The sequence below is a fragment of the Stenotrophomonas capsici genome (assembly GCF_034961085.1).
GTDB lineage: Bacteria > Pseudomonadota > Gammaproteobacteria > Xanthomonadales > Xanthomonadaceae > Stenotrophomonas > Stenotrophomonas capsici.
The window spans coordinates 548669-605711 of sequence record NZ_JAYFUH010000249.1; the positions used below are offsets into that span (position 1 = coordinate 548669).

Sequence of the window (57043 nt, forward strand, 5' to 3'; positions counted from 1 at the left end):
CACGCGCCACCGCCAGCACCGCGGTGCGGGTGGTGGACGCGCGTTTCTCGCTGGCCGACCCGCAATCGGGGGCGGCGCAATACGCGGCGGGGCACATCGCCGGCGCGCTGCATGCCGACCTCAACCGCGACCTGTCCGACCTGGGCAGGCAGGGACATGGCCGCCACCCGCTGCCGGACAGCGACACCTTCGCCGCGACGCTGGGCCGCTGGGGCATCGGCCCCGACACCCAGGTGGTGGTCTATGACGCCGCCGACGGCAGCATGGCGGCCGCGCGCCTGTGGTGGCTGCTGCGCCTGATCGGCCACCGCAGCGTTGCCGTGCTCGATGGCGGGCTGGCGGCCTGGCAGGCGGCCGGCCATCCGCTCGACAGCGAGGTGCCGGAAGTGACCGCGCTGGGGCCGTATCCGGGCCGGTTCGACATGGACCAGGTGGTGAGCGCCGACGAGGTGCAGGCGCGCCTGGCGCAGCGGCCGGGGTGGCTGGTGGACGCGCGCGCGGCCGAACGCTATCGCGGTGACGTCGAGCCGCTGGACCGGGTCTTCGGCCACGTGCCGGGGGCATTGAACCGGCCGTTCGGCATGAACGTGCATGAAGGGCGCCTGCGCCCGGCGGCGGAACTGCAGGCCGAACTGGGCGCGCTGCTGGGTGACCAGCCCGCCCGGGAGACGGTGCTGATGTGTGGGTCCGGGGTGACCGCCTGCCACCTGCTGCTGGCGTTCGAACATGCCGGCCTGGCGGGGGCGCGCGTGTTCGCCGACTCCTGGAGTGGCTGGTCCAGTGATCCGTCACGACCCGTGGCGGTAGGCTGACACGCGAAAGAACCAAGGGCCTCGGGGGAGACATGGTTTCGATGAAAGGGGCGTTCCTGCTGTCGCTGGCGTTGGTGCTGGCGGCCTGTACGCCGGCCAATGACCCGTTTGCCAACGACGCGCTGCAGCACCCCTACGACGTGCGGCAGTACCAGCGTGACGTGGAGCAATGGCGCACGCAGCGCCTGGCACGCTTGCGCGGGCCGCAGGGCTGGCTCAGCTACGTGGGCTCGGGGCGGCTGGAGGCCGGGACGACCTATTCGGTCGGCAGCGCGCCCGATAGCGACGTGCGGCTGCCGTTGGGGCCGGAGCGGGTGGGCCGGCTGAGCATCGACGCGGCCGGCAAGGCCACCATCGAGGGCTACCCGGGCACCGGCGTCACCCTCAACGGCCAGCCGCTGCGGGGCGCCACGCTGCAGCCGGCGGGTGATGGCAAGGAGGCCAGCCGGCTGCATTTCGGCAGCGCCGAGTTCTACCTGGTGCGGATCGGCAACGTGCTGGGCTGGCGCTGCCGGGATACCAACGCGGCGCTGCGGCGCGGCTTCCGCGGCATCGAGCACTTCCCGGTGGACCCGCGCTGGCGGGTGGTGGCGCGCTGGAAACCGTTCCCGCGCCCGGCTCCGGCGATGCTGCTCAGTTCGATCGGCACGCCATTGCCGGCCGTCGCGCCCGGGGAGGCCGAGTTCGAGGTCGGGGGGCGCCACTATCGCCTGCAGGCGATGCAGGATGCCTCCGAACCGTTGTCGCCCAACCTGTTCTTCATCTTCACCGACCTTACCGGCGGCCGCGAGACCTTTGGCGGCGCGCGTTACCTCAATGCATCGGCGCCGCGTGATGGCGAGGTCGTGCTCGACTTCAACCGCGCGCAGAACCCGCCCTGCGCATTGAGCCGGCACGTGGTGTGCCCGATCGCGCCGGCGGTCAACCGGCTCGAGCTGCGGGTGACCGCAGGCGAGAAGTACCAGTTCGTGGCCGAATAGGCCGGGCTCAGAGCGGCAGTGGCTGCAGGGTGACCGCGCCGAGCACCTGCGCCCACGGGAACTGCGGGCCGGGGTCGAGCTTGCGCGCGACCTCGCGGGTCGGGTCGTCGCTGGCCGGTACGCGCGCGGTGTCCAGCTGCTCGTGGCCGGCGATCCAGCGCAGCGCCGGGAGCTGGTCCGGCAGCCATTGCAGCAGGCGCACCAGTGATGCGATCTGGGCCTCGGGGTAGGGCTCGCCCATCTGCTGGGTGCGTGAGTCGAACCAGTCCGGGTAACGCCCGGTGTTGACCAGCTCGATGCCGACCGAGCGCGGGTTGATGCCGCGCACGTGGTGTGCCACGCGCTCCAGCGCCACGTACTGCAGGATGCTGCCGTCGCGGTCGATGTAGTAATGGCCGCTGTTGCCGGTGCCGCTGTCGTAGACGGTGCGCTCGCCGTACTGGCGGGCCGTGGCCAGGTCCGGCAGTTCGGTGCAGTGGATGACCACCAGGTCGACGTCGGTGAGCGCGCGGCTGCCCAGCAATGGTTCGTAGGGCAGGGGCGCGGCGATGATCGGGGGCGGCAGAGGCATGTGCGGATGCTAGCATTCGTCGATGAATCCCGATCTTCCCGCCTGCCAGCCATGAGCCGCGGCCACTGCATCCTTTCCCACGGTTTCGAGAGTGGCCCTGACGCCACCAAGGTCACCGCGCTGGCCGAAGTCGCCGAGCGGCTGGGCTGGACCCACGAGCGCCCCGACTACACCGACCTGGATGCCCGCCGCGAGATCAGCCCGGTCGGTGACGTGCCGGCGCGGCTGCAGCGCTTGGTCCAGCGTGCCGGCGAAATGGCCGCGCGTGGCCCGCTGGTGCTGGGCGGCTCCAGCCTGGGCGCCTACATCTCGGCGATCACATCGCTGCAGGTGCCGGTCAAGGGTCTGTTCCTGATGGTGCCGCCGACCACGATGGGGCCGATGCCGGCGCTGGACGCGGCCGCGGTGCCGATCAGCGTGGTGCACGCCTGGCATGACGAGATCATCCCGGCCGAGGAGGTGATCCGCTGGGCCGGGCAGCGCTCGGCGCGCCTGTTGATGGTCAATGACAGCCACCGCCTGATGCGCAACGTCGAGGCCTCCGCGCAGGCCTTCGAGACCCTGCTGCGCTCGCTCTGAGCCCCTGGTAGGGCGCCGTTCCGGCGCCGGCGCCGGCAACTGCCTACAATGGCGCCCCTGGATGCCGTCCGGGGCCGGCCGTCGTGCCCGCCCGCATCCCCTCCTTTCCGACAGTTGATCCGATCCCGTGAAATTCTTTGTTTCCTGCGCCAAGGGCCTTGAGTACCTGCTCGCCGACGAACTGCTGGCGATGGGCCTGCCCAAGGCCACCGCCACCATTGCCGGCGTCAATGCCGAAGGCGAGCTGCGCGATGCGCAGCACGTGGTGCTGTGGTCGCGGTTGGCCAGCCGCGTGCTGTGGCCGCTGGAAGAGTTCGACTGCCCCGACGAAGCCGCGCTGTACCAGGGCGTGGTGTCGATGCCGTGGGAAGACCACCTGGACGCCGACCTGACCCTGGCCGTGGACGCGCATGTGTCCGGCACCGCCATCACCCACGCGCGCTTCGCCGCGCAACGGGTCAAGGACGCGGTGGTCGACCGCCTGCGCGGTGAAGGCCTGGAGCGCCCGTCGGTGAACGTCGATCTGCCGGACGTGCGCATCAACCTGTCGCTGCGCAAGGGCCGCGCCACCATCTCGATCGACCTGAGCGGTGGCCCGATGCACCGCCGCGGCTGGCGCCAGTCGCAGAACGATGCGCCGCTGAAGGAAAACCTGGCCGCCGCGGTGCTGATGCGCGCCGGCTGGCCGAAGATCCATGCCGAAGGTGGTGGCCTGCTCGACCCGATGTGCGGCAGCGGCACGCTGCTGATCGAGGGCGCGCTGATGGCCGCCGATGTCGCGCCGGGCCTGCAGCGCCACGGCAGCATTCCGCCGAGCCGCTGGCGGGGTTTCGACCAGGCGCAGTGGAAGGCGCTGATGGGCGAGGCGCGCGAGCGCGAGCAGGTTGGGCGTGCCGCGCTGAAGCAGGTCATCCACGGCAGCGACATCGACCCGCAGGCGATCCGTGCCGCCAAGGAGAACGCCGAGGTGGCCGGTGTCAGCGAAGCGATCTGGTTCGGCGTGCGTGATGTCGCCGACATGCAGGTGCCGCCGCAGGAAATCGGCTGCGTGGTCTGCAATCCGCCGTATGACGAACGCCTGGCCGCCGACGCGGTGCTGTACCGTCGCATCGGTGATGCGCTCAAGCGCGCGGTGCCGCAATGGAAGGCCAGCCTGCTGTGCGGTAGCGCCGATTTGGCCTTCGCCACGGGCCTGCGTGCGCGCAAGACCTACCAGCTGTTCAACGGTGCCATCGAGTGCGCGCTGATCGTCTGCGACCCGATCGCGGTGCCGGCGCGCGAGAACGATGGCCAGCCGCGCGAGCTGAGCGAAGGTGCGCAGATGGTGGCCAACCGCCTGCGCAAGAACCTGAAGAAGTTCAAGAGCTGGTTGGCACGCGAGGACATCACCTGTTTCCGCGCCTACGACGCCGACCTGCCCGAGTACGCCGCCGCCATCGACGTCTACCGCGAGGATGGCGGCAAGGGCCGCACTTTCCTGCATGTGCAGGAGTACGCTGCGCCGGCCACGATTCCCGATGCCGACGTGCGGCGCCGCCGCAACGAGTTGCTGGCCGCCGCGCGCGAGGTGTTCCAGGTGCCGGCCGAGCAGGTGGCGCTGAAGTCGCGCGAGCGTGGCAAGGGTGGCAGCAAGTACGGCCGTTTCGAGCAGCGTGGCGAGTTCATCCTGGTGCGCGAGAACAACGCGCTGCTGCGCGTGAACCTGTTCGACTACCTGGACACCGGCCTGTTCCTGGACCACCGCCCGCTGCGCCGACACATGGCCGAGCAGGCGCGCGGCAAGCGTTTCCTCAACCTGTTCTGCTACACCGGCGTGGCCAGCGTGGAAGCTGCGGTGGCCGGCGCGGTCTCGACCACCAGCGTCGACCTGTCCGGCACCTACCTGCAGTGGTGCGCCGACAACCTGGCCCTGAACGGCATGGGTGGCAGCCGCCACCAGCTGGTGCAGGCCGATGCGATCAAGTGGCTGGAAGCCGAGCAGGGCCAGTTCGACGTGATCTTCTGCGACCCGCCGACCTTCTCCAACTCCGCGCGCGCCGAGGACTTCGACGTGCAGCGCGAGCAGCTGCGCCTGCTGCGCGCGGCGGTGGCGCGCCTGGCGCCGGGCGGCGTGCTGTATTTCTCCAACAACTTCCGCCGCTTCAAGCTGGAAGAGAACGCCATCGCCGAGTTCGCGCGCTGCCGCGAGATCAGCGCCAGGACCATCGGCCCGGATTTCGAGCGCAACGCCCGCATCCACCGCGCCTGGGAACTGCAGCGGTTGGGATGAGACGATGAGCGCGGGAGGCAGCATGGCAGCATCGTCCATCGTGTTTGAAGGCTTGCTGCTGCGGCCCTTCGAGGACAGCGACGCGGAGCCGTTCGCCGAAGCGGTACGCGAGTCGGCCCAGAGCGTGGGCCGGTGGATGCCATGGGCAACACCGGACTACGATACCGTGCAGGCGCTGGCGTGGTTCGCCGACTGCCGTGCACGACGCGAGCTGGGGGAGGCACTGGAGTTCGGGGTCTTCTGCGAGCAGACCGGGGCCTTCCTTGGCGGCGCGGGCTTGAACGAGATCCGTCGTGGCCACCGGTTCTGCAACCTGGGGTATTGGGTGCGCACGTCGCGCCAGGGGCACGGCATCGCGCCACGCTGCGTGCGCGCGCTGGCGGCGCATGGGTTCGACCACGAAGGCCTGCAGCGCATCGAGATCGTGGTGGCGGTGGGCAACACCGCCAGCGAAAGGGTGGCGGTGAAGTCCGGCGCATTGCACGAGGGTATCGCGCGCAACCGGCTCATCGTCCATGACCGGCCCGTCCCGGCACACCTGTTCTCGCTGGTGCCCTGACCCTATCGACAGGAGCGGCCTTGGCCGTGAAGCCGATACTGCCTGGCGCGCCCGGTCGTTGGACGATGGAGGCGTATCCGGATACATCATCGGCTTGGCGACCAATCTCGCTCCTGCGCGTTCAGGGCACGACGGTCGCGGCCAGGCCGATGACCGGCAGGGCCCAGGCCAATGGCACGATCCAGCGGGGCCGGTAGGGGTACAGGCCGAACGCCAGCAGCAGCCCGGCGGCGGTCAGCGCCCCCAGCCACAACACCGGGCCGGCGGCCCAGCCGTGGTCGGCGACGCAGACCGCGTAGGCCAACGCGAGCAGGCCCCAGCCCAGCCAACGCCACAGCGGCGTGCGTTCGGAGCCGCGCTGCAGCTCGCGCTGGTGCTTTTCCATGGCCAGCGACAGCGCGGTGAACGCCGCGAACGACAGCCCCAGGGCGAGCAGCATCATGCGCCCGCTCCCGCGGCGGCCGCCTGCTGGCGACGCTTCTTCTCCGCCGCACTCAAGGGGGGCTGCCAGTGCTGCATGCGCCAGCCGCAGTAGGCCAGTACGACGCCGAACACCAGCATGAAAAGATCCACGCCGGCCAGCGGCCAGTCGCCCTGCAGCAAGGTCACGCCCAGATGGGCGTGCGTGGTCAGTGCATTGACCAGCGGAATCAGCGCGAACATCGCCGCGCCTACGTACAGCTGCCAGGCCCACATCATCCGCTTGGGCCAGATGAATGCCGCCAGCAGGGCGGCCCCCCACGCGTAGAAGAACACGTTGGCTTCGGCCGCGCTGCGTTCGGCCAGTTCCACCGGCAACAGCCGGTTGCCCCAGAAATAGGCGGCGAAGGCGATCGGCAAACCCGCCACCGCGCCGATGTTCAGGGCATCGACCAGACGCAGGCCGAAACCGGTCCTGCCCGACTTGGCGTGCTTGGGGCGCTCCTTGACCGCCCACAGCACCACGCCGCTGGCCACCATCAGGCAGCCGATCAGGCCGGAGACGAAGAACAGGGCGCGCAGCCCCCAGTCGGCGAAGCGGGCCAGGTGCAGGCCGTACATCACGCCGCGGGTCTGGGTGGCACCGCCCGGTGCCGGGCTGCCCTCCAGGCGCACGCCGGTGAGGGCGTCGTAGCGCAGCGAGGGCGTGTCGATCGACAGGCGATGGCCGTCCCGCTGCAGCACGTCGACCACCGAGTTGTCCGCGCCCGGGCGATGGACGGTGAAACCCGCCACCTCGGCGCCGTTCCATTCCTTGCGGGCACTGTCCAGCAACTGCTGGATCGGTAGCGGCGGCGCGCGCCCTTCGGCAGGGCCCTCGACGTCGGCCATGCGTGCGAAGGCTTCGGAGAAGAACGCATCCGGGTCGTCCGGATAGGCCGCCTTCACGCCCCATGGCAGGTACAGGAACATCAGGGTGACGATGCCGGTGTAGGTGATCATGGCGTGGTACGGCAGCGCCATCACCGCACTGACGTTGTGGAAGTCCAGCCAGGAACGCAGCCCCTTCTGCGGGCGGAAGGTGAAGAAGTCGGTGAAGATCTTCTTGTGGGTGATGACCCCGGTGATGATCGCCACCAGCATGAACATCGCGCAGAAGCCGACGATGTAGCGTGCCCAGATCACCGGGATGTAGTGCAGGTCAAAGTGCAGGCGGTAGAAGAAGTCACCGCCGCGGGTCTCGCGCGCGCTGACTTCCTGGCCGGTGTTCGGGTCGACGGTGGCGTCACCGAAGCGACCGCCGCCACGTCGCCGCCGCGTCTGGCCTTCGGCCGGCGGCGTGGCCATGGATTCGGGGTTGCGCCAGAACATGCGCATGGCCGGGTTGCGTGCATCGGGCAGGGTGACGGTCCAGCTCTCGGCCTGCGGTGCCTTGCGCTGCAGGAAGCGCACTGCATTGGCAGCGGCGACGTCGCTGCTGACCGTGCTGCGTGGCAGCTCCGGGCGCATCCAGCGGCTGATTTCCTCGCGGTAGTAGCTGGCGGTGCCGGCCATGAAGATCAGTAGCAACAACCAGCCGACCAGCAGGCCGGTCCAGGTGTGCAGCCATGCCATCGATTGGCGGAATCCGTTCTTCATGGCATCACCCCCAGCCATTCGGCGGCCATCCAGAACAGCGCGGCGGGCAGCACGATGCCGAGCCAGGCGCGCAGCGCGCTGCGCGTGGCGAACGCCCACAGCGCGGCGCAGGCGCACAGCACGATGGCGACCAGCATGCCGGTCAGCACGGCCTGGCTGCGTGGCAGCGGCAGGGCAAGGGCGAAGAACATCGCGGAAGTGGCGGCGAGCGCGTACCCGCCGACGATGGCGGCGATGCTGCGCGAGAGCACGCCCAGCCAGGGGCGTGCGAGGAAGTGCTCGATTCGGGCGAGCCAGGAGCTGGCGATGGGCGTGCTGTCCACGGAAACCTGCGGTGAAGGCTGGAGCGGGCAGTGCCGGTGGCGACCGGCGCTGCATGAAGTGGCCATCCCTGGCCGGCGCCGCGTGCGGCGCGTCCCCAAAGGCGTTACAGCTTCCAGCGCAGGGTCAGCTGCACGTTGCGCGGCTCGCCCCAGTACACGCCGTTGTAGAAGCCGACGTTGCTGTAGTACTTCTTGTCCAGCAGGTTGTTGACGTTGAGCTGGGCGCTGAAGTTGGCGTTGAAGCGGTAGCCACCGGACAGGTTGAGCAGGTAGAACGCGTCCTGGGTCATGCGCACGCTCTCGGTACGCCCGGTAACCAGGTAGTCCGGTGCCGGCCTGGCACCGTTGCGCCAGATCTCGCTCTGCCAGGTAGCGCCACCGCCCAGCCAGAAGCGGCCGTCGATGCCGCCCGGACGCCAGCTGGCGTTGAGGCGGAAGGTGTTGACTGGCGTGGTGGTGTTCTGGCGCACGCCTTTCTGGTTCTCGATCACGGTATGCGCGTAGCCGGTGGACAGGTTCCAGTGCTCGCCGAGGCTGCCCTGTGCTTCCACTTCCCAGCCCTGGACCTTGTTGCCCTTGCCGGTGGAGCGGTAGGCATCGCTGCCATCGGGCAGGAACTTGGCCGGCACGCTGTCATCGAGCTCGGCCACGTTGTCCTTCTCGCCCTTGAACACGGCCACGGAGGTGTTGAGCAGCCCGTCGAAGAACTCGGCCTTGAGGCCGGCTTCCCACATGTCGCCGACCACCGGCTCCAGGTAGCTGTTGTTCTTGTCGCGGTAGTTCTGCGGCTGGAAGATGTCGGTGTAGCTGGCGTAGGCGCTGAAGGTGCGGTTGATGTCGTAGATCAGGCCGAAGTACGGGGTCAGCGTGTTGTCGGGTTTGTAGCCGCCACGGGTGGTGCCGGTGCGGTTGCCGGCGTTGTCGTAGCTGTAGCGCCAGCTGCGGGTTTCCCAGGTGCTGTAGCGCGCACCGGCCACGGCCAGCAGCGGGTCGGCCAGCTGCAGGCGCGCGGCCAGGTAGGCGCCGCGCTGGCGCAGTTCGTCCTGCGAGCCGAGGTAGCCATTGCGGACGATGGGCAGCTGCGGCACGTCGCCGGTCCAGTTGCGCCAGTCCGGCACCTGCGCGTAGTTGTCCGGGTAGTCGGGGATGCTGATCGACGGCGCCTTGCTCTTGCGCAGCGACTGGCCGTAGCCGAACACCACTTCCTGGGCGTGGCCGAACAGCTCGAAGGCGCCGGTGACGTTGACGTCGGCCACGTCCATCGTGCTCTTCTCGGCGAAGTGCGAGATGTAGGCGGTCACCCCGGTGCCGTCGGGCCGCGGGTTGCCGGCCGCGCCGTACCAGACGCTGCCATCGGTATCGCGGTCGGCATGGGTGAAGCTGCCCTTGATCGTCCAGTTGCCGCCCAACTGCTGCTCAAGGCGCGCGAAGCGGGTCTTCTCCACGATCGGCCACTGGCTCCAGCTGGCCGACAGGTTGGTCGAGCGCGGCAGGTTGGCCGGCTTGCCATCCACGCCCCAGTACGGCACCACGCCCCAGGTCACGCCGGTGGTCTTGGGCGACTGGTACTCGTACCCCAGCTCCAGCAGGGTGCTGTCGCTCAGGTCGGCCTGCACGATGCCGTAGAACACGTCCTTGTCCAGCTTGTAGACGTCGCGGAAGGAGTCGCTCTGCTGCTTGGCGCCGACCACGCGCGCGCGGATGCGGCCATCCCAGGCCACCGGTCCACCGAGGTCGAACTCCATGCGCTGGTTGCTCCAGCGGCCGACGGTTAGGTTGGCGCCCATCTGCAGGGTGTCGGTGGGGCGCTTGCGCACGAAGCTGATGGTGCCGGACGGATCGCCGGCGCCGGTGGTCAGGCCGGTGGCGCCGCGCACCACTTCGATGCGCTCGTAGATCACGTTGTCGGTGTTGGTCTTGATCGACCCGCCGAACGTGTTGAGCATGCCATCGACCTGGAAGTTGGTGATGTTGTAGCCGCGCGAGACGTAGTTGATGCGTTCGCTGTCGGTCACCGAGACGTGCACGCCGGTGACCTGGCCCATCACGTCCTGCAGCGAGAACAGGCCCATGTCATCCAGCCGTTGGCGGGTGATGACGGTGACCGACTGCGGCGTCTGGCGCAGCGACAGGTCCAGCTTGGTCGCGGTGCCGGTGTGCTTGACGGTGTAGGAGTTGGCCAGTTCGCCTTCGGCCACGACCTTGACCGTATCCAGCGTGGCCGGGTCGCGGGCGGCGTCATCGGCCAGGACGGGCGCGGCGTGGGTGGCCAGGGCGGCGGCCAGGGCGCTGGCCAGCAGTGAGAAGTGCAGGGACGTGGGGGCAGGGCGTTGCATCGTGGTTTCCTGGTGGGCGAAAGGGTGGCCGACCTGGAATTCGCCCATGGCGACGCCTCACGCCATGCGTGAGCAACGTTGCGGGGTAGTGCTCCCTGAAGTCAGCCGCGTGCACAACGCGAGGCCGTTGGCATCGCGTGGCAGGCGTTGTAGTGGGGGTACACGGGGCTTGGCGGGGAACGCGCGGGGCGTCCATGCCGCGGGAGGCTAAGCGTACTGCCTATGAACGAAACGATAACGATTCTTATTGGCAATGGCAAGCGCCATTGTCACAAACGACCTCATCTCCCCAGGAGCGAGCAGGGTCACGAAGTGGCGATGCTCAGAACTTCAGCCAGCCGGTGATCGCATGCAGCAGCAGGCCGATCAGGCCGCCGACGAGGGTGCCGTTGAAACGGATGTACTGCAGGTCGCGGCCGACGCTCAGTTCCAGCTGCTCGACCAGCTTCTTCTCGTCCCAGGCCTTCACCGTCTGCGCGATATGCGTGGTCACGCCGTTGCGCAGGCGGTTGGTCAATTTCTCGGCACCGGCCAGCATGTGCTGGTTGAGGGCATCGCGCAGGGCGGGGTCCTCGCCGAGGGCGGTGCCCAGCTTGGACAGGCTGCGCTCCAGGTAGCCGGCCAGCACCGAGTCCTCGCGCGAAAGGTCATCGCGCAGGTAGTCGTGCACGCGCTTCCACAGCCCCTGCACGTAATCCTGCACGGCCGGGTGGTCGATCACCTGCTGCTTGAGCGTGTTGACCTTCTCGGCCAGCGCCGGGTCTTCGCGCAGGCGCTGCATGTAGTCGCCCAGCCAGCGGGCATAGTCCTGCCGCAACGGGTGCTCCGGTTGCGAGAGGACGTCCTGCAGTTCCTCCAGCCCGGCGCGGGCGAGGCGGTCGGCCAGTGAATCGCCGATCTCGTCGATCGGCTTGACCCAATCCACGGTGCTGGCCAGCGTCGGCCATTCCTTGCGGATGTAGCGCACGATCAGTGCTGAGGCATGCTGGCGCACGCTGTCCTTGTCCAGCCAGGTGGCCACGCGCTTCAGGCCTTCGTCGAGTACGCGCTGGTGGCGGTTGTCGGCGGTCAGCAGGCCGAGCAGTTCGCCAGCGGTGGCCGCCGCATTCCATTGCCGCAGCTGTTCGACCACGAAGGACTGGATGGCGCGGCGCACGGCGGCTTCGTCGAGCAGGTCCAGTGCCTGCACCGCCCAGCCGCGGGCCATGCCGGCGAGCATGCGCGCCTGCTGTGGCTGCGCCAGCCATTCGCCCAGACGGGTGGCGGGGTCGAACACCTTGAGCTTGGCCAGCAGCGTTTCCGGCTCCAGGAAGTGGTCGCGCACGAACACCGCCAGGCTGTCGGCGATGCGTTCCTTGTTGCGCGGGATGATGGCCGTGTGCGGGATCGGCAGGTTGAGCGGGCGCCGGAACAGCGCCACCACCGCGAACCAGTCGGCCAGGGCGCCCACCGTGGCCGCCTCGCAGAACGCGCTGACCCAAGCCCAGATGCCGCGCTCGCCGTTGAGGTGGCTGACGATGAAGCCGGCCAGCATTGCCAGCAGCATCGCCACCGCATACAGCTTGAGCCGGCGCAGCTGCGCGCGGCGCGGATCGTCGACGGCGTTCACGCCTCAGTCTTCATCGTTCTTGATCGAGCGCCGGAAACAATGCTCGCCGGCCGGGTGAGCCCAATCGGCTTCCAGGCCGCCGAAGCGCCGTTGCCGGGCACTGTCGGTGGCAAACAGGGCGCAGAGTTCGAAGTGGTTGTCGTCGAGCAGGCGGTAGCGGTAGTCCGGCCCGCCGGCGGGATCGTGCAGCGGCAGGTCCAGCCCGGGTGTGGCGCGCAGGCGGGCCATGTCCGGTGGCAGCGCCTCATGTGCGGTGCGGTAGCTGCGCGCCGCCTGCTCCAGCGAGCGCAGGTCCTGCAGGCGGCTTTCGTCGAGGCGGAGCAGGCGCTGTTGCGCCGGCGAGTCGATCACCCAGACGCCGGCCGCGATCGCCAGTGCGGTGAACACACTGGTGGCCCACAGCAGGCGGCTGCCCCAAGCGGTCTGGCTCATGGGCTCACCTCCTCGCGGCGCAGGTCGGCCAGGTACCAGCCGAACACGGTGCCGGCCAGCAGCGCCACGGCCAGCACCTTGAGCACGAAGCGCAGGCTCAGCTCACCGCCGAGCAGGTTGTAGACCAGCGTGGTGAGGTCGCCGATCAGCACACCGGCGGCGACGAACAAAGTCAGGTAGGTCAACCAGCGCCGCACCGGCGACAGCCGCTTGATCGGGTGCAGCGCGACGTCGCGGCTGACCCGGTGGCTGAGGAAGGCGAACACCGGGAAGGCGATCACCAGCGCAGAGATCGACCAGCGGATGGAGGAGCCGAGCTGCACGATCTGCCAGCGTGCGTCGGTGGGGTCGGGCAGGGTATGTTCGATCAGCTTGAACAGCAGGCTGCCCAGGTTCCAGCAATAGAAGTACAGCGTGCTGAACAGCAGCAGGTAGACGAACGCCTCGCGCGCGGACAACGAGGCGCGCGGGCGCGGCACCGGCAGGGCGAAATCCACGTCGGCCCAGCCATCGAGCACGCCGCGTACCTGCGCTTCGCTCCAGCCGGCGGCCAGCAGTGCCTGGTTGACCTGGGCGCGGCTGTGGCCGCGCATCAGGGCCTCGCGGACGAATGATTCGAGTTCGGGTGAAGCCGATGCCATCGCGTGCTCCCTGCCATGCGTGCCCGCAGCGTAAGGGGCCGGCCGCGTGGCGATCAATAGTCGGAGGCGGCCGCTTCCGGTTCCTCCGCGCGACTGGCGGCCAGCCGCGCCCGCAGCGCGTCCAGTTCCATGCGCAGGGCCTGATTCTCCGCGGTGAGCGAGGCCACGCGCTGGCGCAGCGCCTCCACTTCGGGGCTGGACGCCGCGGTGAACGGTGCGGACTGCACTTCGTCGTGGGCGTCCTGGTCGTGCTCCGGGCGGGCTTCGGGCTTGGGCTTGCGGCGCGATTCACGCACCCGCTTGGCCGCTTCCTTCAGCTCGCTCTTGCCCCCCTGGGCGGCGGCGCGCTGCTCGGCTTCCGGCAGGCTGGCGACCACCGCGGCGGCGCTGAGCGAGATCTCTCCGGCCTTGACCGCCTCGATCACTTCCTGCGCGGCGTGTGCACTGATCTTCTCGATCAGGGTCACCTGGCTGGCGCTGAGCTTGGCTTCGCGCGCCAGGTCGGCCTTGGACAGCTTCGGTGCCGGGTCCCACGGCGGGGAGTCGGCATCGCTGGCGTGGTCGTTGGCCAGCGCGGCTTCACCTTCGCTCTCCCGGCGCAGCTGCTCCTGCTCGGCGCGGCGGCGCGCCTCGACGATGGCGCGCTTGCGCAGGGCCAGCACGCCGCGCTGGAAATCGGACACGCTGCGGCGTCCCAGGTGCTGCTCGATCATCCACAGGTGCACGTCGTCCATCGACTGGAAGCGGGTGTTCTGCACGGTGTTGAACGGAATGCCGTGCCGGGTGCAGATGCCGTAGCGGTTGTGGCCGTCGATCAGGATGTTGCCCCACAGCACCAACGCGTCGCGGCAGCCCTCGGCCAGCAGACTGCGCTCCAGCGCGTCATGTTCGTCCTGCGTGAGCGGGTCGATGTAGGCCTTGAGTTCTTCGTTGACGATGATGTCCATGCGGCTGCCGGTTGAAACGTGGGCGGGCATTGTAGTGACCCGGGGCGGTGCCGGGGCAAGTCCCGTGGGCCGTGCGAGGGCAGGGATTCATGACGGCCGTGCAGCGTGGCCGGCGTACCATGCACGGTGGCGGCCCGCGCCGCGTTGTCCCGCAACAGGAAACAGACCATGAATACGCCGCACCTCCGCGAACAATGGCAGACGCTGGCCGATGGCCTGTCGCTGCGCACCCGCGCCTTCATCGACGGCCGCTACGTGGATGCCGCGTCCGGCGCGAGCTTCCAGTGCATCAGCCCGATCGATGGGCGGGTGCTGGCGCAGGTGGCCGAGTGCGGCCAACGGGATGTGGACCACGCCGTGGCCGCGGCGCGGCGTGCCTTCCAGAAGGGGCAGTGGGCGGGGTTGAAGCCGACGCGGCGCAAGCAGGTGCTGCTGCGCCTGGCCGGGCTGGTGGAGCGCCATGCCGATGAGCTGGCGCTGCTGGAAACGCTGGACATGGGCAAGCCGGTCGGCGAAGCACGCGGGGTGGACATCGGCGGGGTGATCCGCTGCATCCAGTGGACCGCCGAGGCGGTGGACAAGCTGTATGGCGAGGTGGCGCCCACCGGCAGCAACGAGCTGGGCCTGATCACGCGCGAGCCACTGGGCGTGGTCGCGGCGATCGTGCCGTGGAACTTCCCGCTGCTGATGGCGGCATGGAAGATCGCCCCGGCGCTGGCCGCCGGCAATTCGGTGGTGCTCAAGCCCTCGGAGAAGTCGCCGTTGAGCGCGCTGCGTTTCGCCGAGCTGGTGGCCGAGGCCGGGGTGCCCGAGGGCGTGTTCAACGTGGTGCCGGGCAACGGCAAGGGCGCGGGCGAGCCGCTGGCCCTGCACATGGACGTGGACGGGCTGGTGTTCACCGGCTCCACCGCGGTGGGCAAGCGGCTGCTGCAATGCGCGGGCCTGTCCAACATGAAGCGCGCGTACATGGAATGCGGCGGCAAGAGTCCCAACATCGTGTTCGCCGACGCTCCGGACCTGGACAAGGCCGCCGAAGCGGCGGCCAGTGGCATCTTCTACAACCAAGGCGAGGTGTGCACGGCGGCCTCGCGGCTGCTGGTGGAACGCTCGATCAAGGATGAATTCGTCGCGCGCGTGGTCGAGCATGGCCGGCGGATGCAGCCGAAGCATCCGTTCGAACCGGGGGCGCCGATGGGCGCGATGGTGGACGAAGCCCAGTTGCAGCGGGTGCTCGGTTACATCGACGAAGGCACCGCCGAAGGCGCGCGGCTGCTGCTGGGCGGCAAGCGTGCGCAGGTGGTGGAGGGCGGCTGCTACCTCGAACCCACGGTGTTCGACGAGGTCTCACCGCAGCAGCGCATCGCCCGCGAGGAAATCTTCGGCCCGGTACTGTCGGTGATCACCTTCGACGGCGAGCAGCAGGCGCTGCAGCTGGCCAACGACAGCGAGTACGGGCTGGCGGCCGGCATGTGGACGCGCGACCTCGCACGCGCGCATCGCGTCGCGCGCGGCCTGCGCGCTGGCAGCGTCTGGGTGAACCAGTGGGACGGCGGCGACATGACCGCGCCGTTCGGCGGCTACAAGCAGTCCGGCAATGGCCGTGACAAGTCGCTGCATGCCTTCGACAAGTACACCGAGATGAAGGCGACCTGGATCCACCTCGGCGATTGATTCGGCGAGCGGGCAGGGTGCCCTGACGTCAGGGCACCCCGGGTCAGGCTCAGTCCTTGCCGCCCTTGCGCAACTGGCCGGCAAAGCGTTCCAGCCATTGCGCGAAGCCCTGCAGGGCCACGCCCCCCTTGTCGCGCAGGTTGGCCAACTCCGCCTCCAGGCGCTCGCGCCGGGTGGCTTCGCCCTCGTGCTTCGGCAGCGGCGGCAGGATGTGGGCGAAGTAGGTGTTGTCCAGCAGCTTGTGCAGCAAGCGTTCGCCGATGAACGGTTCGCCGTTGTTGAGCGCGCGTGCGCCCTTGAACAGGTTGCGGATGTCGTACTGGGTGGGGCTCAGGTCGGGCACCTGCTTGGGCAGGTCGAGCAGGGTGTAGACCGCGATGCGGGCGGTGCGCACCGAGCTTTCCATGGTGAACACCACGTCGTTGGCGGTTTCCACGAACTGGCCGACCAGCGCCAGGTTGGTGCAGCCCTGCGGCACCACCTGCGGGCGGTCGCCGGCCGCGCGCGGCATGAACTGCGCGGTGATGTACGGCATCAGCGCCAACCGCACCTTGGTGTGCGGGATGATCGCGTCGAGCTGGTCGGCGATGCCTAGGTGGTAGCACAGCTCGGCCACGATTTCGCGGCCGGTGCACTCGGGCATGGTCTTCTTGACGAAGTTGCCGGGCTGGTCCATCAGCAGCGCGTACACCCACATCACCACCGTGTCCCTGGGCTGGCAGGGGAAGTGTGGCTGGCGGTTGATGGTGACGCTGAGTACCCAGTTCGAGTCGGTGAAGGTGATGATGCCGCCGGTGGCGGTGCGACCGGAGGTGGGATCGTTGACCGACAGTTCGGTCAGCTTGTCCAGCAGCGGCGAGGCGGTGCAGGTCAGCGTGGCCGACTCCCACATCGAGCGGTCGATGTCGCCGCAGAACTTGTCCGGCTTGCCGAACACCGGCGACTGCCGGGCCAGGTTCTGCCACAGGCCCCAGCTGCTGCCCTCGGCCGGGCCGCCGTGGCGCTTCTTCAGCACCGGCACGGTGTCCAGGTCGCCGTAGGCGGTGTCCTCGGTCATCGAGCCGGTCAGTGCGATCACCAGGTCACGCGCGGCCACCGTGATGTGGCCCTCGCCCTCGGCGGTGCGGGTGCGCAGCGCGGTGACGGTGCGTTGCTCGCCCTGCACGTCGAAGTCCATGTCCAGCACCTGGGTGCCGAGCTGCACCTGCACGCCCTGTTCGCGCAGCAGGCGGACCAGCGGGGTGACGAAGGTGTCGTACTGGTTGAACTTGGGGAACACCAGCGCCGACATGTCGCCGAAGCCGTCGATGGCATCGAGGAAGCGGTGCATGTACAGCTTCATCTCCAGCAGGCTGTGCCAGTTCTCGAAGGCGAACATCGAGCGGAACAGGAACCAGAAATTGCTGGCCAGGAAGCCTTCGCTGAAATGGTCCTGGATGGTCAGGTCGTCCAGCTCATCCTTGCGCTTGAGCAGCAGGCTCACCACTTCCCACTGCTGCTTGCGACTCAGCCCGAAGCGGGTGAAGTCGGGCAGCACCTGGCCCTGCTTGTGCATCAACCGCGACCTGGACCAGTTGGGGTCGGCATCGTTGGCCAGGCGGTATTCGTCGAGCACGCTGAAGCCTTCGGGCAGTTCCAGCGCGGGCACGTCCTGGAACATGTCCCACAGGTTGTCGTAGTTCCAGTTCATCTCGCGGCCACCGCGCACCAGGTAGCCGTCCTGCGGGTTGCCCGAGCCATCCAGCGAGCCGCCCTCGATCTCGAGGCCTTCGATGATGGTGATGTTGCGTGCCGGCATGTGGCCATCGCGGATCAGGTAGAACGCCGCGGCCAGGCCGGCGATGCCGCCGCCGACGATCCAGGCCTTGCGCTCGGCGATGCCCTCGGTGGGCAGGGGCTTGAAGCGCTGGTAGTTGCCGACCATGTCCGGCGGCGGCAGGGTGTTGAGCGGGGCGTTGTGCCAGTAGCGGGCGCTGGCGTCCGGGGCGTGGTCGATGCGGGGGGAGGGAGTGCTCATGGTGTTCTCCGGTGTGAGGGGAGGGACAGGTGCAACCGCCGATCCAGTCTGCACGGGAATCCCGTCGGGGCGGTTACACGGGGTTGAAACCCGGCGTGAGCGGGCGTCATGCGGCGGGCCGGGGAGGGCGTAAGGGGTGGGAAGGTCACGGCTGCAACCATTTCTGGGGCCGGGCGGCGACGCGTGGCAGACTGCGGCACCTGTTTCCCTTGTTCTGGCTCATGTCGACCGCTGCAGCCTCCGTGCCCCTGAATTCCCCGCGCCGCGTGCTGGCGGCCAGCCTGGTCGGTACGACCATCGAGTTCTTCGACTTCTACATCTACGCCACCGCCGCGGTGCTGGTGTTCCCCAAGTTGTTCTTTCCCGACAGCAGCCCGGATGCGGCGTTGTTGCAGTCGCTGGCGACCTTCGCGGTGGCCTTCATCGCCCGCCCGGTCGGCTCGGCGGTGTTCGGCCATTACGGCGACCGCATCGGCCGCAAGGCCACGCTGGTGGCGGCGTTGTTGACCATGGGCCTTTCCACCGTCGCGATCGGACTGCTGCCGACCTACCACGACATCGGCCTGGCCGCGCCGCTGCTGCTGGCGTTGTGCCGGTTCGGCCAGGGCCTGGGCTTGGGCGGTGAATGGGGCGGGGCGGTGCTGCTGGCCACCGAGAACGCACCGCCGGGCAAGCGCGCCTGGTACGGCATGTTCCCGCAACTCGGGGCACCGCTGGGCTTCCTGCTGTCGGCCGGCGTGTTCCTGGTGCTGGGGCGCGTGCTCGACGATGCCGCCTTCCTCAGCTGGGGGTGGCGGGTACCGTTCATCGCCAGCGCGTTGCTGGTGATCGTCGGCCTGTGGGTGCGCTTGAACATCCGCGAGACCCCAGACTTCCAGAAGGCGCTGGACCAGGGCCAGCGCGTGCGCTTGCCGATGCGCGAAGTGCTGCTGGGGCATGGCTTTGCGGTGGTGGTGGGGACGCTGGCCGCGTTCGCCACCTTCGTGCTGTTCTACCTGATGACGGTGTTCACGCTGGGCCACGGCACCAAGACGCTGGGCTATGCGCGCGAGGATTTCCTGCTGCTGCAGATGGTCGGCATCCTGTTCTTCGCCGCCGGCATCCCGCTGGCCGCGCGCTACGGCGACCGCCAAGGCACGGTGAAGGCGATGCTGCTGGCGACGGTGGCGATCTTCGTGTTCGGGTTGCTGTTCCAGCCGTTGTTCCAGGCCGGGCACCCGCTGCTGGTGCTGTTGTTCCTGTCGCTGGGACTGTTCCTGATGGGCCTGACCTATGGCCCGTGCGGCACCATGCTGGCCAGCCTGTATCCGGTGCAGGTGCGTTACACCGGCGCGTCGTTGTCGTTCAACCTGGCCGGCATCCTGGGTGCGGCGCCGGCCCCTTACGCGGCCACCTGGCTGGCAGGCCGGTTCGGCATCGCCGCGGTGGGCGGCTACCTGTGCGTCACCGCGCTGGTTACCGGGCTGGCGTTGTGGGCCATTGGCCGGCGCCAGCAACGGGCACGTGCCGAAGCGTGAGCCGCTGGTGGCGGCGCGCTGGGAAGTCATCAGCCTGTGGGGCAGCAGGACGGAAAGGGCAGGAACGGCGCGGCAGCACCACGTAGGGAGGGGATCGGCCGCCGCCGCGTCGTTCCTGCACGGGGCCGGTCAGTTGAACAGGCGCTTGAGCGTGCGGCCCAGCCAGCTGCCTTCCTGGTGATCGCGGGCAAACTGGTTGAGGTGGCGCTTGACCTGCTCGGCATAGGCCTTGTCATCGCCGCGAATGTGGTTGAACAGCCAGCGCGAGAGCATGTTGCGCAGCTCGTCGGTGACGTCCTCGCCGGCCTGGAAGCGCATGCGGTATTCGGAGACGCGCTTGCCGAACACCTCGTGCACGCGCTTGTGGGCGGCGCAGAACGGATAGCCGGCTTCCTCCATCAGTTCTTCCTCAAAGGCGAAGTGCGACATGGTGTAGTCCACCAGTTCGTCGATCACCTCGGCCACCGCGACGCGTTCCAGGCTCTTCTGGGCGATATGCAGGTGGTTGAGCATCTCCACGATGCGCATGTGCTGATGGTCGATGACCTCGACCCCCGTGTTGAGGTCGTCCTGCCAAACCAGTAGTGCCATCGCGAGTTCCTCCCTGTGATTACCTTGGGGGCACTCTAGGGGCGCACCTTCGCCGGCGCGTTGATCTGGATCAATGGCCCTGCGCCGGCAGGGAAGCGTTCACGAATGTAGTCGCGCAGGTGTCGCGGCGCCGGTGGTCGCCGCTGGCGCAAGTTGCATGCTGCGCACCCGGTTGCGACCGTCGGCCTTGGCCAGGTAGAGCTGGCGGTCGGCCTCGGTGATGAGCTGGTGCAGACTGCTGCGCCCGCCCGGGTCACGGCTGACGCCGATGCTGACGGTCATGCGCAGGACGTTCTCGCCGATCTGCAGGCGGATCGCCTCGATGGCCTGGCGCAACTGCTCGAAGTGCGCCGCGCTGGCGTCATCGCCCAGCCCGTGGACCAGCAGGCAGAATTCCTCGCCGCCGAAGCGGGCGCTGATGTCGCGTGGCCGGGTATGGCCCTGCAGCACGCTGGCGACCGCGCGGATGGCCTGGTCGCCGGCTTCGTGGCCGAGGCTGTCGTTGATGTGCTTGAAGTGGTCGATGTCGACCATGGCCACCGCCACGCTGCCTTGGCCACGGCCCAGCTGGCGCTGGCTGTGTTCCAGGAAGCTGCGCCGGTTGGGCAGGCCGGTGAGGAAGTCGCGCGTTGCCAGGTCCTGCAGCGTGCCGATCAACTCCAGCTGGTCCACGTTCTGCGAGACGCGGCAGAAGAACTCCTCGCGCGAGAACGGTTTGCGCAGGAAGTCGTTGGCGCCGTTCTTCAGAAAGCGCGGGATCAGCGACGGGTCGGAATTGCCGGAGATGCCGATCACCGCCACCTTGTCGCGCGCGCGCAGGGCGCGCAGGCGACGGGTCAGCTCCACGCCGTCCATGCCCGGCATCTCCTGGTCCACGATCACCAGCCGGATGGCCGGGTCCGCTTCCAGCGCATGCAGCGCCGAGGGGCCATCACCGGCCTGGGTGACGTGGTAGCCATACATGCCCAGCAGCGCCGCGGCATACGACCGGGCCGAGGGGGAGTCGTCGACCACCAGCGCCGAGATGCGGCGGTTGCGCTCCATGCGCTGCACCAGCCAGACCAGGTAGTCGACGCTGCCGGGGGTGTTCTTCAGCACGTAGTCGATGATTTCCTGCTGCAGCACGCGCTTGCGCAGGTCTTCGTCGTAGACGCCGCTGACCACGATGGTCGGCAACCCGCGGCTGACGAAATAGTCGACCACGTGGTCACGGTCACCGTCGGCCAGTACCAGCCCGGTGAGCACCAGGAACCAGCCCTGCTCGCGTTCCAGCAGCTCGCCGGCCTCGGCCAGGGTCGAGGCGACGCTGACCGGCAGCTCCAGGCGCTGCTCGATGGCCGCGCGCAGCATCGTGGTGAACGTGCGCGAGTTCTCCACGAGCAGGATGCGCTGCGGCAGGGGCGTGATCGGCGGGCTGGTGAAGCCGGCCTGGGATGAGGCGGCCATGCGAAAGGTTCTGGGGGTCTCAGGACGGGATAGCGGCAGCAATCGGCCGGACTTTAGGCATGGAGCGGTGAGGGCGCTGGGATGAGAGCCATCCTCGGGTTGAACCGGCAGGGCACGCCAGCGCCACGCTTCCCGCGCGCTCAGCCGAGCAGATCGCGCAGCTTGTACCACGACATGGCAGCGACCAGCAGCGGCATGCGCAGTGCCTTGCCGCCGGGGAAGATGCCGTGCGGGATCCGCTCGAACACATCCAGCCGTCCGGCCTGGCCGGCGATGGCGGCGGCGATCACTTCACCGGCCAGGCAGGTGCTGGCCACGCCGTGGCCGGAGAAGCCCTGCGCGAAATAGACATTCGGGGTGAGCCGGCCCCAGTGCGGGGCGCGGTTGCGGGTGATGTCGATGTAGCCGCCCCAGACGTATTCCAGCGACACGTCGGCCAGCTGCGGGAACACCCGGCGCATGCGTCGGGTCATGCTGGCGCGCAGCCCGGGCGGCGGCAGTGCCGAGTAGTTGGCCTGGCCGCCGAACAGCAGGCGGTGGTCGCGGCTGAGCCGGAAATAGTCCAGTGCCCAGTTCACGTCGGCCACCGCCATGTCGTTGCGGATCAGCGACCGGGCACGTGCTTCGCCCAACGGCTCGGTGGCGCCGATATAGGTGCCGACCGGCATCATCCGGGTCTCCAGCTCCGGCGCGATGCCCTGCAGCCAGGCATTGCCGGCCAGCACCACGAATTCGGCCTCGACCCGTCCCTGCGCGGTGACCAGCACGGGGCGCGGGCCGCGTTCGAGCCGCAGCACCGGCGAATGCTCGTGCACGGTGACGCCAACGGCTTCGGCGGCGCGTGCCAGGCCCAGCACGTAGGCGAGTGGGTGCAGGTGGCCGCTGGCGGCGTCGTACATCGCGCCGAGGTAGCGTTCGCTGGCCAGCTCCTGGCGCAACCGGGCCCGGTCCCACCATTCCAGCGGATAGTCATAGCGCTGCGCCATGCGCTCGATGTCGGCGCGCAGGGCGCGCTCCTGGCGCGGATGGATCGGCACGCTGGCGTGGCCATCGCGCCAGTCGCAGTCGATGCCATGGCGGGCGATGCGCTGCTTGAGCATTTGCATGCCGTCGCGCGAGAAGTCGAACAGCAGCCGCGCATCGGCGTCGCCGACCAGCCGTTCCAGCGTGTCCTGCTCGCAGCCGTAGCCGACGATGGCCTGGCCGCCATTGCGGCCGGAGGCACCCCAGCCGACCCGTTCGGCTTCCAGCACGGTGACCCGGTAGCCCTGCTCGGCCAGCGCCAACGCTGCGGTCAGGCCGGTGTAGCCGGCGCCGAGCACGGCCACGTCGGCACGCGCCGTGCCCTGCAGCGCGGCGCGGGGCGGCGGCAAGGGCTGGCTGGCGGCGTACCAGCTGGGCGGGTAGTCGGACGGGGCGTCCACGGACATCGGGATGGAAGGCGATTGTGTCGGGGCGGGCAGTGTAACGGCCACGGTGTGTCGGTTTGGCGCAGGCGGCGGACGATGCCCTGCATTGTGCCGCGCGCTGCTTGAACGGCATGCGTGGTTGCCTAATCGGCGGGGCAGGGGTAGCGTGCCTGCACGTCACCAGAGCCTGACGCATGGCCAGCCTGCCGCTGGTCGGCTTGCCTACCGACCGCAAACCGATCGGCTCCCATCCTTTCCTCGTCGTCGGTGAGAAATACGTGCGTGCCGTGGTCGATGGGGCACAGGCCATGCCGCTGGTACTGCCACTGCTGCAGCCGCCGCTTCCCGCGCAGGCATGGCTGCAACAATTGGATGGTCTGCTGTTGACCGGTGCCACCAGCAACATCGAGCCGCATCATTACGACGGTGGCCCGAGCTGGGCCGGCAACCCGCATGATCCGGCCCGTGATGCCAACGTGTTCGGGCTGCTCCCGCAGGCGCTGGCGATGGGCTTGCCGGTGCTGGCGATCTGCCGGGGCTTCCAGGAGGTCAACGTGGCCTTCGGGGGCAGCCTGCATCCCCGGGTGCATGAAGTACCCGGCCTGGCCGATCATCGTGAAGACCCGGATTCACCGCTGGACGTGCAGTATGGGCCGGCACATGCGCTGGCACTGAGCCCCGGTGGGCTGCTGGCCGGCATCGCCGGCGCAGGCACCGTGCAGGTCAACTCGGTGCACGGCCAAGGCGTGTCCCGGCTGGGCACGGGCCTGCAGGTCGAGGCGCGCGCGCCGGATGGCCTGGTCGAGGCCTTCCGCGGGCCCGGGCCGGGTTTCCTGCTCGGCGTGCAGTTCCATCCGGAGTGGCGGGTGCTGGAAAACCCGTTCCACCTGGGCATCTTCAAAGCCTTCGGCGAGGCCTGTCGCCGTTACCAGAAACAGAAGCAAAGTTGATCCGCCATGACATCGCGTCCCCGTACCCGCAAGACCGCCGCCAGCGTGCAGGAAGAAAGCTCCCTGCTACGTTGGCTCAAGGAGCGGCAGATCACCGAGGTCGAATGCCTGGTGCCTGACATCACCGGCAACGCCCGCGGCAAGATCATCCCCGCCGACAAGTTCCGCCACGACTACGGCACGCGCCTGCCCGAGGGCGTGTTCGCCACCACGGTCACCGGCGACTTCCCGGACGACTACTACGAGCTGACCTCGCCGGCCGACGCGGACATGATCCTGCGCCCGGACCCGGACACCGTGCGCATGGTGCCGTGGGCCACCGACCCGACCGCGCAGATCATCCACGACTGCTACACCAAGAACGGCCAGCCGCACGAGCTGGCGCCGCGCAACGTGCTGCGGCGGGTGCTGGCCGCCTACGATGCGCTCGGCCTGAAGCCGGTGGTGGCGCCGGAAGTGGAATTCTTCCTGGTGCAGAAGAACACCGACCCGGACTTCCCGCTGCTGCCACCGGCCGGCCGCTCTGGCCGCCCGGAGACGGCGCGGCAGTCGTATTCGATCGACGCGGTCAACGAGTTCGACCCCATCCTCGACCTGATGTACGACTACTGCGACGCGATGAAGCTGGACGTGGACACCCTGATCCACGAATCCGGCGCGGCCCAGCTGGAAGTGAACTTCACCCATTCTGATGCGATGGCGCTGGCCGACCAGGTGTTCCTGTTCAAGCGCACCATGCGCGAGGCGGCGATGCGCCACGGCGTGTACGCCACCTTCCTGGCCAAGCCGATGGAGACCGAGCCGGGCAGTGCCATGCACATCCACCAGAGCCTGGTGCGGCCGTCGGACGGGGTCAACGTGTTCGCCGGCGACAACGAAGGCGAGTACAGCCCGCTGTTCGGCAATTACCTGGGCGGCCTGCAGAAGTACGTGCCGATGGCGATGGGCTTCTTCGCGCCGAACGTGAACTCCTACCGCCGGCTGGTGTTCGGCGAGGTGTCGCCGAGCAACGTGGAGTGGGGCTTCGACAACCGCACCTGCGGCCTGCGCGTGCCGATGGACAGCCTGGAGAACAGCCGCGTGGAAAGCCGCTTCGCCGGCTCCGACGCCAATCCCTACCTGGCGGTGGCGGCGACGCTGGCGTGCGGCCTGCTCGGCATCCGCGAAGGGCTCAGCCCGACCCCGCCGATCACCGGCAACGCCAAGGAGCTGGGCTACGAACTGCCGCGCTCGCTGGGCGAAGCACTCGATGGCCTGGAGGCGTGCGAACCGCTGCAGGAACTGCTGGGCCGGCGCTTCTGCCGTGCCTACATCTCGGTCAAGCGCAAGGAGTATGAGACCTTCTTCCGCGTGATCAGCTCCTGGGAGCGCGAGTTCCTGCTGCTCAACGTCTGAGCCGGACCGTTACCCGCCAGAGCTGGCGGGTAACGGTCAGCGCTGCGGGTCCAGCGAGATCAGCCGGGTGACGTCCAGCAGCGCCGCCGGCAGGTGCACGCCGCCGGGCGCGGCCAGGTAGCGCGGGCGCCATTCCGGCGAGAACTTGGACTTGAAGCGGCGCAGGCCGCTGAAGCCATAGAAGCGCTCGCCGTGGCGGGCGATCAGGTTGGCGAAGCGGTTCCAGCGGCCGGCCAGGCGGTGTTCGGCCAGCCCGGTCAACGGCGCCATGCCCAGCGAGAAGCGGGTGAAGCCGTTGGCCGCGCCCCACAGGAACAGTTCGATGAACAGGAAATCCATCGTGCCCTTCGGTGCGTCGGGGCGGTGGCGCATCAGGTCCACCGACAACTCGTGCCCGGCCGGTGCCTGCCAGAGGTTGGCGAAGGCGACCACGCCGTCGTCGGCTTCCACCAGCGCCATCGGGAAACTGCACAGGTAAGCCGGGTCGAAGCTGCCCAGTGAAAAGCCCTTTTCCTCGCCGGCCTTCTCATCGAGCCAGGCGTCGGAGATGGCCTTCAGTGCCGGCAGCAGCGCGGCAACCTGGTCCGCATCGACGATGCGGAACGACAGCCCGCCGCGCTTGCCGCGGTTCCAGGCCTGGCGCAGGTCGGCCCGCGCGCTGCCTTCCAGGCTGAAGCCCTGCAGCGGCACCAGCGCTTCCTCGCCGAGCTTGACCAGGGTCAGCCCGAGGTCGAGGTAGGTCTGCCAGTAGTTCCCGCTGGTCTGGTAGAAGACCGGGCGCAGGCCGAGCCGGTCGGCTTCCTCGCGGAACTTCCAGATCAGGGTGCGGGCCACGTCGGGCGGTCCCACCGGGTCGCCCATGGAGATCAGCGAGCCGCCGTAGCGCTGCATCATCACGAAGCCATCGCCGGCCTCGCTGCGCAGGATCGCCTTGTCGCCGGTCATCGCCAGGCTGGCCTGGGTGTCCTGCGCCTGCGCGAGCACCGGGCGCAGCAGCGCCAGGGTGGCCGCGTCCGGTGCCGGCAACGGCGTGCGGGTGCTGTGCAGCAGGCGCGCCACCCCGAACACCACCACCACCAGGCTGACCAGCAGCAACGCGCGCAGCGCACGCGGGGCATTGCCGGAGATGGCGAACTGCCACCACAGCTCGCTCTGGTACTCAACGTGGCTGTACACGAAGAACAGCAGCCAGAGCGTTCCCAGCAGCACCAGCGCCACGTTGCGCAGCCAGGGCCAGGACCATGCCTCGTCGAGCAGGGCGCCCTCGCGGTAGAACTCGCGCCGTGCCGCCCACAAGGCAATGGCGATCACCGGCAGGGCCAGCGCGACCAGTGCGTGGCCACCGCGCAGCCACACCGGCAACGGCAGCAGCACGCACAACGCCAATGCGATCCACCACGCCACGCGGCTGCGGCGTTGCAACCCTTGGCCGATCAGCAGCAACACCACGCCGCCGAGGCTGCCCAGCAGGTGTGAGGTCTCGATGACCGGCAGCGGCGCGGTGAGAAGGCGATGGCGCGGTGACGGCAGCGTGCCGTCGATCAGCAGCAGGGTGCCGGCGGCGAAGACCGCCAGGGCGATGATCTGCGGCAACCAGGGGCGCAGCGTGCCCCAGACCACGCCGGCGCCGCTGCGCAACGGCTGGCGCACGCTGGCCAGCGCCGCCAGCACCGCGGAGGCGAGCAGGGGCAGCAGGTAGTAAGTCACCCGATAGGCCACAGCCGCGGCCAGCACCGCTGCCGGCGCCACCTGCGGCAGCAGCTTGAGCAGGCTCCATTCGAACACGCCCAGCCCGGCCGGTACGGTGGATACCAGGCCGGCGACCACCGCGACCAGGTACAGGCCGACAAAGCCGATGAATCCAACGTCGGCCTGGCCGGGCAACAACACGTAGAACGCCGCCGAGGCCAGGCACAGCTCGACCACGCTCAGCGCGGTGACTTCCAGCGTGGTGCGGCGGTCCGGCAGCCACACCCGGTGGGTGCGCCAGCCGATGCTGCGCCCTTCGCGTCCGACGGCGACCAGCATCACGGCGAAGGCGGCCAGCATTGCGATGCCGATGAGGCGGACCGCATCGCTCGAAAGCGGCAGGGCACGCGCGGCGGCGGCCGGCTCCAGCCACAACGCCAGCGCCAGCAGCAGCCAGGCGCCGAACACGAAGCCCAGCGTGCTCATCAATACCACCTGGCCGATCTCGGCCAGGCTCAGGCCGGCGCGGCCGTAGCTGCGCATGCGGATGGCGCCGCCGGTCAGGGCGGCAAACCCCAGGGTCTGGCCTGCTGCGTGCGCAAGGAACGCAGTGATGCCCACGCGACTGGCGGGCAGGTTGCGTCGTGCACGACGCAGGCCGATCGCATCGAAGCCGATCAGGCAGGCATAGCTGGCCATGCCGAGCACGGTCGCCAACACCAGCTGTGGCCAGGACACGGCGTGCAGGGCGATGCGGATCTGGTGGTAGCCGTGATCGTCGAATTCACCGGCCAGGGCGCGTAGCGCCATGACCATGATGAGCACGGTCGCTGCGATGGCGGCCAGCCTGCGCCAGCGGGCGGCCTTGGGGTCCGGTATCGCGGCGGGTGAGCGCATGGAAGGCGGGGCAGGGGAGGAAGCTGCAAAGAGTAGCGCCACCGCGGGAGGACGGCAGCAGGGCGGTGGCGGGGATTGCAGTGGCCTTCAGCCGCGCGTGTCGGCGGCCGGCGCCTTAGACTCGGCGCTTGCCATGGTGGGAGGGAGAGCAGCATGCAGGACACGGCGCTGACATCGGCCCGCCGACAACGCTGCGCGGTGCTGCTGGTATTGGCCGCCCTGCTGGGGTTCAGTGGCTGCGCGGTGTGGCTGCAGTTCGAGCGCGCCGACCTGGACTGGGTGCGGGCGACCCTGAGCCTGTACCTGCATGGGCCTTACGGGGTGCTCCTGCGGGCCGCGTACTGCCTGCTGGCGGTGGCGATCACGCTGCTGGCGATTGGCCTGCATGCGCAGATGCGGCCGGGACCGGGGCGCCGCGGCTTGCCGGTGGGCCTGTTCGGCATGGCCGGCCTGGGGCTGGCGGTGGTGGCGATCGGTGACAGTTGGCTGCCCGGCCACGCGCCGTTGCTGGCACCGCTGGTGCACGGCCTGGCCGCGCAGACCGCATTCCTGTGCGCGAGCGTGGCGATGCTGGTCCAGGCGTGGTGTTTTGGCCGTGATCCGCGCTGGCGTGCGCAGTACGCCGTGGCCTGGGGCTGGGCATGGCTGGCCTTCATCGCGCTGTGGCTGCACGTGCTCTGGCGTGGCAGCCCGCGCGGGCTGGGCCAGAAGCTGGTGATCGCGCTGGTGGTGGGCTGGCTGTTCTGGGTGGGCTGGGCGTTGTGGCGGCGCCTGCACAAAGGCACAGCTGAAACCGACGGATCGGGTCACAATGGGGCACACCTCCATAACAGGGATATCTCCCCATGATCGAACGCTTCGATACCGGCCCGCGCATGTCGGAAATGACCGTCCACCACGGCGTGGCCTATCTCGCCGGCCAGGTGCCGGAAGACACCAGCGCCGACATCGTCGGCCAGACCGAGCAGGTGCTGCAGGCCATCGACGACCTGCTGCGGCTGGCGCCCACCGACAAGACCCACATCCTGCGTGCGGAGATCTTCCTGGCCGACATGGCCGACTTCGCCGGCATGAACGAGGCCTGGGACAAGTGGGTGCCGGCCGGTGCCACCCCGGCACGTGCGACCGTGCAGGCCAAGCTGGCCAATCCGGAATGGAAGATCGAGATCGTCATCACTGCCGTGGTGCCGTAAGGCGCAGGCTGGCCGCCCCGGCTGCGTGAAGCATCCGGGGCAACGGCAACATGGTCGCCGCCTTGGTAACGGGAAAGGGAATGAAACGTTGCTTGTTGTCTGTCGTGACTGCCAGCCTGTTGCTGGGAGCGGGGATGCCCGCGCGGGCGGCGTCCACCGCACGCGCATCGATACCGTCGATGATCTACGCGCATCCGCCGCGGGAGCGGATCGATCCGCTGGCGTACCCTCAGTTCATGCAGATCGAGGCGGAGCTGCGCAACACCGTGCGTCGCCACGGTGATCGCAGCGTTCCCAACCGGTTCTGCGCGGTGGGTTACCGCTTGAAGAGCGGGACACTGGAAACGGTGCTGCTGTGGGACAACGCGCAATTGTTGATCCGGTGGCAGGGCGGGGACCCGGCAGGCGTGGCGGAGGAGGATGCCGAATCGGCCTCGTTCTCGCCGGTGACCGACCTGCGCAGCGACGTCGTCGAGGACGGTAGCTTTCCATTGGGTACGCGCGCTGTCATGCGTAGCGACGTGGAGGCATTGATCGCCGATTGCCGACGGTTTGGCCGGCAATACACGGTGCCGCCGTCACCCTAGCAGCAGGCTTTACCCGTCCATGAAGCCGAAGGCGATGTCCACAATCCGGGCGTTCAATGGCTTCGCGACCGAGGCCGCACTCCTACGGGAGCGGGCGGAGCGCGATGCAATCCACCGGGCACGGTGGAATGCACAACTCGCAGCCGGTGCACAGGTCAGCCAGCACGGTATGCATGTACTTGGCGCCGCCGACGATGGCATCCACCGGGCAGGCCTGGATGCACTTGGTGCAGCCGATGCAGTCGGCCTCGACGATGACGGCGACCTGCGCGGGCTTGTGTTCGCCACGGCTGCGGTCGAATGGCACGGCGGCCACGCCCAGCACATGCGCCAATGCGCGTGCGCCGGCGTCGCCGCCGGGGGGGCAGTGATCCACGCCGGCCTCGCCGCGGGCCATCGCCTCGGCGTAGGGGCGGCAGCCGTCAAAGCCGCACTGGCCACACTGGGTCTGCGGCAGCAGGCGGTCCAGACGTTCGACCAGCGCAGCCCTTCCTTCTCCCTCCGGGAGAAGGTGGCGCGCAGCGTCGGATGAGGGTTGGGTAATCATTGGGGAGTCCTGCTGTTCGCCCTCACCCCAACCCCTCTCCCGGAGGGAGAGGGGCTCAGGTAAGACATTTGCCGCGATACCAGCGCTCGTGCGCCAGCGCCAGCATGGGCTTGTCTTCGCGGCTGTCGCCGTAGGCGTGGATGCGCTGGTAGGTGCCCAGGTCGAAACGCTTGCGGATCAGGGCCACCTTGCGCGGGCCACAATCGCCGTTGGCGTAGCGACCGGTGAGGCGGTTGTCCTGTACTTCCAGCGTGTTGCAGATCATCTGCAGGCCCATCTGCTCGCACCAGTGGCGCAGGTACAGGTCGAGTGAGCCGGACACGACCACGACGGTATGCCCCTGTGCCTTGTGCCACTGGATCTGTTCCAGCATCTCCGGCCGCATCATGCCCGCCAGGTGCTCGCGTGCGTAGTCGCGCGCAAGCTGGCTGACCTCGCCGGCATGGCGGCCGGTGAATACCTGTGCGGTGACGCGGCGGCGGATGCGCTCGGCCGAGATCAGCTTCAACCGGTAGGCCAGCAGCCACGGCCCGATCCGCCACCACGCCTGCGCGCGCTGTTCCGGCGTGGCCACCCGCCGCAGGAACCGGCTGTAGGTGTCACAGACGGTGATGGTGTGGTCGAAATCGAACAGGGCCAGTTGCATGGTCCGCTCCGGTCGGGAAGGGCGCACCGCAGGGGCGCGCCCCGGGTCCATCAACGCACCGGCATGCCCGGCAATGCACCTGCGTCGGCATCGAGCAGCGCCAGGGCGCCGCCGTCGAAGCCGGCCGACAGGATCATGCCTTCGCTCAGGCCGAAGCGCATCTTGCGCGGGGCCAGGTTGGCGATGAACACCACGTTGCGGCCGACCAGCGTTTCCGGCTCGGCGTAGCTGCCGCGGATGCCGGAGAAGATCTGGCGCTGGCCGAGGTCACCGGCGTCCAGCAGGAAGCGCAGCAGCTTGTCCGAGCCCTCGACGAAGCCGCATTCGATGACCTTGCCGATGCGCAGATCGAGCTTGGCGAAATCGTCGATGCCGATGTATGCGGCCGCCTCGCCATCAGCCTTGGGCTCGGCCTTGGCTTCCACCTTGGCGGGCTTCTCGGCCTTGGCCGGCTTGGCCTCGGCGGCGGGCTGGGAGGTCAGGGTGTCCTTGGAGGCATCGGTCATTGCGTCGATCATCTTGGGGTCGATACGGGTGAACAGCGCCACGTAGGGCGCGATGGTGTGGGCGATGAGCGGGGCGGCGATATCGCCCCAGCTGGTCATCGGTGCATTGAGGAAGCCTTCGGCCTGCAGCGCGGTGGCCGGCAGCACCGGCTTGAGCGCGGCAACCAGCACGCGGAACAGGTTCAGGCCCTGGGTGCAGACCGCCTGCAGTTCGGCGTCGGCACCTTCCTGCTTGGCGATCACCCATGGCTTGGTGTCGTCGATGTACTTGTTGGCTTCATCGGCCAGCGCCATGGTCAGGCGGATCGCTGCGGCCGGGTCGTTGCGCTCGTACGCTTCGCGTACCGGGGCCAGCGCGGCCACGAAGCGGTCGTACTGGGCCGGGTCGGGCAGCGCATCGGCCAGCCGGCCGTCGAAGCGCTTGGAGATGAAACCGGCGCAGCGGCTGGCCAGGTTGACGAACTTGCCGACCAGGTCGGCATTCACGCGGGCGGTGAAGTCGGCCAGGTTCAGGTCCAGGTCGTCCACGCCGCCGGAGGACTTGGCGGCGAAGTAATAGCGCAGCGCTTCCGGCGCCAGTCCAGCGTCCAGGTAGGTGCGGGCCATCACGAAGGTGCCGCGCGACTTGCTCATCTTGGCGCCGTCCACGGTCAGGTAGCCATTGACATGCAGGCGGGTCGGCGCGCGCAGGCCGGTGCCGTGCAGCACCGACGGCCAGAACAGGCCGTGGAAGTTGACGATGTCCTTGCCGATGAAGTGGTGCAGCTCGGTGCTGCTGTCGGCGGCCAGCACGGCATCGAAGTCGTCACCGGTCTTGGCGCACAGGTTCCTGAAGCTGGACAGGTAGCCGATCGGTGCGTCCAGCCACACGTAGAAGTACTTGCCCGGCGCGCCGGGGATCTCGAACCCGAAGTAGGGCGCGTCACGGGAGATGTCCCAGGCGCGCAGGCCGCCCTCGGCGTCCAGCCACTCGGACAGCTTGGCCTTCACGCCCGGCAGGGCGACGTCACCGGCCAGCCACTGGCGCAGGAAGTCCTGGAAGCGACCCACTTCGAAGAAGTAATGCTCCGAATCGCGGATCTCCGGGGTAGCGCCGGACACCACCGACTTGGGGTCGATCAGGTCGGTGGGGCCGTAGGTGGCACCGCAGACCTCGCAGTTGTCGCCGTACTGGTCCGGGGACTTGCACTTCGGGCAGGTGCCCTTGATGTAGCGGTCCGGCAGGAACATGCCCTTGGCCGGGTCATAGAACTGGGCCACCGAGCGACGGCTGATGTGGCCGGCGGCGTCGAGCCGGGTGTACAGCGCCTCGGTCAGCTCGCGGTTGGCGGCCGAGTTGGTCGAGTCGTAGTGATCGAAATCTACGCCGAAGGCAGCGAAGTCGCGCTCATGGCTGGCCTGGATGTTGGCGATGAAGGTTTCCGGGCTCACCCCGGCCTTCTCGGCGGCCAGCATGATCGGCGTGCCATGGGTGTCGTCGGCGCAGACGTACCAGACCTTCTCGCCCATCAAGCGGCGGGCGCGCACCCAGATATCGGCCTGGATGTAGCCGACCAGGTGGCCCAGGTGGAGCGGGCCGTTGGCATAGGGCAGGGCATTGGTGACGAGCGCGGTACGGGTCATGGCCATCATTTGGTGCAGGGGAACGCGGGATTATCGCATGTCGGAAAACAGCCAGCCCCGGGAAGGCCCGGGGCTGGCTGTGTTTCCTTCTCCCAGCGGGAGAAGGTGCCCCGAAGGGGCGGATGAGGGTGAGGGATGGGCGGACGCACCCTCTCCCCAACCCCTCTCCCGACGGGAGAGGGGCTTCACAGCGGATTACTGGTCGCGCAGCCAGGTCTGCGAGCGGCAGATGAAGGCGATGCAGCCGGACACTTCCAGCTTGCTGCCGTTCTCGATCAGGGCGACCTTGGAGCTGTAGGTCTTGCCCTTGGCCGGGTCCAGGATGGTGCCGTTGGCCCACTTGTTGGTGCCGTCCGGGCGCAGGTTCCAGAGGATGGTCATGCCCTGGATCGGCTTGTCCTTGTTGGTGCCTTCGCACTTGCTGCAGACCGGGTTCGGGCCCTGGGCGGACTGCAGCACCTGCAGCACGCGGCCGCTCAGGGTGCCGTTGGCGGCCTGGGTGATCTCGACGATGGACTTCACCCGGCCGGTTTCGTCGTCGATGGTCCGCCAGCGGCCGGCGGCACTGTCCGAGGCGCTTGCGGAGAAGCCGGCGACCAGCAGCGGCAGGGCCAGCAACAGGGTTTTGAAGGTGGTGCGCATGTATCCCCTCCCAGGGTGTGTTTCGGCTTCCGGCGGCGCCGGTACGGTGCCGAATGTACCCGCATTCGCCGCCGTACGGAATCCGCAGCGCAGCAGATCACGCGGCGCTGCGGGCTCTTGTCTCATTGCAGGCTGATCCGCTTCCGGTTGTCGGCCGAAACCCGGTCGATCAGCTTGTTGTAGGGGTCAAACCCGGCATCGTCCGGCTTCTGGTCCACGGTCACGGTCAGGGTCGGATTGCCGGCGGTGATGTGGTGGCGCTGCAGGTACAGCACCTTCTCGTCGCGTTCCTTGCCCGAGGCGCCGCTGGCGAACACGCCGACCTCGATCCAGTCGTCCAGCGTGCCGGCCGTTTCCTTGCCCAAGCCATCGGCGTAGCGCTTGTCGGCGTGCAGCTGCAGGGTCACGTCGTAGCGCCCGTCGGCGCGCTTGCTCGCGGTGGCCTCGACCACCCGGTTGTCGTAGAAGCTGATCTTCTCGAACAGGTCGGTGATCAATGCCTGCTGCTCCGGCCTGGCCTCGGCGCGGATGAATTCCAGCAGTTCGGCCGAGGTCGTGTACGGCGGTTGCTGGAAGGCTTTGGCCTGCAGGAAGCGGTGCAGTGCGCGGTTCAATGCCTCTTCGCCGATCTCCTCGCGCAGGCGGTAGAACACCACCGAACCCTTGCGATAGTGGATGTACTGCTGGTTTTCATTGCGGTACAGCGGTTGTTCTTCAACATCTTCGCCACCACGCCCGGACAGATAGCGGTCCAGTTCGGTCTTCAGGAACTGGCGCATGTGCGCGCGGCCATACTCCTTCTCCATCACCATCAGAGCTGAGTACTGTGCAAGTGATTCGGTAAGCATGGTCGCGCCCTGCACGTTGGCGCTGATTACCTGGTGCGCCCACCATTGATGTGCTGCCTCATGCGCAGTGATGTAGAAGACATAGTCGATGTTGTCGGGATCACGCAGGTCGGCGATGAATCCCACGGCTTCGGAGTAGGGGACCGTATTGGCGAAGGCTTGCGCGAAGCTTCCCACGTAGTTTGGGAACTCGATGACGCGGAACTGCTTGTGCTGGTACGGGCTGAAGTTGGCCTCGTAGTAGGCCAGCGACTTCTGCACGCCCTCGATCATCCGGTCCACGTTGTAGGGATGCTTGGGGTCGTAGTAGATCTCGATCGGGATGTCCTTGTAGGCCGCCTTCCTCACCGCCCAGCGTGCCGACAGGTAGGCGTAGAAGTTCAGCATCGGCCGGTCCATGGCGTAGTCGAAGCAGCGCCTGCCGTCGCGGCTGTATTCCTTCTGCAGGTAGCCCGGGGCCAGCGCGATCTGGTCCGGCGCGGTGCAGACGGTGCTGCGGAAGTCCAGCCAGTCGGCGTCGTTGGAAATGTAGGTGTTGGCGCGCGCGGCTTCGTCCTCCAGCTTGGGCATGCGCGTGGGCTCGCCCAAGCCACGCTTGCGACGCTCGTTGCGGTCATCGATCTCGGCGCCGGCGTTGTAGCCGAAGCCCGGCAGGATGCCGCTGTTGAAGAAGCTGCCGTTGTCGACGATCCGAGTCTGGGCCTGGCCGGCGGGGATGCCGTCCGGGTGGATGTCGACGGTGAAGCGGATGTCGCGTTCCTCGCCGGGTTGCATCGGCGTATCCAGCGTGTAGATGCGATAGCCGACGTCGGCGTCATTCTTGTCCAGCCTGGCGGCGCCCAGGTCCAGTGCGGTCAGCGTCTTGTCGTCGGCGATGGAGATGTGCAGCTGCGGGATCGCCACGGCGTGCGTGTTGCGCACGCGGTAGTGGCCATCGATGCGCACCGACTGGGTTTCCGGGTGCAGGTCGACGGTGTTGTCCACGGCGATGATGCGTGGCTGCGGCAGGTCCTTGAACTGGCGGTAGGTCTTCTCGTAGTACGCCAGGCGGTCCAGTTCGGCATCGGGCGAGAGGTACTCGTTGCGGATGTTGGTGTTCCAGTACAGCCAGCCGCCGCAGCCGACGAAGGCCACCACGGCCAGGGCCAGCGCAACCCCCAGGCCGCCGTGCAGGCGCTGGCGTGCCAGCCGCAGGCGGGTGCGCAGGCCGCCGTCCACGCCGCGCACCCACAGGGCCGCGCACAGCAGCAACAGCACCCCCAGGAACAGGGCCCAATAGCCCTGGAAGGCGAACTGCGCGGTCAGGAAGTGGCCATAGCCGTTCATGTCCGAATAGGGCGCATTCGGCGCACTGGCGTAGTTGTAGATGTCCTGCGCGTAGTCCAGCAGCCCCAGCACCGATTGCCCGATCAGCACCAGGATCAGCAGTGCATAACCGAGGAACTTGTTGTTGCTCAGCACCTGCAGCACCAGCGCCAGCCCGCCCATCAGCACGAACACGGTGGAGTTCAGCAGCAGGGTCTTCACGTACAGCAGCGGCTCGATGTGGGTGTAACCCTTGGACAGCTGCACCAGGACCGAGGCCGCGCCGCCAATGGCCTGGAAGCTCAGCACCACGGCCACCAGCGCCAGGAACTTGCCCGCCAGCGGCACCCAGTTCGGGACCGGCGTGGCATCGGTGATGCCGGCGATGCGCGCGGTGCGTTCCTTCCACACCAGCTCGCCGGCGTAGAACAGCACGATCAGCACTAGCAGCCAGCTGTAGCTGCCCTGCAGCGCCTCCAGCATCTGCGAGGTGACCGGCCAGGTCGGCGTGCCGTACATGTTCTGGCGGAACAGCGACGACGGGATGAAGTTGGCCAGGCCCAGCAACAGCAGCACGATGAAGGGAATGCTGCGGAAGATGCCGAAGGTGTCGAAGCGGACCTGGCGCAGCAACTGGCGCAGGTGGGTGGCGGTGGCGAACGTCGGCGTCACCCGCGGCGCGGTGGCGGCCGGGCGTGCAACTGCTGCCGGTGCGGTGTCCTGCCTGCCGCGCTGGCGGCGGCTGGCGTGGCCGGTGCCGGCACGCTGGGTGCGGAACAGGGCGAAGGTGGTGGCAAACAATGCGGCACTGGTCGCCAGCCACAACAGGCGGTTCTGCAGCAGGAACCCGGCCAGCGCCGGCACGGCGGTGTTGCGTTCCTCGGCCGACCAGTAGCGCGTGACGAGGTTGATCGCGCGGATGCCCAGCGGGTCGAGCAGGGCGGAGATCTGCTGGTTGTCGATGTCGGCCAGGATCACGCGGCTGACGCCATACAGCACGAAGAATACGATCACGCCGATGTACACCCACAGGATGCTGCGGGTGGTGGCCGCCAGCAGCGACAGCAGCGCGGTGGTGAACAGCACGTTGGGCAGCACCATCACCACGAATGCCCACAGGTAGGGCTGCAGTGACACCGGGCCGAGCCGCGCGGCGTCGATCCACGGCATGAACTGCGCGATGAACAGGCCGGCGGCGACGATGACGTACATCACCAGGCAGGCCAGCAGCGCCGCGCCGAGGCGGCCGAGCAGGTAGTCGCGGCGCTTGATCGGGCTGGAGAACACCAGCTCGGCCGTGCCCAGCTCGAAGTCACGCAGCAGCGCGTTGCTGACGAACAAGGTGGTGACCAGCAGGCCGAGCAGGGTGAAGGCGGTCATCAGCGAGCTGATCACCGACGGCGCATTGCGATGCACGTTGCCGATGCCGCCGCCGATCTGGACCGCATCGCTGGAGGCCGCGGCGAAGGCCATCAGCGCCAGGAACAATGCCAGCAGCCACAACAGCGGGGAACGGAGCTGCTCGCGCAGCTCGAAGCGCAGGAAGTTCAGGGTCATGGGCCGTCTCCGTCAGGCGGCCTGCGCCTGCAGGCGCAGGCGCTGGAAGTAGACGTCCTCAAGCCCGGGCTCGACGGGCACGAAGCCCTGGTCCGGCTGGGTGGCGCTGAACACGTGGATCACCGGGTGGCCACCCACCAGGCGCGTGGACAGCACGGTGAAACGGGATTCGTAGTCGGCCAGCTCGGCCTTGCCGACCTGCTTGCGCCAGACCTGGGCCTGCAGCGCGCCGATCGCATCGACCGGTCGGCCGGTCAGCAGTACCTGGCCCTTGTTCATGATGGCCATGTTCGGGCACAGGTCGGTCACGTCCTCGACGATGTGCGTGGACAGGATCACCACCACGTTCTCGCCGATCTCGGCCAGCAGGTTGAGGAAGCGGTTGCGCTCCTCCGGGTCCAGGCCGGCGGTGGGTTCATCGACGATCACCAGCTGCGGGTCGCCGAGCAGTGCCTGGGCGATGCCGAAGCGCTGGCGCATGCCGCCGGAATAGGTGCCGAGTTTGCGCTTGCGCGCGTCCCACAGGTTGACCTGCTGGAGCAGGCCCTCGACCACTTCCTTGCGTTGCCTGCGCGCGGTCAGGCCCTTGAGCACGGCGAAATGATCCAGCAGGTCGAGTGCGCTGACCTTGGGGTAGACACCGAAGTCCTGCGGCAGGTAACCCAGCCGGCGGCGCAGCGCGTCCTTGTCCTTGAGCACGTCGATCCGGGTGCCATCGGCGGTGGTCAGCGTGGCGCTGCCGCTGTCGACCTCCTGCAGGGTGGACAACGTACGCATCAACGACGACTTGCCGGCGCCGTTGGGGCCGAGCAGGCCGAACATGCCGCGCGGGATGTCCAGGTCGATGTTCTTCAGTGCATGGACGCCATTGGCGTAGGTTTTCGACAAACCGCGGATCTGCAGCATGGACCAGGCCCCTGTATGGACGGATGAGGACACTTTCCGTTTGCCGTCGGGCAGACGGCAATGCGCCGGAAGTCACTAGGTCAACAGGACGCGCCGTCGCGGCGGATGTGACCACGGCCAATGACACAGGGATGCGCGCGCTCAGGGGCGGCGCCGACGGCAGGAGCCGCCCCGGCCGCGAGCAGGGGGGCATCTGTTCGTAGTGACGCCCGCCAACCCGGACGCTCAAACGTCCTCGGCGTCTTCCGTGCTCTGCCGCAGGCGCCCGATCTGGGCGGCGGCCGGGCCGGTGAAGGACACCAGCTGGCCGCCGCGCAGCACCATGCGCCCGGTGTGGCGATCAATGCCGTCGTAGGAATAGTCGAAGCGGAAGCTGCGCTCGAAGCCGATCCAGCCATTGGGCAGGCGGCAGGGGCGCATGCCGGTGGCATGCACGCTCTGGTCCAGCCATTGCACGTCGGCGGCGCGGCAGGCATTGCGGCCCAGTTCGGTGGCGCGGTCGGCGGCGGCGCGGGAACGGTCCCAGAACGCGAAACCGATCGCGCCGACGATCATCAGAATGAGCAGGGTAGGCATGCCGACACTTTAGGCGATTCGCCGTGCCCGGCGCAGCCCGGCCCGGTCAACGCGTTGGTGGCGCCGGGACCGGTTCATCCGGTGGCGGTGGCAGCGGCGCATTGCCGTCGAACACCGGCGTCGGGCCCTGCATCGGCACGTTGGCGGTGAGCTTCAACAGGGCCGCCCAGTCCTGGCGGTTGAGGTTGCATTCTTCTTCATGGCCCGGCGAGCAGCCCGCTTCGACGACCGCGTCAGCGGCGGCCTGTGACGGCTTGGGCAGCTCGATCATGCCGGTGCGGTCCAGGGTGAGCTTGCGCATCGCCACGGTGTTGGCGACGTTGCCACCGACCAGGTACAGCGTGCGGTCACCGCCGACATTGGCGCCGATCACCACCTCGCAATGGGACTTCCAGTTGCCGGCACGGCCGCTGCCCAACGCCTGTATCAGCCCCGCATGGTTCAGTGACGTGCTGCGATCGCGCAGGAAGCACAGCATGTCGCCGGGGGCGGGCTTCTCGTTGGCCGGGTCGGCCAACCGGTACGGCGAGGCGTTGGCGCCTCCCTGGTAGGCCGCGCGGATGTAGTCGATGTGGCGCGGTGAACGGTTGAAGCCGGGCACGCCCGCACGCGTCATCACCCAGGAGATGAAGGCCGCCGACCACGGGTTGTCGATCAGGAAGGCGCGGCAGTCGCTGTCGGTATAGCGGTTGCCGGCCGGCTGCATGCAGCTGGTGGCACCGGGGATGGCCCCCATCGGCGACAGCGTCCCGCTCTCGCGCCAGTAGCCGGCCACGCGCTGCCAGGCGATCAGGCCGTTGTCGGCCAGGTGCTCGGCTTCGGCCTCGGTGACCCCGAGGCTGGCGATGCGGCCATCGCGGTCGATGAAGGGGCGGTACCAGAGCCGGTGCTCGTCGCAGGCCGCGCGCACCACCGCCTTGGCAGTTTCACTCACGCCGAAGCGGGGCGGGATGTCACAGGCCTCCACCGCGTGCGCGGCGAAAGCGGGGGCAAGCAGGGCAACGCCGCACAGCAGGTACCGGTAGACCACATCGAACTCCGTGGGGGTGGAGGAAGCCAGTGTTGCAGGCGAGGCCGTGTGGGCGGCGTGAGTCAGGCCGGCGGCGGGCCGAGCTTCAACGACAGGTCGATCGCCTGCACGTGCTTGGTCAACCCGCCGATGGAGATGCAGTCCACGCCATCTTCGGCAATGGAGCGCAGCACGGACAGGTCGACGCTGCCGGACACCTCCAGCGGGATGCGGCCGGCGGCGATGCGCACCGCCTCGCGGCGCATGGCCGGGCTGAAGTCATCGATGAGGATGCGTTCGCAGCCGGCGGCCAGGGCCTGCTCCAGCTGCTGCAGGTCCTCTACCTCCACCACCAGCGGCAGCGTGGGTTGCTGCGCCCGGGCGGCGCGCACCGCCGCGCCCAGCGAGCCGGCGGCGCGGATGTGGTTTTCCTTGAGCATCACCGTGTCGAACAGGCCGATGCGGTGGTTGTCGCCACCGCCACAGCGCACCGCGTACTTCTGCGCCAGGCGCAGCCCGGGCAGGGTCTTGCGGGTGTCGAGGATGCGCGCGCCGGTGCCGGCTACCGCTTCGACGTGACGGGCGGTGATCGTGGCGGTCCCGGACAGCGTCTGCAGGAAGTTGAGCGAGGTGCGCTCGGCGCTGACCAGGCTGCGGCTGCGGCCTTCCAGCGTGGCCAGCACGGTGCCGGCGCTGACCCGGTCGCCTTCCAGTACCCGCCAGTGGATCTTCACCTCCGGGTCGAGCGCGCGATGGGTGGCGTCGAACCAGGGGCGGCCGGCGATCACCGCGTCCTGCTTGCACAGCAGGTAGGCGATGTCGGCGCTGTCGGGGAGCAGGGCGGCGGTGACGTCGCCACTGCCGATGTCCTCGGCCAGGGCGCGGGCGACATCGGCGTCGATCTGTTCCTGCGGCGGGGCAAGCGGCGGGTGCGGCAGCATTACTTGGCCGGGAAGTCGGTGATCTGGGCGGTGGCGATGGCCTCGTCGGCCAGCAGCACCGGGATGCCGTCCTCCACCCGGAACACCTGCTTGCGGTCGCGGGTGACCAGTGCCTCGCGCAGCGGCTGGGCCTGGGCGCTGCCATCGGCCCGGGTGACGCCGCCGGCGCCGATCGCGCGGTTCAGGGCATCCAGGCCGGCGCTTTCCAGCTGGGCCAGCGGCTGGCGGGTGTCGGGGGAGACGAGCAGGTCGAGCAGTTTGCGGTCCATCAGGTCGTGGTCTTGCGGGGAAGACGGCTAGAATACGTCTTTGCAGCAGGTGACGGCCAATGACCCCCAACCCCTCCGAGCCGCTTGTCGGCATCGTCATGGGTTCCCGTTCCGACTGGGAAACCATGCAGCACGCAGCCCAGAAGCTTGATGCCCTGGGTGTTCCGTATGAAGTGAAGGTTGTTTCGGCGCATCGCACGCCGGATGTCCTGTTCAGCTATGCCGAACAGGCCGGAGCGCGCGGCCTGCGCGTGATCATCGCCGGTGCCGGTGGCGCGGCCCACCTGCCGGGCATGCTGGCCGCCAAGACCGCCGTGCCGGTGCTCGGCGTGCCGGTGCAGTCCAAGGCGCTGAACGGCATGGACTCGTTGCTGTCGATCGTGCAGATGCCGGCCGGCATCCCGGTGGCGACCTTCGCCATCGGCAATGCGGGGGCGTCCAATGCGGCGCTGTTCGCCGCGGCCATGCTGGCCCCGGCACAGCCGCAGATCGGCGCGGCGCTGGACGCGTTCCGCGAGCGCCAGACCCACGACGTGATGGCCGCGGACGATCCGCGTCAATGATCACGGTCGGCATTCTGGGGGGCGGGCAGCTGGCCCGCATGATGGTGCTGGAAGCCGCGCCGCTGGGCATCCGCTTCGTGGTGTTCGACCCGGCCGCCGATGCCTGCGCCGGCCAGGTGGCGCCGCTGCAGGTCGGTGCGTTCGATGACCTGGCCGCGCTGGAGGAATTTGCCAGCCGCGTGGACGTGGTCACCTTCGATTTCGAGAACGTGCCTGCCGCAAGCGCGCGCTGGTTGGCCGAGCGCAAGCCGGTGTTCCCCAGTCCCGCCGCGCTGGCGGTGGCGCAGGACCGGCTGAGCGAGAAGACCCTGTTCCAGGAGCTGGGCATCCCGCTGCCGCCGTTTGCCGACATCGGCAGCCGTGAGCAACTGGCGGCCAAGGTCGCCGAGTTCGGCCTGCCATGCATCCTCAAGACCCGCCGACTGGGCTACGACGGCAAGGGTCAGTTCCGCCTGCGCAGCGAGGCGGACATCGATGCCGCCTGGCAGGCGCTGGGCGCGCAGGCGGACAAGACCGGCCTGATCCTGGAAGGCTTCGTCGCCTTCGACCGCGAGGTTAGCGTGGTGGCAGTGCGCGGCCGCGACGGCGAATTCCGTGCCTGGCCGTTGACCGGCAACTGGCATGTGGATGGCGTGCTGTCGGCCAGCCTGGCGCCGGCCACCGTGTCCGCGGCCCAGCAACAGACGGCGATCAGCTATGCGCGCCGTGTCGCCGAGCGGCTGGACTACGTCGGCGTGTTCGCGCTGGAACTGTTCTGCCGTGGCGAGGAGCTGCTGGCCAACGAGATGGCCCCGCGCGTGCACAACTCCGGCCACTGGACCAGCGATGGCGCAGAGACCTCGCAGTTCCAGAACCATGTCCGGGCCGTGCTCGGCCTGCCGCTGGGCGATACCCGGGTGCTGGGCCATGCCTGCATGCTCAACTGGATCGGCCAGATGCCCGACCCGGCGCCGGTGCTGGCCGAGCCCGCCGGGCACTGGCATGACTACGGCAAGCAGCCGCGCGACGGTCGCAAGGTCGGCCACGCCAACCTGCGCGAGGATTCGACCGCGGCGCTGGCCGGTGCGCTGGAGCGCGTCGGGGCCGCATTGGGCCGGCAGGCACAGGTGGCACCGGTGGTCCAGTCCCTCCGGGACGGCGGCGTAACGCCGGCGTAAGCCGGGCGGGCGTAAGGTTCTCCGGGTCCATCCCCGGAGAACCACCATGCTCGACTGGAATGCGTACCGCCGTGAACTGAAGGGCCGTATCGGCGAATTGGGCAAGCTTTCGCCCGACACCCTCAAGGGCTACCTGACCCTCAGTGGTGCCGGTGCCCAGACCAACCACCTCGACGGCAAGACCCGCGAACTGATCGCGCTGGCCGTGGCCGTCACCACCCGCTGCGACGGCTGCATCACCACGCACGTGGATGCCGCCCTGAAGCAGGGCGCCAGCGGCGAGGAGATCGCCGAGGCGCTGGGTGTGGCGGTGGCCCTCAACGCCGGCGCGGCGATGGTCTATTCGGCCCGCGTCCTGGATGCGGTCGCCGCCCACGACACCTGACCTCGGCAGGAGCAGTCTCGGCCGCGAAGCCGACGCGCCCCAAGGCTGCCAACAGGCACGGATCGACATCTCCGGGCCGTGGACGGCCTCCGCGGCGAGCCTGATCGTGGGGGCTCAGCCACTACAGGCCTCGTGGCCGAGGCCGCTCCAGCCGGTGATCAGCGCAGCTGGCTGGCCGCGAAGTCCCAGTTCACCAGCTTCCAGAACGCCTGCAGGTAGCGCAGGCGGTCGTTCTGGTAATCGGTGTAATACGCGTGTTCCCACAGGTCGCAGACCAGCAGCGGGGTGCTGTCGCCGGTCAACGGGGTATTGGCGTTGCGGGTGGTGACGACCGCCAACCGGCCATCGGCATGCTGCACCAGCCAGGCCCAGCCCGAGCCGAACACCGCCATTGCCGCACGGTTGAACTCTTCCCGCAGCTTCTGCACGTCGCCGAACTGGCGGTTGATGCGGTCGGCGAGCACCCCGTGCGGTTCCTCGCCGGCCCGGGGGTGCAGGCACTGCCAGTGGAAGCCGTGGTTCCAGGCCTGTGCCGCCGCCTCGAACAGCGCCCCCTGGCTGTTGCGGACGATCTCCTCCAGCGGCATCTCGTCCATCTCGGTGCCGGCGATGCGGGCATTGACCGCATCCACGTAGGCCTGGTGGTGGCGGCCATGGTGCAGTTCCAGTGTCTGCGCCGAAATGTGCGGTTGCAGCGCGGTGCGGGAGTAGGGCAGGTCAGGCAGTTGGACGGGCATGGAATATTTCTTTTCAGGGCAAAGGCGCCGGGAATGCGTCGGCTCGGCTTACAATCCGTGGCCACGGGAAAGTCTATCCGACCAGGACGGGCCGTTCTTTCGCAGCAGGAGAATTCGAATGCCGGTGATGGAGCAAATCCAGGCAGAGGTGGAGCAGCATCCCCTCGTCCTGTTCATGAAAGGTACGCCGCAGTACCCGATGTGCGGCTTTTCCAGCCGCGCCGTGCAGGCGCTGATGGCCGCCGGTGCCGCGCACCTGCGCACGGTCAATGTGCTGGAGTTCCCCGAAGTGCGGGCCAACCTGCCGCGCTTCTCGAACCTTCCGACCTTTCCGCAGTTCTTCATCCACGGTGAGCTGATCGGCGGCTGCGACATCATCCTGGAGCTGCTCGAATCCGGCGAGCTCAAGCGCATCGTCGCCGAGGCGGGCCAGGCGTGAGTGCCCAGCCGGAAGGTTGGGCGCAAACGGACCTGGCGGGGCGGGTCGTGCTGGTTTCCGGCGCGGCCGGTGGCCTGGGCGCGGCGGCCGCCAAGGCGTGCGCCACGGCCGGCGCCACGGTGGTGCTGCTCGGCCGCAAGTTGCCCAAGCTCAACCGTGTATACGACGCGGTGGCCCAATTGGGGCCGGAGCCGCTGCTCTACCCGCTGGACCTGGAAGGGGCGACCCCGGACGACTTCGCGGTACTGGCCGAGCGGCTGGCCACGGAGCTGGGAGGCCTGGACGGGCTGCTGCACTGCGCGGCGGACTTCCCGGGGCTGACCCCGTTCGACCTGGCCAGCCCGGCGGCGTTCTCGCGCGCCATCCACGTCAACCTGACCGCACGTGCCTGGCTCACCCAGGCCTGCCTGCCGCTGCTGCGCCAGCGTGACGACGCGGCGGTGGTGTTCAGCCTGGATGATCCGGCGCGGGTAGGGCAGGCATTCTGGGGCGGCTACGGCGTGGCCCAGTACGGCCTGCGTGGCCTGATCGACACGCTGCACCACGAGCTGCGCAATGGCCCGGTGCGTATCAGTGGCGTGCAGCCCGGGCCGATGCGGACCGCGCTGCGCGCGCGGGCCTTTATCCATGGCGAGGACACCGCCGCGCAGGATCCTTCGGCCTATGCCGTGGCCTGCGTCACGTTGCTGTCGGCCGCCGGTTCGGCCTGGCGCGGGCAGGTGCTGGACGCGGCCGGGTGACCATCCTCTCGGCGGCCCTGCTGCTGTTCCTGATCCTGGACCCGCTGGGCAACATCCCGGTATTCCTGAGCCTGCTCAAGCCCCTGGCCCCGCGTCGCCAGCGCATCGTGCTGGTGCGCGAGCTGCTGATCGCCCTGGCCGTGCTGATGGCCTTCCTGTGGGGCGGCAAGTACGCGCTGGAACTGATGCACCTGCGCCAGGAATCGGTGGCCATCGCCGGGGGCATCGTGCTGTTCCTGATCGGCATCCGCATGATCTTCCCCAAGCCGGAAGGGCTGATGGGGGCGGTGCCGGACGGCGAGCCGTTCATCGTGCCGATGGCGATCCCGCTGGTGGCCGGCCCCTCGGGCATGGCGGCGGTGATGCTGATGGGCAGCAACGAGCCCGACCGGCTGGGTGACTGGAGCCTGGCCCTGCTGCTGGCCTGGGGCGCGACCGCCGCCATCCTGATGTCGGCCACCCTGCTGTACAAGCTGCTGGGTGCCCGCGCGCTGACCGCCCTGGAGCGGCTGATGGGCATGCTGTTGGTCGCTATTTCCGTGCAAATGCTGCTCGATGGCCTGGCCACCTACCTCGGGTCACTCCAATAACCGATTGATTTGTCGGTTCTTGTCCGATTGTGTTGCCGCAGGACTGTCTTATTGCAGTCATAAACTGTCATTACCGTGTTAACCTTATCTTAACCGTTGCGGCTGAAACCGCTCCGGAAGGGACCCCAGATTCAAGCCGATCAGGCGCCCGGTTGACCCCGGGGCTGATGGATCGCGTTTTTTTTCAATCGCCAACTCGTTTCGAGGCTACCTACCCATGAATCATCCTCGCATCCGGATGTCCAAGCTCACCCTTGGCCTCATTGCCGCCCTCGCGGCTGCTCCGGCTTTCGCACAGAGCACCTCCGCCGGCGTCGGCGGCCAGGTCACCAACACCGCCGGCCAGCCGGTCGCTGGTGCGGAAGTCACCATCACCCACGTCGAGTCGGGCACGGTCAGCCGTGCGACCACCGACGCGGCTGGTCGCTACAACGCCCGCGGTCTGCGCGTGGGTGGTCCGTACAGCGTCACCATCACCAAGCCGGGTGAAGGCACCAAGACCGAAGACGGCATCTACCTGGGCGTGAACCAGAACGGCACCGTCAACGCCGCCCTGACCGGCGACATGGCTGCCACCACCCTGGAAGCCGTGCAGGTCATGGCCGTCGCCGGTGGTTCGGAAGTGTTCAGCGCGACCAAGATGGGCACCGGCACCTCGGTGAGCCGCCAGACCATCGAAGCGCTGCCGTCGATGAACGGCAACATCCAGGACTACATGCGCCTGGATCCGCGCGTGGCCTTCGTTGACCGCGCCTCGGGCTCGATCTCGGCCGGTGGCCAGAACCCGCGTTACAACGCGGTGCGCATCGACGGCGTCAACGCCTCGGACACCTTCGGCCTGGAAGGCAACAACATGCCGACCAAGCGCCAGCCGGTCTCGATGGAAGCGCTGGAAGCAATCAACGTCGACATGTCCAGCTACGACATCACCATCACCGGCGCCACCGGCGCGGTGGTTGATGCCGTGACCAAGTCCGGTACCAACGAGTTCCATGGTTCGGTCTATGGCTACATGCGCGATGGCTCCTGGTTCGGCGACAACCCGGGCGGCGGCAAGTTCGACGGCTTCGAGGACGAGAAGACCTACGGCGTCACCTTCGGCGGCCCGATCGTCAAGGACAAGCTGTTCTTCTTCGCCAACTACGAAAAGTACGAGCAGGCTGCTCCGGGCGCCGACGTTGAAGGCAGCCCGCTGGGCAAGGGCACCATCAGCCTCGGCGACGTCGCCGAAGCGCAGAAGATCTTCCAGGAGCGCTATGGCGTCTCCGCGGGCGACTACTCCTCGGCTTCGGACACGGACCTGGAAGAGTACGCGCTGAAGATCGACTGGAACATCAACGACGATCACCGCGCCAGCTTCCGCTACAGCAAGCTGGAGCAGAGCAAGCTGCGCGTGAACGGCTTCTCGAGCACCGCTGCCTCGGTGAGCTCGTACTGGTACCAGCACGACAAGGAAATCGAGTCCTACGTCGGCCAGCTGTTCAGCGACTGGTCGGACAACTTCTCGACCGAGTTCAAGGTCAGCTACCGTGATTTCCAGGCCGTGCGCAATCCGTCGGCCAAGGGCACCCCGGCGATCAAGATCGACTTCGGCGGCATCCACAGCAGCCAGGAATACGGCAACAGCCCGTACCTGTGGCTGGGCACCGAGAGCAACACCCAGTACAACGAGCTGTATACCAAGACCTGGAACTACTTCGGCGCGGGCACCCTGACCCTGGGCGACCACGACGTGAAGTTCGGTGCCGATTTCAGCAGCAACGACATCAACAACGTCTATGCGCCGTACGTCGATGGCTACCTGGAATACTTGGGTATCGATGCGTTCCGCAACAACACCCCGGTCCAGACCATCTGGCGTGAACCGGCTGCCGGCGGTGCCGAAAGCCTGGCCGCGAAGTACAAGTACGAAACCCTGGGCCTGTTCGTGCAGGACACCTGGTACGTCAACAACAACCTGACCCTGACCCTGGGCCTGCGTGCCGACAAGTACGACACCAACCATCGTCCGCAGTACAACCAGCAGGCGTCGGAGTACTTCGGCTACAACAACACCTCGATCGGCGACAACAGCTTCCTGTTCCAGCCGCGCGTTGGCTTCAACTACACCTTCGACTCGGATCGTCCGACCCAGCTGCGTGGTGGCGTTGGCCTGTTCCGTGGTGAGTCGCCGCAGGTGTGGCTGGGCAACATCTTCGCCAACACCGGCATCAACTACAGCCAGACCACCACCTACCCGATCAAGGGCACCTCGAAGGACGCCCAGCAGGTCGTGAACTTCGTCTCCGACGACTTCAAGACCCCGTCGGTGTGGAAGGCCAACCTGGCGTTCGACCACGAGCTGCCGTGGTACGGCATCGTAGGTTCGGCCGAGTTCCTGTACTCCAAGGTCAAGGATGGCTTGTTCTTCAAGCGCCTGGAACTGGAGAACCCGAGCTTCGTCGGTGCCCCGGATGGTCGTGAGTTCTTCTGGAAGAGCGTCTACGGCACCACCTCCGGCTCCAAGTCGACCGGCCCGAGCTGGGCGAGCGACGCCGTGCTGCTGGACAACACCGACAAGGGCCGTACCGCCCAGTTCACCGCTTCGCTGTCCAAGCCGTTCAGCGAGCAGAGCGACTGGGCCTGGAGCCTGGGCTACACCTACACCGATGCCAAGGAAGTGGCGAGCAACACCTCGTCGGTGGCGACCTCGAACTGGAACAACAACTACATCTTCCAGGCCAACGAAGACGCCCTGGCCCGTTCGCGTTACGAAGTCCGTGACCGTATCTCCGGTGCCCTGAACTGGAAGCACAAGTTCTTCTCGGACTACGAGACCCAGGTTGGCCTGTTCTATGAAGGCCGTACCGGTCGCGCCTACAGCTGGGTGTACGCCAACGACATGAACGGCGACGGCCGTACCTTCAACGATCTGTTCTACGTGCCGAAGGGCCGTGGCGACGTGATGTTCAAGGGCGGCGCGGCCATGGAAGACGCGTTCTTCAAGTGGCTGGAGTCGAACCCGGAACTGGCACGCTATGCAGGTTCGGTTACCCCGCAGAACGCTGGCCGTGCCGGCTTCGTCAACACCTTTGACGTGCGCATCACCCAGCAGCTGCCGGGCTTCATGAAGGGCCACAAGTCGGAGATCTGGCTGGACATCCAGAACATCGGCAACATGCTGAACAAGAAGTGGGGTCGCATCTACGACTACGGCTTCTATGCTGACCAGGGCGTTGCCAACTTCATCGGCATCGACCAGGCCACCGGCAAGTACATCTACGACTTCCGCACTGCCCGCGTGGGCAACCAGTCGGCAACGGTCACCGAAGGTGCCTACGCCAACGCGGACGCCGACGGCTTCAACACCGGTGTCTCGCAGTGGTCGCTGCAGCTGGGCTTCCGCTACAAGTTCTGATCGGTTGATTGATCGGATGTAAACCGAAAACGGCCGGGGCAACCCGGCCGTTTTCCTTTTCATGGGGGCAGCGCTAAAGTCGATCGCCAATGAGAAGGAGCAGCAGTGGAAATGACCAAGAGTGAAGGGGCAGCGAGGGCGCTGCCGGTACAGGACGCGCGCATCTACCCGCGTGGCGGGCTGGACGTGCTGTCGCGGACCGAGGTGGCGCGCCTGCGCGATGCCTCCAGCGGCGGCATGCACGAGCTGCTGCGCCGCTGCGCGCTGGCGGTGCTGACCAGCGGCAGCGCTTCGGACGACCCGCGCGCCGCGCGCGACCTGTACCCGGACTTCGACATCCAGGTGACCCAGCAGGACCGCGGCGTCCGCATCGACCTGAGCAACGCGCCGGCGGCGGCCTTCGTCGACGGCGAGATCATCCGCGGCATCGCCGAGCTGCTGTTCTCGGTGGTGCGCGACCTGGCCTACATGGCCATCGAGCTGGGGCCGGAGTACGCCTCGGACCTGGAGACCACCGACGGCATCACCAACGCGGTGTTCGGCGTGCTGCGCAATGCGCGCATCCTGCAGCCGAGCGAGCCCAACCTGGTGGTCTGCTGGGGCGGCCATTCGATCTCCCGCGACGAGTACATCTACACCAAGCAGGTCGGCTACGAGCTGGGCCTGCGCGGGCTGGACATCTGCACCGGCTGCGGACCGGGCGCGATGAAGGGGCCGATGAAGGGCGCCACCATCGCCCATGCCAAGCAGCGTCGTACCAACACCCGCTACATCGGCATCACCGAGCCGGGCATCATCGCCGCCGAGTCGCCGAACCCGATCGTGAACCACCTGGTGATCATGCCGGACATCGAGAAGCGCCTGGAGGCGTTCGTCCGGCTGGGGCACGGCATCATCGTGTTCCCGGGCGGCGTGGGCACCGCCGAGGAGATCCTGTACCTGCTGGGCATCCTGCTGCGCGAGGAGAACGCCGAGCTGCCGTTCCCGTTGATCCTCAGTGGCCCGGCCATCGCGGCGCCGTACTTCGAGCAGATCGACCGCTTCATCCGCCTGACCCTGGGCGATCGCGCCGCCGAGCGCTACGAGATCATCGTCGGCGACCCGGTCGCGGTGGCGCGCAAGATGTCGCAGGGGATCAAGCGGGTGCGCGAGTTCCGCCTGGCGCACCGCGATTCTTTCTTCTACAACTGGCAGGTCGACATCCCGCTGGCCTACCAGCAGCCATTCGTACCCACCCACGAGGCCATGGCCGCGCTGGACCTGCACAGGGGCCGGCCGGCGCCGGACCTGGCCGCCGACCTGCGACGCGCGTTCTCCGGCATCGTGGCCGGCAACGTGAAGGAGGAAAGCATGCGCCGCATCGAGGACTTTGGCCCATTCAGGATTCACGGCGACCCGGAGATGATGCAGGCGCTGGATGCGCTGCTGCGGGCTTTCGTGGAGCAACGCCGCATGAAGATCTCCGGCGATTACCGGCCGTGCTACCAGGTGGTGGCCTGATCCGTCCCTGCGTGAAGCGGCGCTTTGATCGCCGCTTCACATAATTGAACGCGGCGGTTTGCCTTCCCCTTGCCTCGAAACAGGGGGGATGGCATGCTGCCCGAAGAACGCTGGGGAGCGTAGTGTATGAGCGGTAAATGGGGGAGGGGCTTCAGCCTGGTCGAGTTGATGATCACCGTGGTCATTCTGGCCGTGCTCGCAGCCATCGCGTTTCCGAATTTCCAGGGGACCATCCGTTCCAATCGCGTATCCGCGGCCACCAATGAAGTGCTGGCCTCGCTTGCTCTTGCGCGTGCCGAAGCCATCAAGAACGCCCACGGCGGCGGAATCTGCGCCAGTTCAACGGGAGCGGCCTGTGATGGCGACAACTGGGGCCAGGGGTGGCTGGTCTGGGCCGACAGCAATGCCGACGGCGCGTTCGACGCCGCCGAACAGGTCATCCGCGTTTCGCAGGGCAGCAAGGCGATCATCGGTGATTCGGCTGACCTGGTCATCACGTTCGATGGACGTGGCCGGCGGCGTGGGTCGGCGGATCAGGCCATCGCCCTGCAACCCGACGAATGCGGGACGGCAGAGTTGTTGCGTACCGTGCAGGTGAACCAGACCGGGCAGACCCGGGTAGTAAGGGGAGCATGTCCATGAGCGTTCCATCGGGCCGGCGCGGCCGGTCGTTGGGCCTGGCTTCGGCACAACGGGGCTTCACGTTGGTCGAGGTGATGATCGCAGTGCTGATCCTCGGCTTCGGCCTGCTCGGGCTGGCGCTGCTGCAGACCATGAACGTGCGCTTCGTACAGAGTTCCAATTTCCGGACGCAGGCCACCAATCTCAGCTACGAACTGCTGGATCAGGTGCGCGCCAACCGGATTTCACGCAGTTCCTATGCGGGAACGTTCACGGCGCTGACCAGCGATGCGGATTGCACGTCCCCGACCGGCCCCAACCTTACGCCTGATGCCTTCACCAAGGACTGGCGTTGCCGCATGGGCAAGGCGTTGGGAGCCGACGCCGAGGCCGAGGTGACACTGAATGGCGATGTCGTTGAAGTGGTCGTTTCCTGGGCGGACGAGCGCTGGGATGTGGACGGTGAGAGCGGCAAGGTAACAGTGAGAACACAGCTATGAAGGCCCTTGTGCCCGCAGGTCGCGTTCGTGGCCTGTCCCTGATCGAGCTGATGATCGCCATGCTCATCGGTACCTTGCTGATGGTGGGCATCATCCAGGTGTTCGGCAGCTCCCGCGAGGCCTATCGGCTTTCCGAGGGGTTGGCGCGCGTGCAGGAGAACAGCCGTTTTGCGGTGGACTACCTGCAGCGTGACATTCGTATGGCAGGTCATTTCGGTTGCGTGAATGACCAGGCGATGATGCGCCAGAACCCGGTCGCATTGACCACGACGTTCGGGGCGGCGGCGCATCCGGCCCTGGATTTCGGCATTTCCATCCAGGGCTACGAGGCGGCGGACACCGGGCCGGGGGCCGCCGATGTGTCGCTGACGGCAGGGGATGTGGATTTTTCGCCGGCCTTGCCGGACGAGTACGCCGATCAGATGGATGATGCGGTGGCAGGCAGTGATGTGATCGTCCTGCGCTTCCTCGACCCGAACGGTGTTCCGATGACGGCCGCGCCTGCGGATGCGGCCAACCCTGTTTTCCAGTTCGACAGCGCCCGCTGGAGCGTGCTGCAGAGTGGTGTCGACAACCCGGGGCTGTTTGGTGCGGCTGACTGCACGGGTGCGGTGGTGTTCCAGGCGTCGGCGGTGAACTCGGGAGCGGGGACCATTTCGGTGACCGGTGCCCCGAACAATGCCGAAGCCATCGCCAAGGTGTTCACGGCCGGGCAGACCACCCTCTACCGAGCGGAATCCGCTGTCTACTACGTCGGCACCAATGCCGCAGGCGGGCGCTCGCTGTATCGCCTGAGGTTCGCCTATGCCCCGAACGCGGCGGCGCCAACCGTCAGGAAGGAAGAGATGGTCGACGGCGTGGAGAACATGCAGTTGCTCTATGGCCAGGACCGCGAGCTGGACCCAGGCAAGTCGCCGACCGGCTATATCGACCGGCAGTACACCGCGGACGAGATCGAATCCACGCGTGCCGGAGCGGCCACGGTGGCCGATGCCTGGCGTCGCGTGGGGGCCGTGCAGATCGGTCTGGTGATGTCCAGTCCTGAGCGTGCCTCGTCGGTGCAGGCATCCGACGAGCACCGGTTGAATGCGCTGGGGGTGACGTTTGCCGCCCCGGAAGACAGGCGCTTCCGGTCCGTCTATCAGACGACCATCGCGTTACGTAACCGCCTTTACGGCAATTGAGGGCGCCATGAAGCGGATGAAGGGTTTGCGGGGTGGTCACAGGCAGCAGCGTGGCGTGGTGTTGTACATCGCGTTGATCATCCTGGTGCTGCTCGCACTGATTGGCGTCGTTGCCATGCGGGTGACGAACATGCAGGAGCGCATGTCCGCCAATTACATGCGAACGAATCAATCGTTCCAGCTGGCCGAAGAGTCGGCACGCAGCGTCGAGGCCGCCATCAATGCCGCGGTGACGGGGGCATCGGGTACTTATGCGGCCAACCAGGAGGTCTGCTCCCCGGTCTTCGATCCCCAGACCTGGGCCGAGGGCGTGGACACGGCGACCGCCACCTACACGCGGCGGATCGATACCTGTTTCGGTTCCTCCAGTTCGAAAATCGGCACCAAGCTCAACGAGCAGACCGGCAACATCTACGAAATCACGGTTCTGGCCAGCGACGATAACGCGAACGCCTCTTCCACGGCGGTCATCGACACGATCTTCATCCCATGAATACCAAGCGCTCTTTCTCGAAACTCTTCGGCTCGACGTGGGTCAAGCTGACGGCGGGCCTGGGAATGGTCGGCGGCGTGATCGCCGTGGTCGCGACGTTGCCGGCGGCGCAGGGGGACTACAACCTCTCCCAATCCCCCTTGTACCTTGCCCAGTCGCAGCCACCGTTGATGATGATGGTGATGTCGCGCGACGAGCAGTTGTTCAACAAGGCGTACAGCGACTACACCGACCTGGACCCGGAAGCGAACGACGGCATCGATACCACGTACAAGAACTCGTTCGAGTACGCGGGCTATTTCGACTCGACCTTCTGCTACAACTACAGCGGCGGCGTGTTCAAGGCGGTGGGCAAGGCAACTGGCACCCCGGCGCGCTATTGCGGAAGCAGCACCGGTCGCTGGTCGGGCAACTTCCTGAACTGGGCGACGATGAGCCGGCTGGATATCCTGCGCCAGGTGCTCTACGGGGGTCAGCGCAGCGTTGATTCGACCACCCAGACCATCCTCGAGCGTGCATCCATCCCGAACGACCTGCATGCCTGGGTCAAGGTGTACAGCGGTTCGGACCTCAGCCAGCTGACGCCTTACAGCGGGACCTACTCGTTCTGCAACGCGACCATTGCCTCGGGTGGTGCGCCTCTGATGCGTGCGGCCAGTGGCAACTGGTCCGAATGGGCGGCAACCGCGTCCTACCAATGCGGCAAGGGCCGTTCAGGCGAGGGCAGTGCAGACACCCCGGCCCAGACGACAGACTTCAATGTGCGCGTGGAGGTCTGCGACCCAGCAGCCAACGCGAGTGGCCGCCGCGAGAGCTTCTGCCAGAAGTACAGCAACGGCACCACCGATACGTACAAGTCGGTGGGCTTGCTGCAGCAGTATGGTGAAAGCGGACGCCTGCGCTTCGGCCTGATTTCGGGCACGTATTCCAATCCGCGTGATGGCGGCGTGTTGCGCAAGAACATCGGCAAGCTGGCGGGCAATTCGACCGGCAACTGTACGGCGAACTCAGGGGACGAGATCAACCTCTCCACGGGGCAGTTCTGCACCAACGTTGCCGACAACGTTGGCAGCGTCATCCAGACCATCTCCAACTTCAACCTGCAGGGCTGGAACTACAGCAACAACTGGAGTGACTGCAATACCTACGGCATCCTCAATCGCCAGGGGCAGAGTGGCAACGGCAACCTGAAGGATCCGGGTACCACGGGCAGCGGCAGTTATCAGTGCAGTGCATGGGGCAATCCGCTTGCGGAAATGTACTCCGAGGCGTTGCGCTACGTCGGTGATATCGGCAACACGCGTGCCGGCACCTATAGTGCAAGCGGCGATCAGGCGGGCCTGCCCAAGACGGTGAGCTGGGCGGATCCCTATCGGTTGCCGGCGCAGGGCGGCAATTCCTACTGTGCCGCCTGCAACATCCTGGTGATGTCGTCGGGCCTGCCCTCCTTTGACAGTGACAACGTCCAGTCCGTGCCGCACCTGGAGGGTGCAGCGGCGGCGACGAATCGTCTTGGCGACGATGAGGGCATCAGCAACAAGAGCTACATGGTGGGCCGGGTTCAGGAGACGCCGCGCTGGGCCTCGATGAATACCCACGAGGATATCTGCACCAGCAAATCGGTAACGCAGTTGGGGCTGGTACGCGGCATCTGCCCGGATATCCCGTCCATGGAGGGCGGCTACCAGATGGCGGGCCTGGCCTACGCGGCAGCGACCACCGATCTGCGCCCGGGCCTCCAGGACAAGCCCGATACCTACAAGGTGACCGCGCAGACCTATGCGGTGGCACTGGCGGAAACCCTGCCGAAGTTCGAGATCACGTTGGGTACGGGCAAGATCTCGTTGTCGCCGCTGTGCCAGGCGAACAATTCCGGGGGCGCGACAGCCGCAAGTAGCGGGTGGCGCAGTTGCTTCCTGGGCTCGGTTGGCGTTGGTCCGAAGACGGCCACGGTCAATCCGAAGCATGTTTACGGCAGGCCGCTGCTGGCAAATGGCAAGGCCGGCAGCTTCTCGCTGGTCTGGGAGGACTCGTTGTGGGGCAACGACCACGATAATGACGTGGTCACCATGCTCACCTATTGCATCGGTGCGGCGTGCAATGACTCCGGCCTCAATCCGCAGAACAAGTCCACCACAAAGGACATCTGCTGGCGTGCATCCGGTGGTGGCTGTGCAGCCGGTACGTTGAACGTGGGTGAGAACGAGGTACTGGTTCGCGTCGAGAACCTGTCTGCCTATGCAGGCAACGCGATGCTCACCGGTTACGCCGTTTCCGGCTCGAACAGCGACGGCGTCCAGCGCATCCTGCTGCGGCCGGGCAACAGCAACGGCTCGGTACTGACGTCGACCGACACCGCTCCGACGAACTGGACCCAGGCGCAGGTGCGCCGATATACCTTGGGCGCCAGCAGTGCGGGCGTGCTCGAGAGTCCGCTGTGGTACGCCGCCAAGTACGGCGGTTTCACCGACCTCAATGGAAATGGCAAGCCGGATCCCGGCGAGTGGGATACCCGCGAGGCCGGGTCGCCGGACAACTACTTCCTTGCCCGCAACCCGACCAAGCTGCGCGAGCGTCTCGGGGAGATCTTCGAGAAGGCCGCAGGCAGCAAGGCGCCGGTGTCCGGTGGTGCGGCCGGTGCACGTATTTCCAGCAACTCCCTCACCGTTGCCGCCAGCTACAGCGTGCCGGTCGATTCCAACGACTGGACCGGTGACGTCGTGGCCACGCGTGTGCAGAGTGATGGCACGGACGGTGCACAGATCTGGAGTGCCGCGGCAAAGCTGGATCCAAGTGCGCGTCGTATCTACATGGCGACCGCGCCCAACAGTGTTTCCGGCTCGACCAACGTCCCGGTGTCGGCGGCGGAGTTCACTGCCGCGAACGTCCCGGGTAACAGTCGCGAACAGAAGTTGGCGGCGATGGGGCTGGAAACGGTGCCGACCTGGTTTGGCACGCGCACGGTCGATACGCTGGTCGGCTACCTCAAGGGGGGCGTGGTCAGTGGCTTGCGCTCGCGTTCGACGATCATGGGTGACATCGTCAATTCCTCGCCCGTGGTTGTTTCGCGGAACGATGATTACGGCTACGGTGCATGGGCGACGCAGACCGACGTGGGCTGGAAGGCGCCGCTCGGCGCGTCCTACAAGTCCTACCTGACGACGAAGCTCACCGGCGCGCCACCGATGGTGTACGTGGGCGCGAACGATGGCATGTTGCATGCCTTCGATGCGACGGATGGTGCTGCGGGTGGCACGGAGCGCTTCGCCTTCATTCCGTATGGCTCGCTTTCGCACATCGCCGAATTGGCCAATCCGACCTACGCGCATCGTTACTACGTGGATGGCCTGATCACGGTTGCCGACGCCCACTTCGACTCGGCCTGGCACACGGTGCTGGTGGGTTCGACCGGTGCCGGCGGCGCATCCGTGGCGCCTTCGGCAAGCCTGGCCGGTGCAGGCTCGGTGTTTGGCCTGGACGTCACCGCACCGTCCTCGTTCGACCAGACCAAGGTGCTCTGGGAGATTTCCGGGAAGAATGACAGTGACATGGGTTTTGCCCTGGCCAAGCCTGCCATCGTCCCGATCGCCAGCGCTTCCGGTGTGCGCTTTGTCAGCGTGTTCGGCAATGGCGTGAACTCCAGCAGTGGCCGGCCGGTCCTGTTCGTCGTTGACATCCAGACCGGCGAAGTACTCAAGAAGCTGATGCCCACCGATGCCGCCTATGCCGGGCGCAATGGTGTGATGAACGTGGCGGCGGTCGCGCTGAACAACGGCAATGGCGTGGCTGACACCATTTACGCGGGAGACATGCAGGGCAACCTGTGGAAGTACGACATCTCCAGCGTCGATCCGGCCGACTGGAGCGTCGCGTTCAGCGGAACG

Annotated in this window: 50 protein-coding genes (2 of these 50 cut by a window edge); 25 read left to right on the plus strand and 25 right to left on the minus strand. The window is 67.5% G+C overall.

All coding sequences use genetic code 11. The features are described 5' to 3' along the window. Both VA603_RS15625 and VA603_RS15630 read left to right on the plus strand, forming a co-directional pair. Nucleotides 1-812, plus strand: partial view of a sulfurtransferase gene (locus tag VA603_RS15625; protein ID WP_425603723.1) — the 3' portion only. The gene continues 91 nt to the left of window position 1, outside the view; the window shows 812 of its 903 coding nt (coding positions 92-903); its start codon lies off the left edge, out of view; its stop codon occupies nt 810-812. A 41-nt stretch (nt 813-853) separates the two neighbouring features. Further along, nucleotides 854-1792 carry a DUF1684 domain-containing protein gene (locus tag VA603_RS15630; protein WP_192288011.1) on the plus strand — a complete coding sequence of 313 codons (939 nt, stop codon included), beginning with the start codon at nt 854-856 and terminating at the stop codon, nt 1790-1792. Nucleotides 1793-1799: 7 nt separating this feature from the next. Here the strand turns inward: VA603_RS15630 and VA603_RS15635 are convergent, their stop codons facing one another. Beyond that, entirely contained in the window at nt 1800-2363 is a 564-nt protein-coding gene (locus VA603_RS15635; protein ID WP_313251426.1) for an N-acetylmuramoyl-L-alanine amidase, read from the minus strand. 51 nt (nt 2364-2414) lie between these two features. Here VA603_RS15635 and VA603_RS15640 point away from each other — a divergent pair, with 51 nt between their 5' ends. From VA603_RS15640 to VA603_RS15650, 3 genes are all read left to right on the plus strand, one after another. Next, nucleotides 2415-2942 carry a hypothetical protein gene (locus VA603_RS15640; protein ID WP_323439388.1) on the plus strand — a complete coding sequence of 176 codons (528 nt, stop codon included), beginning with the start codon at nt 2415-2417 and terminating at the stop codon, nt 2940-2942. Nucleotides 2943-3069: 127 nt separating this feature from the next. Then, nucleotides 3070-5211, plus strand: coding sequence for a bifunctional 23S rRNA (guanine(2069)-N(7))-methyltransferase RlmK/23S rRNA (guanine(2445)-N(2))-methyltransferase RlmL (rlmKL, locus tag VA603_RS15645; RefSeq protein ID WP_323439389.1), 2142 nt, complete (start codon nt 3070-3072; stop codon nt 5209-5211). A 22-nt stretch (nt 5212-5233) separates the two neighbouring features. Further along, nucleotides 5234-5770, plus strand: coding sequence for a GNAT family N-acetyltransferase (locus tag VA603_RS15650; protein ID WP_323439390.1), 537 nt, complete (start codon nt 5234-5236; stop codon nt 5768-5770). Nucleotides 5771-5891: 121 nt separating this feature from the next. Here VA603_RS15650 and VA603_RS15655 read toward each other — a convergent pair whose 3' ends face one another. The 8 genes from VA603_RS15655 to VA603_RS15690 all read right to left on the minus strand — a co-directional run bounded on the left by VA603_RS15655 (nt 5892) and on the right by VA603_RS15690 (nt 14116). Next, nucleotides 5892-6212, minus strand: a complete 321-nt coding sequence (locus VA603_RS15655) for a DUF3325 domain-containing protein (protein ID WP_132862657.1) — start codon at nt 6210-6212, stop codon at nt 5892-5894. Further along, nucleotides 6209-7828 (minus strand): PepSY-associated TM helix domain-containing protein, encoded by a 1620-nt coding sequence (locus tag VA603_RS15660; RefSeq protein ID WP_323439391.1) that lies wholly within the window; start codon nt 7826-7828, stop codon nt 6209-6211. The genes VA603_RS15655 and VA603_RS15660 overlap by 4 nt, the downstream gene beginning before the upstream one ends. Beyond that, on the minus strand, nt 7825-8151 hold the full coding sequence (locus tag VA603_RS15665) for a DUF3649 domain-containing protein (protein ID WP_323439392.1): 327 nt from the start codon (nt 8149-8151) through the stop codon (nt 7825-7827). Before VA603_RS15665 ends, VA603_RS15660 begins: the two co-directional genes overlap by 4 nt. A gap of 104 nt (nt 8152-8255) precedes the next feature. Continuing rightward, nucleotides 8256-10487 carry a TonB-dependent siderophore receptor gene (locus tag VA603_RS15670; protein ID WP_323439393.1) on the minus strand — a complete coding sequence of 744 codons (2232 nt, stop codon included), beginning with the start codon at nt 10485-10487 and terminating at the stop codon, nt 8256-8258. Nucleotides 10488-10809: 322 nt separating this feature from the next. Next, the gene (locus tag VA603_RS15675; protein ID WP_318639553.1) at nt 10810-12096 is read right to left on the minus strand and encodes a DUF445 domain-containing protein; all 1287 of its coding nucleotides are present in this window, start codon (nt 12094-12096) and stop codon (nt 10810-10812) included. 3 nt (nt 12097-12099) lie between these two features. Continuing rightward, nucleotides 12100-12528, minus strand: a complete 429-nt coding sequence (locus tag VA603_RS15680; RefSeq protein ID WP_323439394.1) for a hypothetical protein — start codon at nt 12526-12528, stop codon at nt 12100-12102. Further along, nucleotides 12525-13169, minus strand: a complete 645-nt coding sequence (locus tag VA603_RS15685) for a DUF5671 domain-containing protein (protein WP_323439395.1) — start codon at nt 13167-13169, stop codon at nt 12525-12527. Before VA603_RS15685 ends, VA603_RS15680 begins: the two co-directional genes overlap by 4 nt. Before the next feature lie 53 nt (nt 13170-13222). Beyond that, complete coding sequence (locus tag VA603_RS15690) at nt 13223-14116, minus strand: plasmid replication/partition related protein (RefSeq protein ID WP_323439396.1); 894 nt, start codon at nt 14114-14116, stop codon at nt 13223-13225. 168 nt (nt 14117-14284) lie between these two features. Here VA603_RS15690 and VA603_RS15695 point away from each other — a divergent pair, with 168 nt between their 5' ends. Continuing rightward, a complete protein-coding gene (locus VA603_RS15695) occupies nt 14285-15787 on the plus strand; it encodes an aldehyde dehydrogenase (RefSeq protein ID WP_323439397.1) in 1503 nt (500 codons plus the stop codon). A 49-nt stretch (nt 15788-15836) separates the two neighbouring features. On the opposite strand, the gene VA603_RS15700 is transcribed toward VA603_RS15695, so the two are convergent. Further along, nucleotides 15837-17804 (minus strand): oleate hydratase, encoded by a 1968-nt coding sequence (locus VA603_RS15700; RefSeq protein WP_323439398.1) that lies wholly within the window; start codon nt 17802-17804, stop codon nt 15837-15839. Between the two features lie 221 nt (nt 17805-18025). Between VA603_RS15700 and VA603_RS15705 the strand changes: the two genes are divergently transcribed. Next, the gene (locus tag VA603_RS15705) at nt 18026-19321 is read left to right on the plus strand and encodes an MFS transporter (protein WP_323439399.1); all 1296 of its coding nucleotides are present in this window, start codon (nt 18026-18028) and stop codon (nt 19319-19321) included. 129 nt (nt 19322-19450) lie between these two features. On the opposite strand, the gene VA603_RS15710 is transcribed toward VA603_RS15705, so the two are convergent. The 3 genes from VA603_RS15710 to VA603_RS15720 all read right to left on the minus strand — a co-directional run bounded on the left by VA603_RS15710 (nt 19451) and on the right by VA603_RS15720 (nt 22788). After that, on the minus strand, nt 19451-19912 hold the full coding sequence (locus tag VA603_RS15710; protein ID WP_132862667.1) for a bacteriohemerythrin: 462 nt from the start codon (nt 19910-19912) through the stop codon (nt 19451-19453). A 99-nt stretch (nt 19913-20011) separates the two neighbouring features. Continuing rightward, nucleotides 20012-21358 carry a diguanylate cyclase gene (locus VA603_RS15715; protein ID WP_132862668.1) on the minus strand — a complete coding sequence of 449 codons (1347 nt, stop codon included), beginning with the start codon at nt 21356-21358 and terminating at the stop codon, nt 20012-20014. Between the two features lie 140 nt (nt 21359-21498). Continuing rightward, the gene (locus VA603_RS15720; protein WP_323439400.1) at nt 21499-22788 is read right to left on the minus strand and encodes an NAD(P)/FAD-dependent oxidoreductase; all 1290 of its coding nucleotides are present in this window, start codon (nt 22786-22788) and stop codon (nt 21499-21501) included. 173 nt (nt 22789-22961) lie between these two features. Here VA603_RS15720 and VA603_RS15725 point away from each other — a divergent pair, with 173 nt between their 5' ends. Both VA603_RS15725 and VA603_RS15730 read left to right on the plus strand, forming a co-directional pair. Next, on the plus strand, nt 22962-23717 hold the full coding sequence (locus tag VA603_RS15725; RefSeq protein WP_132862670.1) for a gamma-glutamyl-gamma-aminobutyrate hydrolase family protein: 756 nt from the start codon (nt 22962-22964) through the stop codon (nt 23715-23717). A 6-nt stretch (nt 23718-23723) separates the two neighbouring features. Further along, nucleotides 23724-25112 carry a glutamine synthetase family protein gene (locus VA603_RS15730; protein ID WP_132862671.1) on the plus strand — a complete coding sequence of 463 codons (1389 nt, stop codon included), beginning with the start codon at nt 23724-23726 and terminating at the stop codon, nt 25110-25112. 36 nt (nt 25113-25148) lie between these two features. Here the strand turns inward: VA603_RS15730 and mprF are convergent, their stop codons facing one another. Continuing rightward, the gene (gene mprF / locus VA603_RS15735; RefSeq protein ID WP_323439401.1) at nt 25149-27698 is read right to left on the minus strand and encodes a bifunctional lysylphosphatidylglycerol flippase/synthetase MprF; all 2550 of its coding nucleotides are present in this window, start codon (nt 27696-27698) and stop codon (nt 25149-25151) included. A 153-nt stretch (nt 27699-27851) separates the two neighbouring features. On the opposite strand from mprF, the gene VA603_RS15740 reads away from it, so the two are divergent. From VA603_RS15740 to VA603_RS15750, 3 genes are all read left to right on the plus strand, one after another. Further along, the gene (locus VA603_RS15740) at nt 27852-28547 is read left to right on the plus strand and encodes a DUF998 domain-containing protein (protein ID WP_323439402.1); all 696 of its coding nucleotides are present in this window, start codon (nt 27852-27854) and stop codon (nt 28545-28547) included. Further along, entirely contained in the window at nt 28544-28891 is a 348-nt protein-coding gene (locus VA603_RS15745; RefSeq protein WP_132862674.1) for a RidA family protein, read from the plus strand. The genes VA603_RS15740 and VA603_RS15745 overlap by 4 nt, the downstream gene beginning before the upstream one ends. A gap of 80 nt (nt 28892-28971) precedes the next feature. After that, the gene (locus tag VA603_RS15750; protein WP_323439403.1) at nt 28972-29478 is read left to right on the plus strand and encodes a hypothetical protein; all 507 of its coding nucleotides are present in this window, start codon (nt 28972-28974) and stop codon (nt 29476-29478) included. Between the two features lie 82 nt (nt 29479-29560). On the opposite strand, the gene rnfB is transcribed toward VA603_RS15750, so the two are convergent. The 10 genes from rnfB to VA603_RS15800 all read right to left on the minus strand — a co-directional run bounded on the left by rnfB (nt 29561) and on the right by VA603_RS15800 (nt 40853). Then, complete coding sequence (gene rnfB, locus VA603_RS15755; protein ID WP_243693942.1) at nt 29561-30025, minus strand: Rnf electron transport complex subunit RnfB; 465 nt, start codon at nt 30023-30025, stop codon at nt 29561-29563. Nucleotides 30026-30080: 55 nt separating this feature from the next. Further along, nucleotides 30081-30671, minus strand: a complete 591-nt coding sequence (locus VA603_RS15760; protein ID WP_323439404.1) for an HAD family hydrolase — start codon at nt 30669-30671, stop codon at nt 30081-30083. 50 nt (nt 30672-30721) lie between these two features. Beyond that, nucleotides 30722-32800, minus strand: a complete 2079-nt coding sequence (metG, locus tag VA603_RS15765; RefSeq protein ID WP_323439405.1) for a methionine--tRNA ligase — start codon at nt 32798-32800, stop codon at nt 30722-30724. A 195-nt stretch (nt 32801-32995) separates the two neighbouring features. Further along, nucleotides 32996-33442: a DUF2147 domain-containing protein gene (locus VA603_RS15770; protein WP_323439406.1), complete on the minus strand. Its 447-nt coding sequence runs from the start codon at nt 33440-33442 to the stop codon at nt 32996-32998. Nucleotides 33443-33564: 122 nt separating this feature from the next. Continuing rightward, the gene (locus VA603_RS15775; protein WP_323439407.1) at nt 33565-37152 is read right to left on the minus strand and encodes a M1 family aminopeptidase; all 3588 of its coding nucleotides are present in this window, start codon (nt 37150-37152) and stop codon (nt 33565-33567) included. A 12-nt stretch (nt 37153-37164) separates the two neighbouring features. Then, nucleotides 37165-38058, minus strand: a complete 894-nt coding sequence (locus tag VA603_RS15780; protein ID WP_132862680.1) for an ABC transporter ATP-binding protein — start codon at nt 38056-38058, stop codon at nt 37165-37167. Between the two features lie 225 nt (nt 38059-38283). Next, nucleotides 38284-38634 (minus strand): DUF3301 domain-containing protein, encoded by a 351-nt coding sequence (locus tag VA603_RS15785; RefSeq protein ID WP_132862681.1) that lies wholly within the window; start codon nt 38632-38634, stop codon nt 38284-38286. A 46-nt stretch (nt 38635-38680) separates the two neighbouring features. Continuing rightward, on the minus strand, nt 38681-39664 hold the full coding sequence (locus VA603_RS15790; protein WP_313251383.1) for a DUF2272 domain-containing protein: 984 nt from the start codon (nt 39662-39664) through the stop codon (nt 38681-38683). Nucleotides 39665-39726: 62 nt separating this feature from the next. After that, on the minus strand, nt 39727-40584 hold the full coding sequence (gene nadC, locus VA603_RS15795) for a carboxylating nicotinate-nucleotide diphosphorylase (RefSeq protein WP_132862683.1): 858 nt from the start codon (nt 40582-40584) through the stop codon (nt 39727-39729). Beyond that, nucleotides 40584-40853 (minus strand): Trm112 family protein, encoded by a 270-nt coding sequence (locus VA603_RS15800; protein ID WP_132862684.1) that lies wholly within the window; start codon nt 40851-40853, stop codon nt 40584-40586. The genes nadC and VA603_RS15800 overlap by 1 nt, the downstream gene beginning before the upstream one ends. Nucleotides 40854-40912: 59 nt before the next feature. On the opposite strand from VA603_RS15800, the gene purE reads away from it, so the two are divergent. From purE to VA603_RS15815, 3 genes are read left to right on the plus strand one after another with little or no spacing between them, the layout of a single operon-like run. Continuing rightward, nucleotides 40913-41416, plus strand: coding sequence for a 5-(carboxyamino)imidazole ribonucleotide mutase (purE, locus tag VA603_RS15805; RefSeq protein ID WP_323439408.1), 504 nt, complete (start codon nt 40913-40915; stop codon nt 41414-41416). Further along, the gene (locus tag VA603_RS15810) at nt 41413-42573 is read left to right on the plus strand and encodes a 5-(carboxyamino)imidazole ribonucleotide synthase (protein ID WP_323439409.1); all 1161 of its coding nucleotides are present in this window, start codon (nt 41413-41415) and stop codon (nt 42571-42573) included. The genes purE and VA603_RS15810 overlap by 4 nt, the downstream gene beginning before the upstream one ends. Before the next feature lie 46 nt (nt 42574-42619). After that, entirely contained in the window at nt 42620-42958 is a 339-nt protein-coding gene (locus VA603_RS15815) for a carboxymuconolactone decarboxylase family protein (protein ID WP_323439410.1), read from the plus strand. Nucleotides 42959-43116: 158 nt separating this feature from the next. On the opposite strand, the gene VA603_RS15820 is transcribed toward VA603_RS15815, so the two are convergent. After that, nucleotides 43117-43695 (minus strand): superoxide dismutase, encoded by a 579-nt coding sequence (locus tag VA603_RS15820; RefSeq protein ID WP_132862688.1) that lies wholly within the window; start codon nt 43693-43695, stop codon nt 43117-43119. A gap of 118 nt (nt 43696-43813) precedes the next feature. On the opposite strand from VA603_RS15820, the gene grxD reads away from it, so the two are divergent. From grxD to VA603_RS15870, 10 genes are all read left to right on the plus strand, one after another. Beyond that, nucleotides 43814-44134, plus strand: coding sequence for a Grx4 family monothiol glutaredoxin (gene grxD, locus VA603_RS15825; protein WP_132862689.1), 321 nt, complete (start codon nt 43814-43816; stop codon nt 44132-44134). Next, nucleotides 44131-44874 (plus strand): SDR family NAD(P)-dependent oxidoreductase, encoded by a 744-nt coding sequence (locus VA603_RS15830; RefSeq protein WP_132862690.1) that lies wholly within the window; start codon nt 44131-44133, stop codon nt 44872-44874. The genes grxD and VA603_RS15830 overlap by 4 nt, the downstream gene beginning before the upstream one ends. Continuing rightward, a complete protein-coding gene (locus VA603_RS15835) occupies nt 44871-45464 on the plus strand; it encodes a YhgN family NAAT transporter (protein ID WP_132862691.1) in 594 nt (197 codons plus the stop codon). The genes VA603_RS15830 and VA603_RS15835 overlap by 4 nt, the downstream gene beginning before the upstream one ends. 238 nt (nt 45465-45702) lie before the next feature. Next, nucleotides 45703-48861, plus strand: coding sequence for a TonB-dependent receptor (locus VA603_RS15840; protein WP_323439411.1), 3159 nt, complete (start codon nt 45703-45705; stop codon nt 48859-48861). A gap of 111 nt (nt 48862-48972) precedes the next feature. Continuing rightward, a complete protein-coding gene (ppnN, locus tag VA603_RS15845; RefSeq protein WP_132862692.1) occupies nt 48973-50361 on the plus strand; it encodes a nucleotide 5'-monophosphate nucleosidase PpnN in 1389 nt (462 codons plus the stop codon). Between the two features lie 168 nt (nt 50362-50529). Beyond that, nucleotides 50530-51003, plus strand: coding sequence for a GspH/FimT family pseudopilin (locus VA603_RS15850; RefSeq protein ID WP_323439412.1), 474 nt, complete (start codon nt 50530-50532; stop codon nt 51001-51003). Beyond that, entirely contained in the window at nt 51000-51482 is a 483-nt protein-coding gene (pilV, locus tag VA603_RS15855) for a type IV pilus modification protein PilV (RefSeq protein ID WP_323439413.1), read from the plus strand. The genes VA603_RS15850 and pilV overlap by 4 nt, the downstream gene beginning before the upstream one ends. Then, a complete protein-coding gene (locus tag VA603_RS15860; protein ID WP_323439414.1) occupies nt 51479-52666 on the plus strand; it encodes a PilW family protein in 1188 nt (395 codons plus the stop codon). Before pilV ends, VA603_RS15860 begins: the two co-directional genes overlap by 4 nt. A 7-nt stretch (nt 52667-52673) precedes the next feature. Then, a complete protein-coding gene (locus VA603_RS15865) occupies nt 52674-53159 on the plus strand; it encodes a pilus assembly PilX family protein (protein ID WP_323439415.1) in 486 nt (161 codons plus the stop codon). Then, nucleotides 53156-57043 carry the 5' portion of a pilus assembly protein gene (locus VA603_RS15870; RefSeq protein ID WP_323439416.1) on the plus strand. The gene runs 768 nt beyond the window's last position, so the window shows 3888 of its 4656 coding nt (coding positions 1-3888); its start codon is at nt 53156-53158; its stop codon lies beyond the right edge, outside the window. Before VA603_RS15865 ends, VA603_RS15870 begins: the two co-directional genes overlap by 4 nt.

Bases quoted from the DNA above. Each gene is read 5' to 3' on its own strand.
- mprF (WP_323439401.1), bottom strand. From the start codon at position 27,698: ATGCGCTCACCCGCCGCGATACCGGACCCCAAGGCCGCCCGCTGGCGC.
- VA603_RS15720 (WP_323439400.1), bottom strand. From the start codon at position 22,788: ATGTCCGTGGACGCCCCGTCCGACTACCCGCCCAGCTGGTACGCCGCC.
- rnfB (WP_243693942.1), bottom strand. From the start codon at position 30,025: ATGATTACCCAACCCTCATCCGACGCTGCGCGCCACCTTCTCCCGGAG.
- VA603_RS15690 (WP_323439396.1), bottom strand. From the start codon at position 14,116: ATGGACATCATCGTCAACGAAGAACTCAAGGCCTACATCGACCCGCTC.
- VA603_RS15750 (WP_323439403.1), top strand. From the start codon at position 28,972: ATGAAACGTTGCTTGTTGTCTGTCGTGACTGCCAGCCTGTTGCTGGGA.
- VA603_RS15820 (WP_132862688.1), bottom strand. From the start codon at position 43,695: ATGCCCGTCCAACTGCCTGACCTGCCCTACTCCCGCACCGCGCTGCAA.
- VA603_RS15710 (WP_132862667.1), bottom strand. From the start codon at position 19,912: ATGGCACTACTGGTTTGGCAGGACGACCTCAACACGGGGGTCGAGGTC.
- nadC (WP_132862683.1), bottom strand. From the start codon at position 40,584: ATGCTGCCGCACCCGCCGCTTGCCCCGCCGCAGGAACAGATCGACGCC.
- purE (WP_323439408.1), top strand. From the start codon at position 40,913: ATGACCCCCAACCCCTCCGAGCCGCTTGTCGGCATCGTCATGGGTTCC.
- VA603_RS15775 (WP_323439407.1), bottom strand. From the start codon at position 37,152: ATGACCCTGAACTTCCTGCGCTTCGAGCTGCGCGAGCAGCTCCGTTCC.
- VA603_RS15670 (WP_323439393.1), bottom strand. From the start codon at position 10,487: ATGCAACGCCCTGCCCCCACGTCCCTGCACTTCTCACTGCTGGCCAGC.
- VA603_RS15760 (WP_323439404.1), bottom strand. From the start codon at position 30,671: ATGCAACTGGCCCTGTTCGATTTCGACCACACCATCACCGTCTGTGAC.
- VA603_RS15840 (WP_323439411.1), top strand. From the start codon at position 45,703: ATGTCCAAGCTCACCCTTGGCCTCATTGCCGCCCTCGCGGCTGCTCCG.
- VA603_RS15700 (WP_323439398.1), bottom strand. From the start codon at position 17,804: ATGAGCACTCCCTCCCCCCGCATCGACCACGCCCCGGACGCCAGCGCC.
- grxD (WP_132862689.1), top strand. From the start codon at position 43,814: ATGCCGGTGATGGAGCAAATCCAGGCAGAGGTGGAGCAGCATCCCCTC.
- VA603_RS15660 (WP_323439391.1), bottom strand. From the start codon at position 7,828: ATGAAGAACGGATTCCGCCAATCGATGGCATGGCTGCACACCTGGACC.
- VA603_RS15650 (WP_323439390.1), top strand. From the start codon at position 5,234: ATGGCAGCATCGTCCATCGTGTTTGAAGGCTTGCTGCTGCGGCCCTTC.
- VA603_RS15800 (WP_132862684.1), bottom strand. From the start codon at position 40,853: ATGGACCGCAAACTGCTCGACCTGCTCGTCTCCCCCGACACCCGCCAG.
- VA603_RS15865 (WP_323439415.1), top strand. From the start codon at position 52,674: ATGAAGCGGATGAAGGGTTTGCGGGGTGGTCACAGGCAGCAGCGTGGC.
- VA603_RS15640 (WP_323439388.1), top strand. From the start codon at position 2,415: ATGAGCCGCGGCCACTGCATCCTTTCCCACGGTTTCGAGAGTGGCCCT.
- VA603_RS15725 (WP_132862670.1), top strand. From the start codon at position 22,962: ATGGCCAGCCTGCCGCTGGTCGGCTTGCCTACCGACCGCAAACCGATC.
- VA603_RS15770 (WP_323439406.1), bottom strand. From the start codon at position 33,442: ATGCGCACCACCTTCAAAACCCTGTTGCTGGCCCTGCCGCTGCTGGTC.
- VA603_RS15815 (WP_323439410.1), top strand. From the start codon at position 42,620: ATGCTCGACTGGAATGCGTACCGCCGTGAACTGAAGGGCCGTATCGGC.
- VA603_RS15685 (WP_323439395.1), bottom strand. From the start codon at position 13,169: ATGGCATCGGCTTCACCCGAACTCGAATCATTCGTCCGCGAGGCCCTG.
- ppnN (WP_132862692.1), top strand. From the start codon at position 48,973: ATGACCAAGAGTGAAGGGGCAGCGAGGGCGCTGCCGGTACAGGACGCG.
- VA603_RS15635 (WP_313251426.1), bottom strand. From the start codon at position 2,363: ATGCCTCTGCCGCCCCCGATCATCGCCGCGCCCCTGCCCTACGAACCA.
- VA603_RS15785 (WP_132862681.1), bottom strand. From the start codon at position 38,634: ATGCCTACCCTGCTCATTCTGATGATCGTCGGCGCGATCGGTTTCGCG.
- VA603_RS15745 (WP_132862674.1), top strand. From the start codon at position 28,544: ATGATCGAACGCTTCGATACCGGCCCGCGCATGTCGGAAATGACCGTC.
- VA603_RS15810 (WP_323439409.1), top strand. From the start codon at position 41,413: ATGATCACGGTCGGCATTCTGGGGGGCGGGCAGCTGGCCCGCATGATG.
- VA603_RS15860 (WP_323439414.1), top strand. From the start codon at position 51,479: ATGAAGGCCCTTGTGCCCGCAGGTCGCGTTCGTGGCCTGTCCCTGATC.
- pilV (WP_323439413.1), top strand. From the start codon at position 51,000: ATGAGCGTTCCATCGGGCCGGCGCGGCCGGTCGTTGGGCCTGGCTTCG.
- VA603_RS15715 (WP_132862668.1), bottom strand. From the start codon at position 21,358: ATGGCCGCCTCATCCCAGGCCGGCTTCACCAGCCCGCCGATCACGCCC.
- VA603_RS15695 (WP_323439397.1), top strand. From the start codon at position 14,285: ATGAATACGCCGCACCTCCGCGAACAATGGCAGACGCTGGCCGATGGC.
- VA603_RS15730 (WP_132862671.1), top strand. From the start codon at position 23,724: ATGACATCGCGTCCCCGTACCCGCAAGACCGCCGCCAGCGTGCAGGAA.
- VA603_RS15630 (WP_192288011.1), top strand. From the start codon at position 854: ATGAAAGGGGCGTTCCTGCTGTCGCTGGCGTTGGTGCTGGCGGCCTGT.
- VA603_RS15780 (WP_132862680.1), bottom strand. From the start codon at position 38,058: ATGCTGCAGATCCGCGGTTTGTCGAAAACCTACGCCAATGGCGTCCAT.
- VA603_RS15680 (WP_323439394.1), bottom strand. From the start codon at position 12,528: ATGAGCCAGACCGCTTGGGGCAGCCGCCTGCTGTGGGCCACCAGTGTG.
- VA603_RS15655 (WP_132862657.1), bottom strand. From the start codon at position 6,212: ATGATGCTGCTCGCCCTGGGGCTGTCGTTCGCGGCGTTCACCGCGCTG.
- VA603_RS15850 (WP_323439412.1), top strand. From the start codon at position 50,530: ATGATCACCGTGGTCATTCTGGCCGTGCTCGCAGCCATCGCGTTTCCG.
- VA603_RS15740 (WP_323439402.1), top strand. From the start codon at position 27,852: ATGCAGGACACGGCGCTGACATCGGCCCGCCGACAACGCTGCGCGGTG.
- VA603_RS15705 (WP_323439399.1), top strand. From the start codon at position 18,026: ATGTCGACCGCTGCAGCCTCCGTGCCCCTGAATTCCCCGCGCCGCGTG.
- metG (WP_323439405.1), bottom strand. From the start codon at position 32,800: ATGACCCGTACCGCGCTCGTCACCAATGCCCTGCCCTATGCCAACGGC.